The sequence below is a fragment of the Nocardiopsis sp. NPDC007018 genome, from assembly GCF_040635075.1.
Lineage (GTDB): Bacteria > Actinomycetota > Actinomycetes > Streptosporangiales > Streptosporangiaceae > Nocardiopsis.
On record NZ_JBEYHA010000038.1, the window covers coordinates 1 to 54,017 of the forward strand.

The following is a 54,017-nucleotide window of genomic DNA, read 5'->3' on the forward strand; positions in this document are numbered from 1 at the left end:
GGTATCGAGTCGCGCTCGGTGGCGCGGCGCGGGTTCCCGCCCACCGACGGGCCGGACACCTACACGGCGGGAACGCTGTTCCCGAGGTCGTCCAAACGGTTCGCGGCCCCACGGCCGTTCCGGGACGGCGGCCGGCGGGGCACCGGGGCGGCAGCGGTCCGGGACGGCGCGTGGACGCGGGTGCGCGCCGGGGGCCGGGGAGCGCGGGTCACGCCAGGGCGTGCCGTCAACCGCATCGGTCTGTCCGTACTCCGTTCGACCCGCTCAGGCACGACCGGAAGAGGACACACACCTGGGAGCTCCGTCGCCAAGCGGTTACATTGGCGTAGTACCACAACCCCCTGGACCCGCCGGTACCCAGGCTTCACGTTCCGCGACCGCACGCGGTGAGGACCCGGCCGCTGTGCGACCCCTCGGAGCTGTCGACACGTCATCGGCCCGCGCGGGCACCTCGCCCGTCTCGGCGACGCTGGAACGGGCAGGGTGTACCCGGCTTCGAAGACGGCTCCTGGGAGGTGGCGACCGTAGAGGAGGTGACCTCTGGAGACACACTGCTCGTCGACCATGTCTCCCGCGTCCCGAGGGCTCCGTCACCTTCGGGAGGGACACGCTGCCGCCCCCAGACCTTCGACGTGATCATCGAGATCAGCTGAGGCGACCTTGCATCCACTCACCGCGGACGACCCCCGCCGCATCGGCCCCTACCGGACCCTGGCCCTGTTGGGCTCCGGAGGCATGGGCCACGTCTACCTGGGCACGGACGGAGCCGGTCGGCACGCCGCCGTCAAGGTCGTCCGAGCCGAGTACGCCTACGACCCCGACTTCCGTGAGCGCTTCGTCCGAGAACTGGCACTGGCCACCCGCGTCCACGGCGAGCAGATCCCCCGCGTGTACTCGGCGGGCCCCTACGACGAGGTTCCGTGGCTGGCCACCGAGTACGTTCCGGGCCCCTCCCTCCAGGAGCTGGTGGAGAGGGCTGGTCCGCTGCCGGAACCCGCCGCCGTCGCCGTGGCGCGCGGTATCGCCCAGGTTCTGGTCGGGGTGCACGACGCGGGCTTCGCCCACCGGGACCTCAAACCCGGCAACGTGATGGTGGCGCCGAGCGGTCCCCGGGTGATCGACTTCGGCATCGCCCGCGCCGTGGAGGAGTCACGGCCGGTCCAGGACGACGAGGAGACCAAGATCCTCGGCACCCCGGGATACATGGCTCCGGAGGTGTCGAACGGTGGTGAGGGCGGTGCGCCCGCCGACGTGTTCGCCCTGGGCGGACTGCTCGTGTTCGCGCTCACCGGGATCGGCGCCTTCGGCGACGGCCACCCCTCGGCGGTGCTCTACCGCACCAACCATCTGAAGCCCCGCTTGGACGGCGTACCGCCGGCCCTGCACGACCTGATCGCCGCCTGCCTGGACAAGGACCCCGCGCTGCGCCCCACCGCCTCCAGGGTCCTCCGGGACCTCGGCGGCCCCCTGCCGTCCGCACCGAACGCCCGGGGATGGCTGCCCTCGAACGCCGCCGCGGTCGTCGACGGGGTGGGATCGGAGTACCGGGCGCTCCTGCGGACCACCTCCCCCGGCCGGGACCTCCCCGGGTACCGGGCGCGCAACCTGCTGACCGTCGGCGCAGCGGCCACAGCCGTCGTCCTCATGGTCGGGTTGGGGGTCTGGACACAGGCCCGCCCGCTGGCCTCGGCGATCAGCGCATCGGTCACGGCGGAGGAACCCGACGATGCCGTGGCTCCTGAACCGTGCGACCCCCGAGACGTCGCCGACACCTTCGCCGAGGCCTCCGCCCCGGTGCCGACCATCCCCGGTGACGGCCACTGGGCCAGACTGGCCTTCTCCCACGGGGGCTCGGTCCTCGCCGTGGGCGGAACCGACGGGATTGCTCTGTGGGACTGGGAAGACGGCACCGAGGTCGCCCTTCTCGACCTGTTCGTCCTCCAATACACGAGCGTCACACCGGTGTTCAGTCCCGACGACTGCCGGATCGCCTACGCGGACCGCGACGGAGTCCACCTGTACACACTCGCGACCGGGGACTACGAAGTGGTTCTGGAGGGGCACACGGTGAACTTCGCCGCCTTCTCCCCGGACGGGCGGTCCCTCGTCACCGACCCGGGGGTCGGTCTCCAGGCCGTCGAGCTCGACAGCGGTAACCGAACCGGATACCGGGGTGACGACCTCACCACCTTCAAACAGGCCGCCTTCTCCCCGGACGGTACCCACATCGCCGGGCTCAGCCGGGACGACGGACTGTGGTTGTGGGATACCGAGACCGGCGAGACGGTCGTGCACCTCCCGAACGCCGTGTTGGGGGACGGCCACAACAGTTTCGCCCTCCTCGACGACGGCGGGGTCCTGTACATGACCGAGGACCACCCCGTGGTGTGGCATCCCGGGTCCGGTGGAGACGGCGAGGCGCTCGAGGTGAGCGAGGAGTACCGGGAGGAACTCGCGGGCCTGATGTACGAGATCGCGTACAACCCCACCCACGACCTGGTCTACGCCCTCTACGTCTCCGACCTCCTCCCGGACCTGACCAACGAGGTCCATCTCCTCCTCTGGCACGCGTCCACGGGTGAGCCCTACGAGAACGAGGGCCTGGAGCAGCCCCCCGGGCCCCCCGCGGGCATCGTCGCGCACCCGGACGGGGAGACCGTCGCCGCCGCGGCCACGGGCGCGGAGGGCGTCATGCTGCTGGACGCACTCACACTCCAAGAGGACAGCCGACTCGGCTGACCCCACGACCACCGGCGAGGGTTCCCCTGTATCCCCTGCACCCCCACGATCCGCCACGGGTCGGCCCCTACCGGCTGCACGCCCGCCTCGGCGAGGACACGTGCGCCCGCGTCTACCTGGCCTCGGCCCCAGGACAACCCGCGGCCGCTCTCAAGATCGTGCGCTCCGAACACACCTCCGACCCGGTATTCAGGGAGACGTTCACCCTCCTGGTGGAGACCGCGCGGGACCAGCACAGCACCTACGTCGCCCCCGTTCTGGACGCCGGCCTCCAGCGGGCCACCCTGTGGGTCGCGGTGGCCCGACCGGCCGGTCCGACCCTGGCCGAGCTGGTGAACGGCCTCGGGCCCCTGCCCGTCGAGGCCCTGCGTCCCCTCGCCCTGGCGCTCGCCCAGGGGCTCGCCGACCTGCACGCGACGGGCCGCGCCCACGGTTCTCTCCGGCCGGACGGGGTGCTGGTCTCCCCGCACTGCGCGCTGATCGCCGATCCGGGCTTCGAGCGGGCGGTCACCGAGCCCGAGTACAGCGCACCCCCGGTGTTCGCCCCGCCGGAGGGCGGCCCGTCCCCCGCCGCCGACGTCTTCGCCTGGGCGGCCACACTGTGTTTCGCGGCCAGTGGAGTCGAAGGACCCCGGGGTCTCGACCGGGTCCCCTTCCAGTTCCGCGGTCTGGTGGACGCCTGCCTGAAGATCGACCCGAACCTTCGCCCCGCCGCCACGGACCTGGTGCACATGCTCGGCGGCCCGTACGCGCCCGACCCCTGGCCGCCCGCCGTCCGGGAGGTCGCCACGCGCTCCGAGGAAACCATGCGGCGGTTGCTGTACGTCGCCCCTCCCGCGGCTGCTTCGCCCGCTCCCCGCCGACGTCGGACCGTCGCCCTGGTCGCGGGTGGGGCAGCGCTGACGCTGGTCGCCGCGGGTGCGGTCTGGGCCCTCGGTCCGCGAGCCGCTCCAGGGACGGCCGACCCGGACGCCGATCGCGCGGCGACGGGCCTCATCACCGAGGCGGGCTGCCTGGAAGGCACCGGTTTCCCCGACCCTCCTGGGGAGATCGACGACCTGGACGCCATGGACGTCGCCTTCTCCCCCGACGGTGATCTCCTCGCGGTGACCAGCAACACCCACGGGCTCACCCTGTGGGACTGGCGGGAAGGAGTGGAGATCGCCCGCCCGACCGAGCACGTGTACAAGACGGGCGACCCGGTGTTCGCGCCCGTCGGCTGCATGGTCGCGGTGGTGCTGCCCAAAGAGGTCGAGAGCAGGGCCTCGGACATCGGTTCGGTGTCCACCTACGACATCCCCTCCGGAGAGACCGTGGAGCGCCCCGAGCCGCCCACCCCCGCCGGTGAGTCCGAGTACTCCGGCAGGACTGCCCGTTTCTCCCCGGACGGCACCCGTCTGGCGATCGCGAGAGGCGGCAACATAAGCCTCATCGGGGACGAGGCGACGGTCGGGTTGGTCGACCTCAGCACCAACGAGATCACCGGAGCCTGGGGGACGGAGCCGGTCACGGACGCCGGGTTCACCGACGACGGCCGCTTCCTCACCCTCGGCCCCGCGGGCGTCACCGTGTGGGACTCCGGCACCGGCGAGGCCCTGCACACGGAGCGCCGTTCGAGCTCCACCTTCCTGGCCGCGGTCCCCGGACACGACCAGTACGTCCACGTGGACCGGGGCGTCGTCACCTGGTGGGACTTCGGCCGACGCGCCGTGGTCGGTTCGTTCGAGCTGACCAGTTACATCGGGACCGCCAACACCTACCTCACCCACGTCACCCTCGACCCGGAACGCGAACGCGTCCACGTCGGCTGGGCGATCCGCCACCCGGACGAGGACGTGTGGAACGACCCCGAGATCAGCGACAGGAAGTCCACCAACCACGGGCACCTCTGGGACCTGGAGACCGGGGAGGACCTCATGGCCGACGAGGGCGAGCACCACCTCGCCCGCCCCCTGGCCCTCCACCCCGACGGCGGGGTCATCGCCGCGATCGACCAGGACGGGAGCGTCAACCTCGTAGATGCCGACACCCTGGAGATCCTCCACCCGCTCCTGTGATCCCCGCGACCCGGAACCCCCATCCCACGGCACCAGGTGAGACCACATGAAACCCCTGACCCTCTCAGACCCGGACCACATCGGACCGCACCGGCTCCTCGCCCGCATCGGCGCGGGCGGCATGGGACACGTGTACCTGGCACGCTCCCCGGGCGGGCGGCTGGCCGCCGTCAAGGTGGTCCATAAGGAACTGGCCAGGAACGCCGACTTCCGAGCGAGGTTCGACCGCGAGATCCGGGTCGCCCAACGGGTGCGCGGCCCCTTCACCCCCGCCGTCACGGACGCCGGGCCCGAGGACGCCGCCCCCTGGATGGCGACCGAGTACGTCCCCGGCCCCACCCTCAAGGAGGCCGTCCTCGACGGCGGTCCGCTCCCTGAGGAGTCCCTCTCCGTGCTCGCCCTGGGCCTGGCCCGCGCTCTCCAGGCGATTCACGGCGCCGGTCTGATGCACCGCGACCTCAAACCGGGCAACGTGCTGCTGTCGCCGCGCGGCCCCCAGGTGATCGACTTCGGCATCGCCCGCGCCGTCGAGGGCACCGTCCTCACCCGCACAGGGCAGTCCTTCGGCACCCCCGCCTACGCCGCGCCCGAGGCGGTCCTGGGCGAGGAGCAGACGGCCGCCAGCGACGTCTTCGCCCTCGCCGGTGTGGTCGTCTACGCTGCGGTAGGTCGGCCCCCTTTCGGCAAGGGCACCGCCGTCCAGGTGCTGCGGCGCGTGGTGGGTGAGGAACCCGACCTCGGCGGGTTCCCGAACGGCGACCTGCGCGACCTGGTCGCGCGCTGCATGGCCAAGGAGCCCGGCGACCGGCCCGGCTCCGAAGAGATCGTGCACGCCCTGTCCGCCGGTCCCCTCCCCGCAGCCGAGCACGGATGGCTCCCCGAACAGGTGAGCAAGGAGATCAGCGACCGCGAGCGGGAACTCCAGGGTGTGATGCGCACGGTCCCCGTCGCCCCGCCCGCCGCGCCCCCCGTGCCAAAGCCGAACCGGACCCCACTGGTCGTCTGCGCGGCCGCGGCCGCGGCCGTACTGGTCGCCGGGACCGGGCTCGCCCTCGTCCGCACCTGGGAGGGCGAAGGCGCGGTCGACGGGGCGACCGGGGGACCAGACGGGAGTTCGGCAGCGGGGGATTCGTCGCAGGAGACCGACAGCGAGATCTCGGGCCGCCCCGGCTACCCGGACCTGCCCGGTGTGGTGCGCGACATCCGCTTCTCCCCGGACGGCGACACGATGCACGTCGTCACCAGCCAGAACCACACTGAGTGGGACTGGCGTGAGGGCGAGCTCCTCGACTCCACCGACGAACCGCCCACCTCCCTCGACATCAACGCTCGCGGCATGTGGGCGGTGGGCGCCATCGTGAACGTCGGCATCTGGCGTGACGGCGAGGGCGACGAGCTGACCCTCACCTACGACCCCGAGGACCTCGACGACGTCCGGTCGCACGAGTCGGTCTCACTCGCCGACAGTGTGACCCGTCTGGCCTTCCTGCAAAGGGGTTTCGAGACCAACACCGTGATGGTGTGGGACTGGTCGAGGAGCCTGGACGGCGACGAGATCATCATGGAGGTGGAGTCCGCCGTCTTCGCCGGCGGGTCCACCAGGGTCGAGATCAGCCCCGACGGCGCGCACGTCGCGGTGACCAACATTTTCGAGGACGTCGGGACCGTGGTGCTGGAGGTGGACAGCGGGGAGACCGTCGCCGAGTTCCCTCAGGGCGGGCTCCAGGGCGAGGTGCAGTTCACCGACACCTTCGTCTCGGCCTTCGCCCCTGACCGGCCGGTCATCGCCGTCCACCAACCCGACCAGGGCACCCTCGTCCTGTACGACCTGGACGAGGGTGAGACCGTGCTCGAACTCGACGCGCCCGGAGAAGTGAACAGCCTCACCTTCACCCCCGACGGCTCGGAGCTGCTGTCCGGCGGCGGCCCCAACGGCGTCGGCGAGGACTACGGCGGCCGGAGGTGGGATGTGGTCGCGGGCGAGGAACTGACCTCGGGCGACACCCTCCTCCTCGATGAGGTCACCGTGCACCCCGACGGGGAGACCGTCGTCGTCGTGGAGCGGGGCGATCGCGGTTCCAGCCTGCTGTTCCTCGACCCGCAGACCCTCCTGGACACGCACACCATCGGATGAGGTCCCGGACCGGACCGGCCCCTTCCTCGCGCTCCTGGGCTCCGGTGGCACGGGCAACGTCCGCCTCGGGCCCGGACCCCGCCGAGCCCGTGGCGGTCAAGGCGGTGCGGCCCGAGTTCCGTGAGTGCTATCGAACCGGCGTTCACCGTGAGCGGGGTGGCGACCGCATCAGCGGTTCGCGACCCCCGCCCCCGGAGCCCGTCCGGGAGCGGGGCGCGTGTCAGGCGGCGAACTCCCGGACGATCCGCGCGCAGAACGCGGGCAGGTCGTCCGGGTTCCGGCTGGTGGTCACGCCGTGGTCGGTGACCACCTCCTCCTCCACCACGGTGCCGCCCGCGTTGCGGACGTCGGTACGGATGCTCGGGTAGGAGGTGACGGTGCGCCCGCGCACCACGTCGGCCTCCACCAGCACCCAGGGACCGTGGCAGATGGCGGCGACCGGTTTGCCCCGTGCCACGAAGTCACGCACCAACCGCACCGCGTCGGCGTCCGACCTCAGGTTGTCGGGATTGATCGTGCCGCCCGGGATCACGAGCGCGTCGTAGTCGTCGACACCGACCCCCGACACCTCCCGGTCCACGTCGAACCGGTCGGCTGGTTCGATGTCCCCGTTCATGGCCTGGATCTGCCCGCTGTGCGGCGAGACCAGGTCCACCCGGGCCCCGGCCCCGACCAGCGCGCGCCGTGGTTCGACCAGTTCCACCTGTTCGACGCCGTCCGCGGCCAGGATCGCGACCTGTCGTCCGGCGAGTGGGTCAGCCATCGTGTCCCCCGTGTACTTCTCGGATACGCGGCCCCGTGCGGGTCCGCCGACATGTGCGGCCCTACCCGCTCGGGCCGCTCCCCTCACCCGCGCGCCGCACCCGAAACACGCACGGGCGAACCACGCGCCCGCGAACCGAGTCACAGGAGGGAACGCTCTCAGCGACCCAACGGAAGGGGGCCGCCCGTGCCCGCCACCCGTCATCTCTACCTGGCCCGTCACGCCCAGGCCGATCCGGAGTCAGGGGAACTCACGGACGTCGGACGCCTTCAAGCAGACCTACTCGGAGCACGCCTGGCCGGGTTCGCCCCCCACACGCTCCGGCACGGCGGCCTGCCCCGTGCCGCGCTGACCGCCGGTCTGGTGGCCGCGCACCTGGAGGACGTGGTTCCCGTGGAGCTCCCGGAGGCCGGTGACTACGCCCCCTACCTGCCCCGGCGCGAGGAACTCCCCGACACCCACGCCGACGGGGTGCTGGACTTCCTGGGCCGGGTACCGGCCGCCGAACGCTCGCCCGAACTCGGACGGCGGGCCCTGGAACTCCTCACCGGCCCCGCCGAGGGGGAGTCCGAACGCCGTGAGGTGGTCATCACCCACGCCTACCTCGTGGGGTGGCTGGTGACGTCGGCCCTGGACGCCCCGCCCTGGCGGTGGGTGAGCGTGGGCGCGGCCAACGCCGGACTCACCGTCATCCGCTACACGCCGGGCTCACCGGCCTCCGTCATCACCCTCAACGATCTCACCCACCTGCCGGAGGAACTGCGCTGGACGGGTTTCCCGCCCGGTATGCGCCCCTGACCTCAGCCCCGGGTCCCCTCCCAGACCTGGGCGGGGACCCGCTCGACCAGGTCGATGAGGGTGTCGGCCCCGGCCACCACGGTGTCCGGATCGATCCTGCCCGAGCTCCAGCCGAGGAGGTGGTCGCCCGAGAAGCGAAACGGAACCCGCCCCTCGGGGTCCTCCAGCAGCCACGCCCGCACTCCCGGCTCCAGCACCGCCAGGGCGAACGCGTCCTCCTGTGCGGTGATCCGGAAGGCCTGGTCGAAGACCCGCTCCCCCACCTGGAGGTCGTGCACGCCCACGAGGCCCAGCAGGGCGTGCCCGAGGTGTTCCAGCCGCACCTCCAGTACCGGGGTGGCGGGGGTGGACACCGTCACCACGGTGAAGCAGTGGGTGGTCGTGGTCGTGTTCTGACCGTTGTGGCTGGTCGTGGTGTAGCTGTACTCGAACGCCAGGACCCGCTGCCCTCGGTGGTCGGCGGTCAGGACGTGCCGGGCCTTGGCGTTGGAACGACCCGACCGGAAGGGCGTGCCGCTGAACCGGTCGACCAGCTCGGGGCGTTCCCGGTCGTAGTTCCAGCCCCGTTCCCGGGCCCAGGACTCCAGCGCCTCCGCGCGCTGCCGTTCGGCGGCGGAGGCCATCACCGCGATGGCGATGATGATGACGACGGCGATCGCCAGGATCGCCAGGGTGCCACCAGACATGGGGGATCTTCCTCTCAGTGGTGCTCTCCACCCCTGAGACGCCGCTCACTCCCCGCCCGGTTCCGCGCTCTTTTCCGTGTCCTGCCGGGGGCGCACCCGCACGTGGGCCCGCTCCCCCTGGGGACCGAACAGGCCGAGGTACTCCACGGGTCCCGGCCCGGGATTGACCAGGGCGTGCGGGATACGGGTGTCGAACTCGGCGACCTCGCCGGGCTCCAGCACCATGTCGTGCTCTCCCAGAACCAGCCGTAGCCGCCCCTCCAGGACGTAGAGCCAGTCGTGGCCCTCATGGGTGCGCTGCTCGATCTGGTCGGCCGGGACGCTGAGCGGCGCGTTGGGCGTCGGGTTGGTGATGCGGTAGGCCTGGAGCCCGCCCGGTCTGCGGTTGAGCGGCACGTAGGTGACTCCGTGGCGCACGAACGCACCGCGTCTGACCCGTGGGTCGTGGACCGGCGGCTGCCCCACGAGCCGGTCCAGGGGCACCTCGTACACCCGGGACAGGGGCAACAGGAGCTCCAGGGTGGGGCGCCTTCGCCCCGACTCCAACCGGGACAGGGTGCTCACCGAGATCCCGGTCTGCTCCGACAGCCCCGCCAGTGTGGTGCCCCGGTCCCGGCGCAGGGCCCGCAGCCGGGGCCCCACCGCCTCCAGTACCGGGGTGAGTTCGTCGTCCATACCCCCGAATCTGCCACAGCGTCCGCCGTCCGGCACACACCGTCCGCCCGGACCCCCGGAACCGGGGTCGGGCGGTCCGTCCCGCGGTGGTGTTCAGGCACGTTCCAGGTACTCGGCGAAGGTGGTGCGGCCCACGGCGTGCTCCGGGGTCAGGTGCGCCCCGGATCGGTAGGCGGCGAAGACCGCGCCGGGCAGGCGCAGCGGCAGGAGGCGGCGCCGGGCCCCGGTGGCGTCCAGGTAGGCGCGGGCCAGGTCGTGGAAGGACTCGACCCGGAGGCCGCCCAGGTCGGGAACGCGTCCGGCGGGTTCCTCCTGGGCCAGGCGGGCCAGGCGCAGGGCGACATCGGCGGGGTCGACGGGCTGCACGTCGACGTCGGGGTAGGGCATCACCGGCAGACGGGCGGCCCGGGCGCAGACCGCCGCGACCAGCTGGTGGAACTGGGTGGCGCGCAGCACGGTCACGCCCAGGCCGGAGGCGAGCAGGGCCTCCTCGACGGTGTGCTTGGTCCGGTAGTAGCCGAGGGGGACCCGGTCGCAGCCGACGATGGAGACGTAGACCAGATGGGCGACGCCGTGGGCCCGGGCGGCGCGCAGCAGGTGGGTGGCGGCGGGGATGTCGCCGCCGGTGGGGGTGCTGGCGCAGTGGACGACGGTGTCGACGCCCTCCAGCGCGGTGTCGAGCCCTTCCCCGGTGCGTAGGTCGACGGCATGGGAGAGCGGGTCGCGGGGGTCGGGGTGGCGGCTGAGGGTGTGGACCCGGTGGTCGGTGCGGCGTAGTCGTTCGACGACGTGGGTCCCGAGGGTGCCGGTGGCGCCGGTGACCAGGATCGTGCTCATGTGCCCACCTCCGCGGCCGTGGGTGGTGTCCGGGCGTTGGTCGACCAAGCTAACACCGAGCTGGTCCGGTTTTGGTGATGTCTGGCCGGTTTTCGTCGTGCTTTGCCCAGCTGTGGCGTGATGGTTCGTGGGTGTTTGTCCTGATACTCGGGTGACGGGTGCGAGGTCGGGGCCGGTTAGAGTGCTGGGCAGCGTCGGCGCAGTGAGCGCCGCCACACAGGGTGAAGGAGGGGTCCCATGCCGGGGGTCGTCGAGGAGCTGGTGGCCGCGGTCGGTACCGGACAGGTGGTCACCGATCCCGCCGTGATGGAGGGCTACTCGCATGACGAGGCCGAGTGGGCGCCCTACGGAGCCCCCGCGGCCGTGGTACGGCCCCGGGACACCGCCGACGTCGCCGAGGTGGTTCGCGTGTGTGCCCGGAACGGGGTCGCGGTCGTGGGACGCGGCGCCGGGACCGGGCTCTCCGGCGCGGCCAACGCCGGTCGGGGCTGGGTGGTGGTCTCCTTCGAACGGATGGATCGCGTGCTGGAGGTCGACACCGTGCAGCAGACCGCCACGGTGCAACCGGGGGTGGTCAACGAGGAGCTGCGCGCGTTGGTGGCCCGCGACGGCCTGTGGTACCCGCCGGACCCGGCGTCCGCTCCGTGGTCGACCATCGGCGGGAACGTGGCCACCAACGCCGGCGGGCTGTGCTGCGTGAAGTACGGGGTCACCCGGGACTACGTGCTCGGCATGGAGGCTGTGGTGGGCTCGGGCGAGGTCGTGCGGCTGGGCAGGACCACCGCCAAGGGCGTGACCGGGTACGACCTGGCCGGGCTCATGGTGGGCTCGGAGGGCACGTTGGGTCTGGTGACCGAGGTGACGCTCCGTCTGGTGCCGTTGCGCCGGGGCGTGGAGCACACGGTGGTGGGCTACTTCGACTCCCTGACCGACGCGGGCCGCGCGGTGGCGGCCGTCGCCGCGGCGGGCATCGTGCCCTCGGCACTGGAGCTGATCGACCGGTTCTGCCTCCAGGCGGTGGACGAGTGGAAGAACATGGGGCTGTCCGCCGAGGGCGAGGTACTGCTGTTGGCCCGCAGCGACCTGCCCGGGACCTCAGGCCAGGAGGAGGCCGACCGCATCCTGGAGTGCTTCGAGCGGGAGAAGGCGGTGTACGCGGTCCGCTCCACCGACGAGGAGGAGGCCGAGGCGCTGTTCCAGGCCCGGCGGCTGGCCTACCCCGCGTTGGAGCGGTTGGGGCCGCTGTTGACCGAGGACGTGTGCGTGCCCAAGTCCCGGGTCCCGCACATGTTGGAGGCGATCGAGGCGGCGGGGCGGCGATTCGACACCCGTATCGGGAACATCGCTCACGCGGGTGACGGAAACCTGCACCCCCTGTTCATCGTCCCGGCCGGTGACGAGGACGCCAAGAGCCGGGCCAAGCAGGCCTTCGAGGTGATCGTGGACGAGGCCCTGGCGGTCGGCGGTACGGTCACCGGTGAGCACGGGGTGGGGCTGTTGAAGATGCGCGGCGCGGCCGACGAGCTGGGGCCGCAGGTGCTGGACATGCACCGGGCGGTCAAGGCCGCGCTGGACCCGAGGGGGATCTTCAACCCGGGCAAGGTGTTCGCCCTGGAGCCGGGCGCCGACCCCTTCGGTGAGTGAGCGGGCGGCCCGGCGCGGGCCCGGGTCACGTGGTGCGCGCGTAGTCGTCCAGGAGGGCGGCGGCGGTGAGCATGGCCCGGGAACGCCGGACGAGCTCGTCCGCCCGCTGGGCCAGGGCGGTGCGCAGGGCCCGGCTGTCGCCGCCCCGGCGCAGCTCGCCGAGCACCGGAGGTATGTCCGGGAGCGGGTAACGGACCTGGCGCAGCAGGTGGACCATGCGGGCCTCGCGGACGTCGGCGGGAGAGTAGAGGCGGTACCCGGTGGGGTGCTCGCGGCGGGGGGCGAGGAGTCCGGCGTCCTCCCAGACCCGCAGCGTCGAGGTGCGTACCCCCAGGTGGGCGGCGAGTTCACCGATACGCAGGTCGCCCCCGGGCGCGGTCGGGGCCTCGGGGGCGTGCTCGGCGACCGCCTCCAGGGCACGTCCGGCGGCGCGCAGGGCGGTGCGTTGCTCGTGCAGCGCGTGGTGGGCGGCGTCGATCGTCTCCAGGGCCCGGGGGAGGTCGCCCTCGTGCACGGCGGCCATGACCGTGCGGGCGGCGGTACCGCCGAACCCGGTGTACAGGGCGCGGAAGGCGAGCAGGGCCCTGCGGTGCCGGTCGGTGAAGACGCGGTACCCGCTGGGGGTGCGGTCGGTCGGCGGTAGGACCCCCTCGTCGGCGTGGTTGCGTACCTGCTGGGTGGAGATACCGGCGGCACGGGCCAGGTCGATCGGGCGGAGCCGTTCGGTGGGAGCGTCCAACGTGTCTTCCTCCCGGGTGTGTGGGGACAGGATAGGGCGGGAACCCGGTAGGGGCGGCTGAGGCGGCGCCGTTCGGCGTCGGTCACCGGTGTCGCGGGGGCGCGGCCCCACGACCGGCCCCGCTCGTCCGTCGCGGAGGAGGACGTGGGCATCGGGGGTGCCGCTCTCCCCCAACCGTGAGGTGATCCTCGAAGCCGTCTCCACTCCCGGGGCTCGTCGGTCCGCGAGGCGAGGGCGCGGACCCCAGTGATCCGGGGGCGCCGCCAGCCCACCCACGCGTCGGCGGTGACCCCCGACCCGCCCGGCCGCCACCAGGAGGTGCCCCTACCCCTTGGTGGTCCCGCCGCCGTCCGCCGCCCCGGAGGGGGCGGCCTCCCGTACGAACACCAGCCCGTCGGCGTCCGCCAGGTGCGCCGGGTCCAGCGGGGCGTACCCGAACCACGCCGACTCCCGCTGTTCGACCTCCTTCCCGCCCAGTGCCCGCGCCAGCCCACGGGCGTCCACCACGCACCGCTCCTCGCCCAGCGCGTACAACTCCCCCTCGACACTCCCCGGAACCGGCTCTGCGACCCCGTGGTGCCGCATCGTGCCCAGGGCCATGGGCACGAACCCGTACCCCCGGCCCCACCGCGACGCCAGCAGGGACCCCGCGCTCCACCACTCCGTCAACCCCTGCCACATCCGCATCGAACTGCGTTCCCGTTGCAAGTGGGAGTTGTGCGCGTGCACCAGGACGGGGCCGCGTTCGGCCAGGGCCGTCAGATGGTGGGCCATCATCTGGTCCCGCACCCCCAACAGCCGGGTGATCCGCGCGGGCGAGGTGTCGGCCAACCAGTGGTGGTACCGCAGCAGCCCCACCGCCGTGCGCCCGTACACCTCGGCCCGCTCCACCTCGGCGGGGGAGGTCGCCTCCAACAGGTACGGTCGCTGGGCGTCCAGCAGCGCCACCAGGTCGTCGGCGATCCACCGCAGGTCGCGGGCCTGGGGCGTGCGCCCCACCGACCGGGACGGGTCCGCCATCGCCTGCTGGTCGGCCCAGGGCCCGTCCGAGCCCAACAGGTCGTCCAGCCGCTCGGCGGTACACGGCAACAGGTCCTCCCCGAGCCGCTCGGCGAGGTGGTCGTACAGGGCGCACAGGGCCTGGCGGGGGCTCTCGGCGCCCGAGATCTCCAGCGGCCCGTCGAATCCGGCAAAGCGCACCCGCCGCTCCTCGGGGAGCCCCATGTTGCGGTCCCGCATCCACCTCACGAGCTCGCGGTTGCCTTCGTAGGAGCCGAAACCGTGGCTGAACCCGCGCTCCATGACGTCGTCGAACCGTCCGTGCCCCCAGGTGACGTACTCGTCGACGACCATCCCCCGCAGACAGTCGCTCTCCAGGGCGATGGTGCGGTAGCCCTCCTCCACAAGGCCCCGCAGCAGGTCGTCGCGGGCCCGGAGCAGCGTGCCGTCGTCGTGGGTGGGCTCGCCCAGGGCGAGCACGTGCGGCCGCTCGGGGAACAGCCCCATCACCGAGGCCGCACCGAACGTTCTGATGGTGTCCTTCGTCCGCAAAGCCATGTCTTCGACGGTATCTCTGAACCCTCGGTTGAGGCTTTGCGGAGATATCCTCGATGACATGGCGACAAACCCTCAAAGCGCGGTGCGCCTGCGGCCCATCGACCTCGCCCGTCGGCACGGCCTGTCCACCCAGGCGGTCAGGAACTACGAGGCGGACGGCATCCTCCCGGCCGCCGAACGCACCCCCTCCGGCCACCGCGCCTACACCCCGGCGCACGCCTGCGCGCTGCGCGCCTTCCTGGCCCTGGTGCCCGGCCACGGCCACCAGCGGGCCGCCGCGATCATGCGGGCGGTCAACCACGGCCAAGTCGAGGCGGCCCTGAACGAGGTCGACCTCAGCCACGCCCAGCTGCTCGACGACCGCCGCACCCTCGCCTCCGTGCGTGAAGCCCTGCGCGACCTGGAGGCCGCCGCACCCGCGCCCGAACACGCCCCGGCCCCCGTACTCTCCGGTCTCACCCGCGAGGTCCCCGAGCCGGGCCCCGTCCTCATCGGTCCGCTGGCCGACCGACTCGGCCTGCGCCCCGCCACGCTCCGCAAGTGGGAACGGGCCGGGCTCGTGCACCCCGACCGCGACCCCCGGACCGGCTACCGCGTCTACGACGCTTCAGCCGTGCGCGACGCCCGCCTGGTCCACCAGCTGCGACGCGGGGGCCACTCGCTCGAAGGGATCGCCCCGCTCATCACCCAGGTCCGGGCGGCCGGCGGGCTCGGGCCGATGGAGGCCACCCTGGACGCGTGGGACCGACGGCTCGGCATCCGGGGACGGGCGCTCCTGCGCGGGGCGGCCGAGCTGGAGCACCACCTGTCGACCTACCGGGACAGCCCCGGGCACCGTTGACCGACCCCGGGGCGGCCGTTTCGAACCACGGCCCAGGGGGTTACGGTCCGACCCGGCGCGGGCCGGGCGCGACCTCGCGCACGACCTCGTAGGTGGGCACCCCGCTCATACGCGGCTCGGCGGTACCGGACAACCCGTCCAGGGCGGCGATGATGGCGGCCATGCGCCCCTCGGTGTCGGACTCCTCCACGAACGCGCGGTAGGCGGCCTCATCCTCCCACCGCACGACGTTGTACACGCGTGTGCCGTCGGTGCTCGCGTGGAACCGGGCCGAGTGGAACCCGGGGTAGAAGCGCACCCACCGTTCCTGGATCTCGGCGAACGCCGACACCAGCTCCCTCTGGGTGGTGTGCCCGTCGGTGGTGTAGTCGATGATCGATACGAACCCGGCGTCCGTGTCCACGTGCGCTCCTCATGGTCGTAGGCGGGAAGCCGTTTCCCGCTCCTGCCCGATCCTGCTACCTCAAGTCCGGTTGAGGTCAATCCCGCGGGCCCCACGCGCCCGCCTGCCCGCGAAGTGCGTGCGCGCCCGGGTCGCACCCGCCCGGGGCCCGTCCCCGCGAACGCGCGGAGGGGGAGTGCGCGCCCCGCACACACCCCCGCGTGTCAGCGCCCCAGCCTCCGGTAGCGCCGCAACGCCAGCGGAACGAACACCGCCACCAACACCAGCGGCCACACCACCGCCATCACCACGGCGTTCTGCGCCACCCACGACTCACCCGCGACCGTCGTGTTCCCGAACAGCTCACGACAGGCCAGGACCGTGGCCGACAACGGGTTCCACTCCGCCACCGGCGCCAACCACGGCGGGATCACCTCCGTCGGGACGAAGGTCTCGGCCACCATCGCCAACGGGAACACCAGCGAGAAGAACTTCATCGCCGACTCGGGCCCACGCACCAACAACCCCAGATAGATCCCGATCCACGTGAACGCCACCCGCAGCAGCAATAGCAACCCCAGCGCCGCCAGCGCACGCCACGGCCCCAGGTGCCACTGCCATCCCACCAGCAACCCCATGCCCACCAGAACCGCAAGGTCCACCACCGCCGAGACCGCGTCGGCCATACTCCGCCCCACCAACAGCGCCGAGGGCGCCATCGGCATCGTCCGGAACCGGTCCACCACCCCCCGGCCCACGTCCGTGACCACGGCGATCGTCGTGTTCCCGATCCCGAACGCCATCGTCAACGCGAACAGGCCCGGCATGAGGAAGTCACGGTAGTCCTCTCCCCCCACCCCCAGGGCCGCACCCATCGCCTCCCCGAAGACGAAACCGAACAGCAGGACCGCCAGCACCGGAATGAGCAGCGTCCCGACCACCTCGTCGGGCTTGTACACCAGGTGGGCCAGGTAGCGCCGCGCCACCACGGCGGAGTCGGCCACCGCCCACCCCGCCCGCCCCGCCCACGCGCGCGGCCCCCGCAGACCGCCGCCGTCGCCCACCGGCCCGGGCACATCCGCGCCCGCGCTCTCGACCGGTTCCGTCCGCACCAGGGTCACGACCCCTCCTCCGTCTCTGCGCGGCCCTCACTCGACCCCGCGCCGGGCCGACCGGTCAGCCCCAGGAACACGTCGTCCAACGTCGGCCGCCGCAACGCGATGTCCTCCACGTCCAACCCCGCCTCGTCCAGGGCCCGCACCACCTTGGTCAGGGCGGCACCGCGACCACGCACCGGCGCGCTCACCCGCAGCGAGTCCCGGTCCACCTCCAGAGGCGCCCCGGACATCCGTCCCAGCACCCGCGCCGCCACCGGCAACTCACCCGCACCGGCCACCACGACCTCCACCCGGCCGCCGCCCACCCTCGACTTGAGCTCCTCCGGACTGCCCTCGGCGATCACCCGGCCCCGGTCCAGCACCGACACCCGGTCCGCCAACCGGTCGGCCTCCTCCAGGTACTGGGTGGTCAGCAACACCGTCGTACCGCCCTCGACCAGCTCGCGCACCGCCCGCCACACCCGCGCCCGGCTACGCGGGTCCAACCCGGTGGTGGGCTCGTCCAGGAACAGCACCCGGGGGTCGAGCACCAGACCCGCGGCCAGGTCCAACCGGCGGCGCATCCCACCCGAGTACGTGCGCACCGAACGGTCCGCCGCCCCGGTCAGGTCGAACCGCTCCAGCAGCTCCCGGGCCCGCTCCCGCGACCGTCTCCTCCCCAGGTGGTAGAGGCGGCCGAACATCTCCAGGTTGCGGCGACCGCTGAGGACCTCGTCCACCGCCGCGTACTGGCCCACGAAACCGATCCGCGAACGCACCAGCCGCGCCTGCGAGGCCACGTCCGCACCGGCCACCCGAGCCCGCCCTCCGTCGAACCCCAACAGGGTGGCCAACACCCGCACCGACGTCGTCTTGCCCGCGCCGTTGGGCCCCAACAGCCCGTGCACCGTCCCCGGAGCCACGGCCAGGTCCATCCCGTCCAGGGCCGCCCCGCCACCCGGGTAGAGCTTGCGCACCCCCTCGGCCAGGATCACCGGTTCCGCGCTCACGAGGCCACCGCCTCCACCACGGGCTCCGGGTACGGTCGGCGCGCACGCGGCACCGCCACCGGCGTCACCTCCGTGTAGCGGCCCACCGCGATCCGCGCGACGTTGCGCACCGACTCACTGCCCGCTCGGTAGTACGAGCAGTGCCCCGGGATGTCACCGGTCTCGAAGATCCGGGCCCCGTACCCGTCGCGCATCGGCGAGGGCCCGTGCCCCACCTCTCCCACTCGGCCCCGGGGAAAGAACCGAATCCAGTCCCCGGGCCCCTGGGCCGCCCACAGGTTCCCCGAGAAACCCAACTCCTCCCGCGAACGCGTTCCCATGCCCGGGCTGCCCAGCGCCACACAGTCACTGACCCGGCCCCGCCCCAGCGCCAGACCGCACACCACCGTGCCGTAGCTGTGGCCCACGAGCGTCACCCGCGCCGACCTCGGCAGGAAATGGGTCAACCGCACCAGGTCGGCGGCCCCCGCCATCGCCGGGCGGCGCGAGACCGCCTCACCGAACCCGCGCGGCGTGCGGTACCCCACCCACACCACCACCGCCACCCGCTCACGCGGAGCCACCTCACGCATCGTGCGCAACAGCGTCTCGCCATTGGCGCGCGGCCGGGTGGCCCGCCGCTGGTTGAAGTAGTTGCCGAGGTAGTTGTCGTTGCCCGGAACCAGCACCGCCACGTGGTCCGCGGTGGCCGCGTCCCCCAACTCCTCCACGATCCGCCCGTCCTCGGTTCCGTCACACGCCAACAGGCGGACGCCGTACCCGTGAGCGCGCTCGTAGCGCAACGGCTCCGGGTCCGTGAGGGTGGATGGGCCCGCCGCGATCATGACTCTCCCGAGGTTCCTCGTACGCCAGGCTCTCTGACACCACCAACGCTAGAACCGCGGGTACGGCGGGCACGATGACGCGAGCACCCTCTTACGGCTCCACCCCCACCCACCCGTGGCGGTGGTGCCAGCACCACCCCGATCCGCTGACCGGCCGGAATCCGCTTGCCCCCGTCTACGGGGCCCTGCCACGATGCACCCATGCCGATCGTCACGCTGGCCCAGCGCCCCGACCTCGCCAAGGTCCTGGAACGCCCCGAGCTCAACCCCGGCCCCGAGCTGATGTTCCACGACACGGTCGCGGGCCGGTACTGGGGCCGCCTCGCCGAGGAGTTCGGCGACCACCAGCTCGCCCTCGTGCGGGGAGAGGAGGTCATCGCCCGCGCCAACAGCGTCCCCCTGGCCTGGCGCGGCTCCCCCGACGAACTCCCCGACGCCGGTTTCGCCTGGGCCCTGGAACAGGCCTTTGCGGACAGGGACGCCGGGCGCGAACCCACCATCGCCTGCGCCCTCTACATCGCCGTGTCCACCCGTCACCAGGGCGCCGGGGTCAGCGCCGTCATGGCCCAGGCCCTGCGCGACACCGCCACCCGCCACGGCCTGACGGCGCTGGCCGCACCCCTGCGACCCACGCTCAAGCACCGCTACCCGCTGATCCCCATGGCCGAATACGCCACCTGGACCCGCGAGACGGACGGCCTGGCCCTGGACCCCTGGCTGCGCACCCACCAACGTCTGGGCGCGCGCCTGCTCCACCCCTGTGAGAGGTCCATGCGTGTGGAGGGCACCGTGGCCGAGTGGCGGCGGTGGGCCGCGATGGACTTTCCCGGAAGCGGACGCCACGTCGTCGACGGCGCCCTGGCCCCCGTGACCATCGACCTGGCCGCCGACCACGGCGTCTACGACGAACCCAACCTGTGGGCCTGGCACCCCCTCACCTGACCCCCGCGCCCAAGGAGAACCCCCCGTGACACCGCTTCCCCCCGTACGGGGACTGCGCCCCGACGGCACCATCGACCGGGAGGGATCACCCGACCGCGTCACCGCCGACTTCGCCCCGGTGGTGCGGGCCCTGCGCACCCGGCTCGGCGAGGTCTACGGCGCACGCATGCACAGCGCCTACCTGTACGGCAGCATCCCCCGTGGCACCGCCGTCCCCGGAGTCTCCGACCTGGACGCCTTGGTGGCCCTGCACACCGAGCCCGACAGCACCGAACGCGCCGACGCGGCCCGCCTCCTGGAGGAGCTCGACGACCGCTTTCCCCAGATCGACGGCGGCGGCATCCTGGTGGACGACGTGCCCCGCCTCACCGGCGCGCTCGAACGCCACGACGGCGGATTCTTCGTGGCCTGTCTGTGCACCCCGCTCACCGGCCCCGACCTGGCCGACCGCCTCCCCAGGTACCGGCCCACGAGCCTCCTGGCCCGCGAGACCAACGGCGACCTGCCCCTGGTGCTGCCACGCTGGCGCACCCGTCTGGCCCGGGCCGCGACCGACGACGAGCTGCGGGCGCTGAGCCGGGGCGCGGCCCGCCGACTCACCCGCACCGGACTCACCCTGGTCATGCCCTCCTGGGGAGGATGGACCAGTGACCTGGACCTGGCCGCCGACGTGTTCGGCCACTACCACCCCGACCGCCGCGAGCAGATGCGCACGGCCGCCCGCACGGCCCGCCGCCCCGGCGCCGATCGCGCGCTCCTCACCGACCTGGTCGAGGACCTGGCACCGTGGCTGGCCGAGGAGTACGCCGCCACCCACGGCACCAAGGCGCCCCGGCCCTGACACGGCGAGCGCCGCCGGTGTCCGGCCCCGGCCGGACACCCACCACACCCTTCACCCGCGCACCAACCCCACCAGAACCTCACCCCTCGCCTCCCGAACCCGCCCCGGTGCCGCCCACCACACGCAGAGGCACACGGTCGAGCCGCTCCAACGCCGCGGCGGTCACCTCGTCGGCGGGCAGGTACACCACCAGGTACTGGCCCTCACCGTCCCACCGCTCGTACGACAACCGCACTTCCCCCACCACCGGGTGCGCCCATCGCTCCACTCCCGAGTTCGACGGTGCCCCAGCGGGGGCCGCCATCCGATCGGTGAACGGCGCGCCGCCCACGATCTCCAGCTCCTCCACCAGATGCGCCAGGTGCGGATCATCGGGCGCGGCCTCCGCACGCAACTCCGCCAGCCGGGCGTCGGCCACCGCGTCCCAGTCCGGGTAGGCACGCCGGGCACGGTCGTCGGCGAAGACGAACCACACCCGGTTCGACGGCTGGTCGCCCGCCGTGTCCAGAACACCCAGGGGGCCCGCCAGGCGTTCGTACCCCGCCGTGTACGCGAGCGCCTCCCCCAGCCGGTTGAACACCACCGCCGGAGCGGGCTCCAACCGTTCCAGCACCGCCCGTGTACCCGCCCGCACCTCACGTTCGGGAGGCATCCCGCCCGGACACAGCGCCCCCGCCCCCGAAGCCACCTTCGACAGGTTGCGCAACCGCACGCGCGCACCCACCGTCAACCCCATCGCGTCGGCCAACGCCACCAGCACCTGCGGGGAGGGGTTGCGGTCACGTCCCTGTTCCAGCCGTGTCAGGTAGTCCACGCTCACCCCCGACAGGGTGGCCAGTTCCGCCCGCCGCAGTCCCGGGGTACGGCGGCGCCGTCCCACCGGCAACCCCACCCGCTCCGGAGGGGTCGCCTCCCGGCACTCCCGCAGGAACGCGCCCATGTCCGAGTGATCCATGCGCCGAGTGTACGAGCGCACGCCGTGGCGATCCTGGCCCCCTCAGGGCCAGGATCGCCACGGTCTCCCTCCGGGACGGCCCACCGCCACAGACTGGGCCCATGAGATTCACACCCAACGAGATCGACTACCTCAAGAGCCAGCCCCTGGGGCGCCTGGCCACAGTGGGCCCGAACGGCAGGCCCCACATCACCGCGGTGGGAGTCTTCGTGGACACCGACAACGACACGATCGTGGTCGCGGGCCACCAGGGAACCCACATGGGGCGGAGTAAGAAGTTCCGCGACGCCGCCCGGCACCCGGAGGTCGCCTTCCTCGTGGACGACCTCGCCTCCCAGGACCCCTGGACCCCGCGTGGCATCGAGATCCGAGGGCGGGCCCGCACCCACACCAGCGGCGGTGAGGAGGTGGAACGGCGGCTCGACGCCACCATGCCCTTCGACTCCGCCTGGATCAGCATCCACCCGACCCGCGTCCTCACCTACGGCATCGACTCCGACGCCTTCGACATCTCCGCCAGGGACGTGCACTGATGCGCTACCAGCTCCTGGGCCCCTCCGGGCTCCGCGTCTCCCAACTCCTCCTCGGCGCCATGACCCTGGCCGACCCCGACCAGGCCCGCCGCGCCGTCGACCTCTACGAAGAGGCGGGCGGCAACCTCATCGACACCGCCTCCGCCTACGGTGACAGCGAGGCCGTCCTCGGCGAACTCCTCCAGGGCCGCCGGGAACGGTTCGTGATCTCCACCAAGTTCACCCTCCCCCGCGACCCGCGCGACGCCAACTCCGGCGGCAGCCACCGCCGTAACCTCACCCGCAGCCTCGACCGGAGTCTGCGCCGTCTGCGCACCGACCACGTCGACCTGCTGTGGGTGCACGCCTGGGACGAGTACACGCCTGTCGTGGAGACCATGCGCGCCCTGGACGACGCCGTACGCGCGGGCAAGGTGCTGTACGCGGGGGCCTCCAACCTGCCCGCATGGGTCGTGGCCGAGGCCAACACCCTGGCCCGGCACCACGGGTGGACCCCCTTCGTCGCGCTCCAGGTCCCCTACAACCCGCTGCACCGCGACATCGAACGCGAACTGCTGCCGATGGCGCGCTCCCACGGGCTCAGCCTGGCCACCTACAACGGCCTCGCCGCCGGTGTGCTCTCCGGCCGCTACACCGACACCGGCGCCACCGCGCACGGCCGGGTCGACCCCGCCACCGTCACCGAGCACCAGCACCGGGCCGCCCGCCTCATCGGGCGCGTGGCCCGGGAGCTGGACGCCACCCCGTCCCAGGTCGCCACCGCGTGGGCCCTGCACCGGTCACCGCGCATCCACCCCATCCTCGGAGCCAGCCGGGCGGAGCAGCTCGCCGACACCCTCGGGTCACTCCACGTGCGCCTGCCGCAGGAGACCATGGCCGAACTCGACGCGCTCGCCGACTTCACCCCCGGCTACCCCCACGACCTGAACGCGGACGCCCAGGAGTGGCTCAACGGCGACCACCGCGTCATGGCGCCGGTGCGGGAGCGCCCGCACGGCCGCTGAAGGCGACCGCGTCCCGCGTGGCCTGATGAGGACACCGCCGCTCACCCGCCGCGCCATGACCGTACGGCGGCGGGGACGGCGGAGGCGGGGAGTGAACCGTGCGCCCGCCTCCGGGACGACGTCCTCCGGCTCCCCGAACCACCGGCCCCGCCGGAGTAGGGCCCCCGACCCCGGGTAGGAGAGCGCCCATGCGCACCTCCTCCCCCCTGGAACTCCACCGGCTGGAGGTCCCCGCCCCGCGGCACCTGCCCTTCGCCATCGGGACCTTCGACACCATCGGCCCCCTGTCCCGGGCCGCCTTCCCGCACCGCCACACCTTCCACGAGATCGTCCACGTCACCTCCGGAACCGGCGACCACGTCATCGACCTGCACCGATGGCCCATCACCCCGCCCAACCTGGGCATCCTGGCCGCCGGTCAGGTCCACCACTGGGACCGCGCCCACAACGTGCAGGGCCGCGTCCTCCTCCTGGAGGACTCCTTCCTCCTCGACCACCCCCAGGACCGCGCGCTCCTCCGACGCCTGGCCACCCGACGCCCCTGGCACACCCCCGCCCCCGACGCCGCGCAACAGATCACCGCCCTCCTCGACGAGATGCACCACGAGTTCCGCGCACGCGGCACCGGCATGGCCTCCATCCTGCGCGCCTACCTGCACGTCCTCCTCACCCGCACCGCCCGCTCCTACGACCGCGACCCCCGTCCTGCACCACCCACCGCCGACGCCCTCGGCGAACGCTTCCTGAGCCTGCTCGACCACCCCGCCACCGCCGCCGGAACCACCGTGGCCCAGGCCGCGGCCCACCTCGGGGTCACCCCCGGCCACCTGGCCGACGCCGTCAAACACGCCACCGGACGCACCCCCGGCGCCCTCCTGCGCGGCACCCGCATCCTGGAGGCCCAACGCCTCCTGGTCGGCACCGACCTGACCGTGGCCGCCATCGCCCGCACCGTCGGCTTCCACGACCCCGCCTACTTCTGCCGGTTCTTCCGCCGCGAGACCGGCACCACCCCCGGCGCCTTCCGCCACGACTCCCCCACGGTCCCCGAGAAACACCACGCCCCCCGAGATCCGTCCATCGCCCACCCCGCCAACGGAACGTAATCTCGTGCTCACCCGCAGGGAGGCGCAGCCACCGCCTCCCCCTCTTCCCGCTACGAGGAGCACCCCCATGGCCGAGCGCGACGACCGCCCCGAGCAGGACCAGCCCGATCAGGGCGGCCCCACCCGTAAGAGCCTGCTCAAGGCCGCCCTGGTCGCGGCCCCCGCCGCCGCACTCCTGTCCACCACCGCAGGAGCCGCCCCCGCACTGGCCCGCGACGCCGCCGAACAGGGCCGCACCCTGGCACCCACCCCCCAGTGCGACGACGGCGACGACCCCACGCCCCCGCAGATGGAGGGCCCCTACTTCAAGCCGAACTCCCCCCAGCGCACCGACCTGGTCGTCCCCGGCCACCCCGGTGTGGCGCTGGCCGTGTCCGGCTACGTGTTCTCCCGCAACTGCCGCCCCGTCCCCAACGCGCTGGTCGACTTCTGGCAGGCCGACAACGCCGGAGGCTACGACAACGTCGGCTACGACTACCGGGGCCACCAGTTCACCGACGCCGAGGGCGCCTTCCACCTCACGACCATCGTCCCGGGCCTCTACCCCGGCCGCGCCCGCCACCTGCACGTCAAACTCCAGGCCCCCAACCAGCCGGTCCTGACCACCCAGCTCTACTTCCCCGGCGAACCGCGCAACGGCACCGACATGCTCTTCGACCCGCGCCTGCTGATGAACGTCACCAACGACGGCTCCGGACAGCTCGCCGAGTTCGACTTCGTCCTCAACTTCACCGCCTGACCCACCGGTGATCCAGGGTCCGGACGCCGTGCTCGGCGGCGCCCGGCCCCTCACCCGGTCCTCGCCCATGATGGGCCGGATCTCAACCGGCTCCCCCAGGACCCGTATGATGCGCGAGGCGATGTCCACCGCGCGCTCACGTCGATCACGGCGAGCTCGCCAGCACCTCCTCGAACTTCTCGTGGCACTCGCCCCGGCGCAGGGCGGCCAGCTCCTGGCGGGCGGTGGAGGTACGGGCGTCACCGATGCGCACCGGTCGCTGTTCGCTGACGGCAGGGACGACGGACAGCTCGGGCCCCGGTTCCGGCTTACCGCCACCGGCCGCTCCGATCCGGATATTCGCGGAGCGACCTCACCCTCCCCGCCCCCTGGGCCAACTGCTGGGAGCGTTCGCGCAGCGTTTCCAGGTGCATGCGCACAGGAGGCTGAGAACCGTCGTGTGACCCCGGCTTGTGCACCACCGCCTGGGCTTCAGCGCCATCACCACCACGATCTCCTACGGTTGGATGCTCCGATCGTCCCTGCCGGATGAGACACTCTGTCCCCATCCCCCGGGCGAGAGGACGGCCCGTGCCCGCCGTTAGCGCACTTATCGAACTGCTGTTCCCCGAAGGTCCTCCGGAACGGGCCGGTCCGCCGCCCGCTCTGCCTATGCCCTCGGACCTGCGCGAGTTCTTCGCACGGATCGGCCACAACGCTGTGGAGGTGGACAACCGGTTCAGCTTCGGCATTAATGAGAGGCTCCTGACGTACTCCGCAGGACGCCGCGAGGATCTCAGGCAGGTGTACAAGGCTGACGTCATCCCGATCCGGGGCGGCCACGAAAAACGCTGGTCCGGTGACCACAAGGCCGAGGGGGACTGGGACGTCGTCATCAATGACCTGCTGATCCTGGGGTCGGACGACAACGGCAACGACCTCTATCTGGAGGCTGTCGGCGACCCCGACGATTGGGCGGTCATCGCCGACGGCTGTCGGAGCTCCGTCTGGGCCCGCCACACCGTGGCCGCCACCGACTACCTGTACGGCCTGCTGTCAGGCTCTCTCCGGTGCCCGGTCTTCACCCTGAACACCTGGCCCCGGTCCCGCTTCGACGTCACCGTCCGCCACCACTGATCCAGCACTTACTCACCCACCTGGACGACGAAACCTAGGGGGATCAAGTCCCGCCACGCCCCGGGATGGCACGTCTTCCAAGGCAAACGCGGCGAGTTGCGCCAGCGCTACATCGAGGGCATAGAGGACCTGCACGGGTCGAGGAGCCGACCGCCGCCACGAGGTACCGGCGAACACCACACACGAAGGAGAAGACTCCGTGAAGGCGCCTACACAGCCCCCCACGCCCCCACCGACGACGTCCGCACCCTCGATCGGCTGACGGGCACCTGGACCGTCAGTGAAGGAGTCGAGGGAACCGAGCGCCACGAGTGGATGCCCGGCGGCCACTTCCGCTCCAGCACGTCGCCCTCCCGGTCGGCCCGCCCGCATCCCGCATCGCCGCACCCACGCTCCACCGAGCCGAAGGACGACCCGTGACCACCCACCTGACGCCGCGACAGCGCGCCGACCGCACCACCGCCGCCGTCCGAGCGGCCGTGACGGCCGGGCGCGCACTCGGCCTGACCGTCACCGACCCCGTCGTACTCCACGACCTCTTCTCCGTCGTCGTCCACCTGGCCCCCGCACCGGTCGTGGCCAGGATTCCCACGGTCCTGCCCCGCCCGCACGACCTGGCGGCCCTCGCGCACCGCCAACAGCACGAACTGGACGTGACCCGGTGGCTGGCCGACCGCGACGTCCCCGTGATCGCGCCCAGCCCCCTCGTCCCCGGGGAGCCGATTCAACGCGACGGGTTCTCCATGACGTTCTGGCCGTTCGTCGAAGAGGACCGCGACAAGGAGCCCGACTACGTCGCCAACGCCGAGAGCGTCGCCGACCTGCACGCGGCACTACGCGACTACCCGGGCGAACTGGAGTTCCTGTCCGCGGCCGACCCCGGCTCCATCACGGAGGAGCTCACCCGACTCGAACAGCACCCCGACCTGATCGGAGCGGCCGAACTCGACCGCGCCCACCGCGAATGGGCCCTCCTCGAACCCCTCGCAGGCTCACGCGCCGCCTTCGAGGCCCGCTTCCCCGGCGCCGACGTCCAGCCCGTCCACGGCGACTCCCCTCCCGCGAACGTCTTCCACGGTGTGAACGGAGACCTCTACGCCGACTTCGAGCTGATCACCCTGGGGCCGGTCGAGTGGGACCTGGCCTCTCTGGGCCCCGAGCACCAGGCCGCCTACGACCGCGGCGCACGACGCAACGGCACGAGGCCGCTCGACGAAGAGGTCCTCGCCTTCGTCAACGCCCTGGGCATGCTGCGGGTCATTGCCACCCTCGCCCTGGTCCCGCAGCTCCCCGAACTGCGGGACTACATCAGGCCCACGGTCGACCGGTGGTGGTCGACGCCCCTCGCCGCCGGTGTGAGCTGATCCCCCCGGGGCACCGGCCTCGACCCGCGTGCCCCCGAACAACCGGGGTGCGCGGTGCCCGGTCACCCGCCGTGTTCGTCGGCCCGGGCCAGTCGCCACAGCGAGGTGGTCTCGGCCGCGCGTGCGGCGTGCAGGGGGTCGTCGGTGTCCCGGGACCGCGCGTGCCGGGGCCGGGTGTCGGCCCTGTCCACGACGCGCAGGCCCGCGTCCGCGACCCTGGCGAGGAGATCCTCGCGACTCCTGAGCCCGAGGTGCTCGGCCAGGTCCGACAGGACCAGCCATCCCTCACCCCCCGGCACCAGGTGATCGGCGAGCCCGTCCAGGAAACCGTGGAGCATGTCGCCGTCGGGGTCGTAGACCCCCTGTTCCACGGTGGAGGTGGGCCGTGCCGGTAGCCAGGGCGGGTTGCAGACGACCAGGTCCGCGCGCCCCTCGGGGAACAGGGTGGGCCCCACGACCTCGACTCGTTCTCCCACGCCCAGCTGGCGGACGTTCTCGCGTGCGCAGGCCAGGGCGCGCGGACTGATGTCGGTGGCCACGACCCGGTCGATCCCCCGGCGTGCCAGGAGGGCGGCGAGTACGCCCGTGCCCGTCCCGAGGTCGAACGCGGTGCGGCGCCCGGCACGGTCGGACGCCGGAGCGGGAAAGGGCGCGTGGGCGACGAGGTCGACGTACTCACCCCTGACCGGGGAGAACACACCGTAGTGCGGGTGGACGCGATCGCCCAGAGCCGGTACGTCCACGCCCTTGGTGCGCCACTGGTGGGCCCCGATGACGCCCAGGAGTTCGGTCAGGGCGACGGCCATCGGCCCGGACGGCGGGCCGTAGGCCTCGGTGCAGGCCCGACGCACGTCGGGGGCCCGGCCCAGGTTCAGGGCGTGGTCGCCGTCCAGCCGGACGAGGAGACGCCCGAGCACACGGGCGCGGTGAGCGCGTGCCCTGCGGTGAAGATGGAAGGTCTGGGCCGGGGTGTCGCCGCGTTGGGGAGGCGTGCGGTCGACGCGGCGCCCCAGCGCGCTCAGGAGCTGACGTGCGTTGTGGAAGTCCCCCTGCCACATCAGGGCGGTTCCCTCGCAGACCAGACGGTAGGCGGCGTCGGCCTTGGTCCGGTCGTCCGCGCCGACGACCCGTCTGTGGGGCGGTGTGGCGCTCTCGGAGTGCCAGCGGAGGGTGTGGCTGGTGTTGTCCTGGGTCCAGTTGAGGGTGGACACCGTGTACTCCTTGCGGTCGAACGTGCGGGGCGCACGGGGCACTTCGACGAGGAGCGGGCGCGGGCCCGTGCTCGCGAGCACGGGTGTGCGCTTCGGGAGGGTGCGGCTGCCCATCTCGTGTCCACGGGCGTGGGCCGGTGTCGCCGGGCACCCTGGCCGATGGTCGCAGCCAACCTTCGAATGGAGGGTACCGGAGTCGGGCACAAGGGCCGGTCGTGTGGTCCCACCGGCGCCCGCGCCAGGGGGTGTGACCCGGGTTCCCCGCCCGCGGACCGGGCGGCGCCGGGGTGGGCGTGCGGTCCGGGGCTGGCTCGGCAGGAGACGGCCCGCGTGCGCGGCGCCCTAGCCGGGGCCGGTGGCGGGGTCGTTCAGGACCCGGTCCAGTGCCGCCCGCCCCGCCGGGCCCCACGCCGGTTTGCCGCCGGGCAGGCCGCGGTCGCCGTTCTGGCCCATCAGCATCAGGAAGAGGCTCTTGAGCGCGGCCAGTCCGCGTGCGCGCCGGACCGTGGCCCGGTCGGCCCGAGCGTAGGCGCGGAAGAAGCGTGCGGCCGCGCCCTGCGGCAGGAGTACCCAGGCGGCCGCCAGGTCCACGGCCGGGTCGCCGGCGAACAGGTCACCGAAGTCGATGACGCCCGTCATGGTGCCGTCCGCGACGACGACGTTGGCCGGGTGCAGGTCGCCGTGCACCCAGGTCGGCGGTTCCTCCCATGCGGGGGCGGCGACGGCGTCGTCCCAGAGAGCTCGCAGGTCGGCGGTGTCGGTGCCGATCGTGTGGGGGTCCAGGCCGGCGAGGAAGCGGTCGAAGGCGGGGGTGGAGTTTTTGGGGTGGGCGCCGCGCCCGGTGTCGGGCGGCGCGTCGGCGGGCGCGGGCGCGTGCAGTGCGCGCAGGAACGCGGCCAGGGTGTGGGCGGCGTGGTCGCCGCGGGTGATCGATCCGCGGTCCAGGGGCAGGCCCGGCACCCATGTCATGACCGTCCACAGCTTGGGGCAGCGCTCGGTGGGGGTGCCCTCGCGCGCGGGAAGGGGGATGGGCAGGGGCAGGCGCGGGGCGAGCAGGGGCAGCCACCGGCGTTCCTTGAGCTGGGGGCGGGGTCGGTGTCCATGCGCTGGATTCGTACGGCCAGTTCATCGCCCAGGCGCCACATCTGGTTGCCCCAGCCGCCCTCGACCTCGCGCAGGGGCAGATCGGCCAGGTCCGGGTGCTGTTCCTGGAGCTGGGTGCGGATGAGGTCCGCGGTGATCTCGATCTCGCTCATGCGCAGACGGTACCGGGTTCGTGTGCGGGCACGTCGTCGGAGTGCGGCCGGGCGCGGGTCCGGGGGTGAGGAGGAGGACCACGGGATTCGGCGGTGGACCTTCGACCGCTCACCGGTCGATGGTGAGCTCCTCCGACGCGCGGGCCTGGTCCGCCTCGCCCGGCAGCGTGTCGCGGTGGGCGGTGTCGAGGTCGGCGTGGCCCATCAGCGGCCAGCGCGCCGGGACTCCGTCGGCGGGGCGTTGCGGGTCGAACACGGCGACCGGGCCGACCTGATCGCGGGCGCGCGGGGTCGCGGTGAGGTTGTCCGGGCGGGTGCTGGTCGCGATCACCGCGCCGCGCGCGTTCAAGATCATGGGGAGCACCACGTGCAGGTCCTTCCCCGAGAGGGCGGCCCGATCAGCAGGACGGAGTCCTCGACCGACGCCCATACCTCGCTGCCGCGGAACGCACCGAGCCGGTAGCCGACACCCGCCGCTGTCGGCCGCGTCACCGTCGTGGAATTACCTCACCCATCATCAATCAACGGTGTACTTGAGTTGCACCATGTCGTTGCCGAAACGGCGCTCCGCGCGAAGACGGAGGTTGAGTCTCACGTCCGGCAGCATTCGTAGACCTCCGCCGAGCACGATGGGGCAGACCAGCATGTGCACTTCGTCAACGAGACCGTGCCGGAATGCTTCAGCGGCAAGCGAGGGGCCGTCCACCGTCAGGTCGTGTCCCGCGGTTTCCTTGACCGCGCGAACCTCCTTCGGGGTGAAGTCACGCTCCAGGCGAGTCAGCTTCGTGTCCACGTCTTCGAGCGTGGTGGAGTAGACGATCTTCTCCTTCGACTGCCAGTGCCGAGCGAACTCCTCCGACTGCGGTGACTGCGACTGTACGGCGGGGTCGGTTTCCCACACGGCCATCATCTCGTACATGCGTCGCCCGTACAGGAACGTGCCGACGTCGGCGGTGTCCTCGTTCACCGCTTCGAGTACTTCCTCGTCGGGGCGTGCCCAATCGGCGAAGCGACCCTCCGAATCCGCGACGTAGCCGTCTGCCGACAAGATCATCGAGTAGAGCAAACGCCCCACAACCCCTACCCCCTACTGCTTGCAACTAACAACCGGTTTGCACGTTATCATATACTGATTGCATGTTGCAATCAGTGCACGACGAAGAGCCCATCGAGCACCTCCCGGTGCCGGGTGGCAGGTCAGGATGCCCCCTCAACATGACCGTCGAACTACTCGGAGACCGGTGGTCCCTGATCGTGCTGCGAGACATCATCTTCGGAGGACACCGTCACTTCCGGGAACTTCTGGGCAACTCTCTGGAGGGGATCGCCTCGAACATCCTTTCCTCCCGGTTGTCGAAGCTGGTCAATGCGGGTCTGCTCAGCCGCCACGATGACCCGAGCCATCGACAGAAGGTTGAGTACCGACTCACGGAGCCCGCGATCGAGCTCATCCCGGTTCTTGCCCAGCTCGGTCAGTGGGGTACTCGCTGGCTGCCCACGGCACCGGAACTCGCGATCCGTGCACAGATCCTCGCTGACGGCGGCCCCCAACTGTGGAACCGCTTCATGGACGAGCTACGCGACGTACACCTCCACGAGATGGCTCCACCGGCCGACAGTGTGTTGACCATGTTGTCTCGGGCCCACCAGCGTGCGGTGGAAGAATCCTCCGGTCGATGACCGATCCGAACGCGTCGCTTCCACCGCTGTGAAGCTCGAAGCACACGAACATGCCGATCTGTGCTCACGACGTTCGTGCGACGTTGGGGCCGCTTCGTCGGTGGTGAACTGCCAGGCGTGTCCGTCTGCGGGGATGAGCGCCAGCATCGTCCGTGTGTCGAGGTGATAACGGAGCGGCTCCGGCAGTCCATCTTCGGAGAGGTACTCATGCGGCATGGCCACGAACGTAGGGGCCGCGAACTGGGCACACCGGCCCCGTCACCGAGCCGTCGCCCAGGTCACGGCACTACCGCCACATGCTGTGGTCATCCTCCACGGGCCCCACGCAGGAGAGGGGAGAGTGACTCAACGCCGCCGGTACACGGCCAACGTCCAGGGCACGAACACCACCACCAGGACCAGCGCGCACACCAGCGTCCACACCACCGAGGACGTCACTCCCGCCCCGGCCATGAGATCACGCACCGCCCGCGCCAGGTGCGCCACCGGGTTGACCTCGACCACCACCCGCAACCACCCGGGCAGGGTCTGGGCCGGAACGAACACGTCGCCCAGGAACGCCAGCGGGAACAGCAGGGTGCTGGCCGCCGTGACCGACGCCGCCGAACGCGCCACCAACCCCACCAGCAACCACACCCAGGTCAGGCACACGGCGAAGAGCACCAGCAGCGCCACCGCCGCCACCGTTCCCCCCACCCCGCCCTGGGGTCGAAACCCCAGGACCAGGCCGGCGCCCAGCACGCTCGACGCCGCCAGCGTGTAGCGTGCCACGTCACCCACCAGCGACCCCACCAGCGGAGCCGGACGCCAGCCCACCAACGTGCGCAGCCGGTCGAACACTCCGCGCTCGATGTCGGTGTTGAGCCGCACACCACCGGCCGCGGTGCACAACACCACGCTCATCACCATCATCCCCGGCAGCAGGAAGGACAGGTAGGCGTCGGTGGAACCGGAGATCGCCCCGCCCAGCAGGTAGGTGAACATCACCATCATCAGCACGGGGAAGATCGTCACGTCGATGAGTTGGACGGGTTCGCGCCGCAGGTGGGACAGGGCCCGGCCGCCCAACAGGGCGACCGAGCGCACCGCCGTGGGACGCGCGGGCGCCGGATACGCCATCAGATTCTCAAGGGTCTCGGTGCGGTCCACGCGTTCCTCCCCGGTGTTCGGTGTGTACTCGGTCGTCTCGGCGCTCACGCGGCCTCCTCGCTCCCGGTCAGGGACAGGAACACCTCGTCCAGCTCGGGCGGCTGCAATCCGAAGGAGCCCACCGACACCCGGGCGCGGGCCAGGGCCTCCAGGGCCCGGGCGCCGGATCGGGCGACCGGGCCCTCCCCGGTCAGGGTGGCGGTGAGGGTGTCCTCGTCCTGGACCACGGCGTGGTCGGTGTGCTCGGCCAGCACCCGGCGGGCTTCCTCGAGGTGGCCGCGTTCTTCCAGACGCAGGCGCAGGCGGGGTCGTCCGTGGTCGGCGCGCAGGCGGGCAGGGGAGCCCTCGGCCAGGACACGGCCCTGGTCGATGACCGCGACCCGGTCGGCCAGCTGGTCGGCCTCGACCAGGTACTGGGTGGTCAGCAGCACCGTGGTGCCCTGCTCGGCCAGGGAACGCACCATGCGCCAGACCTGGTCACGGCTGCGCGGGTCCAGTCCCGTGGTGGGTTCGTCCAGGAACAGCAGCCGGGGTGAGCCCAACAGGCTCGCGGCGATGTCGAGTCGGCGCCGCATACCGCCGGAGTAGGTGCGCACCGCCCGACCCGCCGCCTCCGTCAGGTCGAACACCTCCAACAGGCTCTCGACCCGGTCGCGGGCCACCGCCCGGCGGTGTCCGCTCAGGCGGGCCAACAGCATGAGGCCGGTACGCCCGTCGACTTCCTCGTCCAGCCCGTTCTCCTGGCCGGTGACACCGATCAGGGTGCGCACCCGCCGGGCCTGGGACACCACGTCCAGGCCCAGCACCCGTGCGGTTCCGCCGGTGGGTACCAGGTGGGTGGTGAGCATGCGCACGGTGGTGGTCTTGCCGGCGCCGTTGGGTCCGAGCAGCCCGAAGACGGTACCGGTCCGGACTCGCAGGTCCAGGCCGCGCACGGCCGTGGTGGAGCCGAAGTCGCGGGTCAGCCCCTGGGTCTCGATGGCCCAGGGCGGTGTCTTGCCGTGCATGGTTGCCTCGCTTTCGTGCGGTAAGGGCCGCGCCTGGGCCGTGTGTGGTCCAGGCGGGGTGGGTGGGAGCGGTGTGCGCCTGGCTCAGGTGGGGCGGGCTCCGTTGAGGAAGAGCTCGACCAGCATGCGCGCGCCCGGTTCGGCGCCGCTCAGGTCCACCGCGCGGGCCAGGTGCAGGAAGGCGTTGCACAGCAGGGCCGGGTCGCGGTCGGCCAGTTCGCCGGCGGAGACCGCGTTTCGCAGGTGTTCGGTGAGCGGGTCCAGCAGCGCCGAGACGTAGGCGGTGCGCAACGCGGACCGCACGTCCTCCTCCAGTTGGTCCAGGGAGTCGAACAGGTACTGGTCGAACGAGGTGTCGGCCCCTGTGGGGTCGGCCACCGCCTCGGTGATGACGGCTTCCAACACGGTGGCCAACTCGCCCTCGGTGGCCAGGGCGCGGGTCAGGGCGCGGCCGCGTCGTTCGATGAAGGCCAGTGCCACCTGCTGGTGCAGGGTCTCCTTGCCGCCGGGGAAGTGGTGGTACAGCGTGGGTTTGCGCACCCCCACCTCGCGGGCGACGGCCTCCAGGGAGGTTCCCCGGTAGCCGTGGGCGGCGAAGTGGGCGGCGTAGACGCTCATGGCGCGTTCTCGGGTGTTGGAGTTCATGGGCGGTCTTCCCCCTGGGAATGGTGGGCGGGTGCGGTCTCCACTCTACCTACCGGTAGGTAGAGTGGAAACGGACGCACCCGTGATCCCTTTCACCTCCCGCGCCCCCGGGCCCATCGGCCCCGGCAAGCCGACGGGTGAGGCGCGAAGGCCTCTCCCCCGCTTCGGCGGGCTCCTTGGCTTTTTGCCGAAGGCCCGAGCTTGCGGCATCCGGCGGGGAGATCGCCGAGGGCGGCCTCCCCAGAAGGGGTCCGGCCCTGCCCTCCCCCCACCCACGGGGCGAGGGGAGGGGTGGCGAGGCCCTCCCTTGCAACGTTTCGTTGGTTACGTTTATCTTAAAACGTTAGTAGGATTTCGTGACGAAACAGAACCCGGGAACCCCGCAATCCTGACTTCCGATAACCAAACCTTCTAGGAAGTCAGACCCCTGAGGGCGTCCCCACCCCCTCAGAGCCCCTCACGCCCGCCCCCAACGTTATTAAGGGCGCACCCCCCACCCGCGAAAACGCGGCAGGTACAGCCAACGCTGTACAGTCACCCGGGGCCAAAATCCACTCCACCCCGAAAGGCGCTTGCACCTCAAGCCACTTGAGGCACCACAGTGACCCCATGGACAACGACACCCTGTACTCCATCGGAGACGCCGCACGCCGCAGCGGCCTGAGCGTCAGCGCCGTCCGCTTCTACGCCGACACCGACACCGTCCCGCCCACACACCTGACCGACGCGGGCCACCGCCTCTACGACGTCGACACCATCGCCCGCCTGGAACTCGTACGCACCCTCAGAGAACTCGACACCGACCTCAACGGCATCCGCCGCCTCCTGAAGGGCCACACCACCCTGCACGACCTGCTCACCACCCACCTGGAGATCGTCCTCGACCAGGAACGCGTCCTGCGCGCCCGAACAGCCGTACTGCGAACCCTCATCAAACAGGGCGCCACCCCCACCCGCGCCGACCTCATGCACCAACTCGTCACCATGACCGACGAGGAACGCGAACGGATCATCGAGGACTTCTGGAACGACGTCGCCCACGGCCTCGACGTCCCCGACGGGTTCGTCGACCGCCTGCGCACCATGCGCCCGCACCTGCCCGAGGACCCCACCCCCACCCAGCTCCAGGCATGGATCGAACTGGCCGACCTGGTACGCGACCCGGCCTTCCGCGACGCCGTACGCACCTACCTGCACCAGACCTACTCCACGGGCGTGGGACGCGACATCGCCAGCCCGCCCTTCCAACACTTCATGTACGAAAGCGGAGTCCCCCTCGTCGAGGAGGTCCTGGCCGCCCACCGCGCCGGCGAGCACCCGCGCTCCGCCCGCGCGCAGCGGGCCGTCATCGCTCTGATGGAGGCCGCCATGGAACTGTCCGAAACCCCGTTGACACCCCAGGCCCGCAACCGCCAGGCCGAGGGGTTCCGACTCATCCCCGAACTCGAACGCCAGATCGCCGAAGAGGACGCCCAGGCCACCGACCCGGTCTACGACCACACCCACGGCCGCTACCTGGACCTGGTGGCCCTGATCAACGACACCCCGCCCGACGAGGACACCCTGCCCTACGCCTGGATCGCCGACGCCATGCGCGCCCCCGAACCCGACCAACCCTGACCACCCCCGCTCCGAGCGCGACCACGCCCGACGCCCCTCCGGGGGGGGCGTCCGCCACAGCCGAGGACCAGCACGGCGGACGCCCCCAGGGCCCCGCGACAACTGCGGCCGGGTCGACCGGTCAGCGGGTATGGCGTATGTCGCGGGCGTAGATGACGGCTGGCTTCCCATCGCCGGGGACTCTGCGGTCCAACTCGAACAGAGTGGTGGCGGCGAGCAGATCGCTGAGCTTGGTGTAGCCGTAGGTACGGGAGTCGAAGTCGGGGCGTTGCTTGGTGATGATGTTGCCTACGGCACCGAGGTGGACCCAGCCGTCATCATCGGAGGACGCTTCCACGGCATGACGGAGCAGATGGACCAACGCGGTGTCGCCCTTCAACGCGGTCGCCGAGATGGGCGCCGGTGGTTCCGTCTCGGTTGGGGCCGCCCCGGATCGCAGATTCTCGATGTAGACGAACTTGTCGCAGGCCACGACGAACGGCTTGGGTGTCTTGCGTTCTCCGAACCCGAAGACGATCAGGCCGGACTCGCGGATGCGAGACGCCAGGCGGGTGAAGTCGCTGTCGCTGGAAACGAGGCAGAACCCGTCGAAACGCCCGGTGTACAGCAGGTCCATCGCATCGATGAGCATCGCTGAGTCGGTGGCGTTCTTACCGCTGGTGTAGGAGAACTGCTGGACGGGTTGGATGGACTGGGAGAGCAACTGATCCTTCCACCCCTTCAGGTGCGTGCCGGTCCAGTCGCCGTAGGCCCGCTTGACATGAGCGGTCCCGTACCTGGCGACCTCCGCCAACAGTTCCTCGACTACTCCGGGTTGGGCGTTGTCGGCGTCGATCAGTACCGCCAGTTTCCTGCCGTACCCGAGGGAAGGGGTCGTGGTCATGTGCTGCGCCTCCGTGTGGAAGATAGGGGGTACGTCGGTGCCGACTCGCGCCGGCGGGAGTTCGGAACGGCAGCCGCCGGACAGCTCCGACACGCCCGCAAGGGGAGTTCTTCCGAAGGCCCGAACACCGGAAACCCCGTTGGGGAGTCCCCCTTCCGTGGGAAGCGCGCTACCGCTCCGGTGCACGGATCAGCTGCGTCGCACGTCGCAGGGCCAGACGGGAGGAGGCGACCAGATCCCTCCCCGCGCCGCCGCGGACCCGGAGGGTGAGAGCCAGGGCGAAGGCCCGGGCGGCCCTCGAGTGGTCCCCGGCGACGAAGTGGACCTTGCCCAGGTGCTGCCACAGGACGGCTTCGCGAGCGGTGCCACGGCACAGGTCGATCAGTTCGCCGTACTCGGCGGCGGCCCAGTCGACCCGGCCCAGGTCACGACGAACGTCAGCGAGCAGCGCCCGGTGGCGCACGGTCGGCTCGGCGGTGACCAGAGCCAGCGCGAGGGGCTCCGCCTTCCCCGGGTGGCCGCCCCAGAGCATCTCCAGGACCGGCAGCGCCCGGTCGTGCTCGTGAGCGGCGCGGAACTCACTCAGGTCCTCGATCACCGGAAGCAGGGTGAGGGCGTTCATGTACCAGCCCGGTCCGCCTGGTATCCGTGTTCCGGACGTTCCCGAGCGGGGTTCCAAACCACGGGAGGTCATGTGCGGCAGGCTATCCGGAGTACCGGCGGTCGGGAGCCCGTCGCCGTGTCCACCGGTTCCCCGGCGGCCGCGCGACGCCGGGCTCCTACCCTCACGGCGTCACGACGATCTTGCCCCGCACGCCCCCGCGCTCGAGCCTGCGGTGCGCCTCGGACACCTCCTCCATCGGCAGCACGGCGCTGACCACCGGCGCGACCGCGCCCCCGTCCACCAGGGCCGCCAGCTCCTCCAGCTCACCCTGCGAGGGGTCGTTGCTGAACGCGCCCAGGCGCGTGCGCCGGTCCAGGCCGCCCGCGACCACCCACAGCGCGGACCGGATCGGGCGGGTGGGGTCCAGGGCCAGCGGGAACAGCGTGCCTCCCCGTACCAGCCGGGCCCGCACCCGGGCCATCCGCGTACCGACCAGGTCGACGATCACGTCGTAGCGGCCCAGGTCCTCCAGATCGGTGCGGCGGTGGTCGAAGGCCTCCTCGGCGCCCAACCCCCGCAACCAGTCCAGGTGGGCCGCCCCGGCCAACGCGGTGACACGCGCCCCGAGGTGAACGCCCAGCTGCACGGCGACCACCCCCACCCCTCCGGCCGCCCCGCGCACCAACAACCGCTGCCCCGATCCCAGCGCCACCCGCCGGGTCAGGGCGTGCAGCGCCGTCGTACCCGAGGACGGCAACGCGGCGGCCTCCCACTCCGGAACCGAACGCGGAGCCGCCGCGACCCGCTCCTGCGGGACGACCACCTGCTCGGCCATGGCTCCGAAGGTGCCGTGCGGGACCACGCCCCACACCACGTCACCGACTCCCACGCGGGTGACGGCGGCCCCCACCTGGGCGATACTCCCCACGAAGTCCACCCCCGTCCCGGCGGGCATGCGCTGGCGCAGCACACGGCGCAGCCGCCCCGCTCGGATGGGGACCTCACCTCCGCCCACGGCGGCCGCCGACACCCGCACCCGCACCTGGCCCGCGCCCACCGGGGGCGGAGTGAGCCCGTCGACGACATCCAGGACCTCGGGCCCTCCGTAGCGTTCGTAGCGCACCGCGCGCATGGTTCCTCCTCGTGCGGGGAAGCCCCCGCCGTCTGTGTGGGTTCTCACCGGTGGTGGCCGGTGCCACTGTCGGCAACCGGACCCCGGCTGCCGCCCATCCCGACGACGCCGAAAGTGAGACGACAGATGGTCCAGGACCCGCAGTTGCGGCAGGACGCCCGACGCAACCGGCTCCGTGTGCTCAGGGCCGCCCGGTCGGTCTTCCGTGACCGGGGCCTGGAGGCGACCACACAGGCCGTGGCCCGCAGCGCGGGGGTCTCGAACGCGACCGTCCACCGCCGCTTCCCCACCCGCGACGCACTCGTGGCGGACCTGGCCGAGCAGGCGGAGCGGGAGCTGGTGGAGCGTTTCGAGGAGCTGGCCCGGTCCGCCCCGGCCGATCTGGCGTTGGAACGCGCTCTCCGAGTCGTCGCCGCCGAGACGGTCGCCACGCGCGCGTGCTCCCCGGATCACCGCGCGCGTTTCCCCGAGCGGGCCCGGGCCCTGGACGCGCGCGTGCACGAGGAACTCCATCGCCTCCTGGTCCGCGCCCGGGAGAGCGGGAGCGTCGCGGCCGATGTGGGCGCCGGGGACCTGCGGCTGCTCAGGGTCGCCGTCACGGCGGCCGTGGACGGCGAGCCCGACCGCGACCTGGCCGCCCGCGGCGCCCAGCGTGTGGTGACGCACTTCGTGCGGTCGTTCCGTGTGCGGGACTGAACCGGTCGATCGTGTGCGCCGAGCGAGTCGGCGCGGCCCTGGGACGTCCTGGTGTGCGCCCGAGTTCGCGTGGAGCGGTGCCGACGGGGCGCCCCCGCCTGTCCGGGCGAGGGCGGTCGGGGGCGGGTGCCGGGGGTCAGGGGCCCTGGTCGTCGGTGGTGGTCGACCCCAGCTCGTTCAACCAGGCCAGGTGGCTGGCCAGGGCCGTGCGGCCCTGCGGGGTCAGGCGGAACCAGGTCTTGGGGCGGCGCCCGACGGCCCCCTTGCGGACCTCCAGGTATCCGGCGGCCTCCAGGGTGCGGCTGTGTTTGGAGACCATCGGGTCGCTGATGCCGATGAGGTCGCGCACGGTGGCGAAGTCGATCCACTTGGCGCCCTGGAGGAGCGCGCACATCGCCAGGCGGGGTCCGGTCTCCAGTTCCGGGTGGCGTTGGGCGCTCACGCCCGTACCCGGCCGGACTCGATGTCACGGCGCATGGCCGCGTGTACCCACAGGTAGCCGCACAGTGAGGCCAAAGCCACGGGCCCCAACACGGCCAGTGCCAGCCCCACCTGTCCCTGTCCGACCAGGGTGTGGATGGCGATCAGTCCGAGGACCGTGACGATCAGGACCACCACGCGCGGGCGCCGGGCGCTGGGGTAGGAGCTGGCCCAACGGGGCAGGGTGACGCCGGTACGCCGCCGTCGGACCCAGCTCAGTGCGGCCGCGGCCACGGCCACCGCGACCAGGACCCACTGGAGGTGGCGGCCGTCGAGTGCGAGCAGGGACATCCAGATCGGCAGGCCCGCGACCAGTGTGCAGCCGACCGCTTGGAGGGCCCAGAAGGAGGCGGGCGGCGCGGTGTGGGCGGCGAGCCTGCGGCGGGCCTCGGCGGCCTGGTCGAGCGGGGGTGTGGGGTCGGCGTCCATGATCATCTCCTGTCCGTTCGCCAATAACTTTCTAAAAGGAAAGTAGATTCCATGGGCAGGCGTTGTCAACCCCCGGAGTCGCCAGGCTTCTCTGTTGACGAGCCCGGTTCATGCCCACCGCACTACCCGTGAAGCGGCCCGGGCGCGAGGTCGGGCCAGGGTGCCGGCGGGTTGGCGGACCCGACACCGCGGCGAGCGAACCGTTGGCCACGACTCCGCTCTGAGCGACCTGCCCCCGCCCGTCAGCGAACGACCGTCACAGCGGGGGCCCCGCCGTCACACCACCGCACGAACCCCGCCGCCAGCCTCACAGGGCGTGCCCACCCGCGACCTGCACGACCTGCCCCGTCACCCAACGCGCCTGGTCGGAGGCGAGGAAAACCACCGCGTCGGCGATGTCGTCGGGGGTGCCCACCCGCCCCATCGGCACGACCCGCGCCACACGCTCCACCAGATCCGCGTCCATCCACCCCGTCTGCACCGGCCCGGGCGCCACAGCGTTCACCCGCACACCACCGGGCGCCAGATCCAACGCCATCGACCGGGTCAACGCCTCCAACGCCGCCTTGGACGTCCCGTAACCGGTCTGGCCGGGAAAGGCCCGGGCCGCGTCCGTGCTGACGTTGACCACGCACAGCGGCTCGCCACCGCGACGCCGCGCCACCACCTCACTGGTCAGCACCGCCGGGGTCACGGCGTTCACCCGGTAGTGGCGCTCCAGCGAGGCGTGCGTCAACGTCTCCACGGTGTCGGGGGTCTCGCAGTGCGCGGCGTTGTTCACCAGTACGTGGATCGCCCCGGCCCGCCCCACGACCTCACCCACCAACCACGGGAGCGCCTCGGGATCGGACAGGTCGGCGCCCACCGCGAACGCGCCGTTGCCGAGCTCGTCCGCCCACCGCTGCGCCGCCTCGCGACCGGGTGTCACGTGCGCCCACGCGGTTCCCTCCGGAGCGGGCGGGTCCTGGTCCAGGTAGTGCACCGCCACCCGGGCGCCCTGCGCGGCGAAGGCGCGGCCGATCGCCCCGCCGATGTTTCCCGAACCGCCCGTCACCAGGACGGTCCGTCCCGCCAGACCGGTGTCGATCATCGTCTCTCCTCAACGTCGTCCACTGCGAACCGGATACACGAACGCGCCGACGCGGAGGACCGCGCGGCACGGCGGAACAGGAGAGGAGGAGAAAGAGAGAGCGAAACACGGCGTCCCGACCAGGGTAGGCGTTCACCCCACGGGGCATCACGCCACGCACGCGGGGACCGACCACTCAGGAACGCATGCGGAGCACGATACGCGCTCCACCCCGCGCCCGCCACGCGATTACTCTCCCGAGACCCTCGAACAGGCCCCGCCCGGCAGGCGCCAACAGTGGCTCCGACCGCCCGTGGCGGACTACATTGGGTACGCACACCACGACCGAGGAGGTGGGACCGATCAACGCGACAGCAGGACGGGCACCCCGCACTCCGCACGCCACCGAGGTGTAGCCCCCCGGGGTGTCCAAAGACACCCCGAAAGGCCCCCTTGTCACACCTCCCCTGCCCGCCCTCCAACTCCCTCGTCGCCCAGCTGCGCAAGGCCGGATGCGTGTTCGCCGAAGAGGAGGCGGCATTGATCACCGCCACCGCGCGCACCCCCCGAGAACGCGCTCGCATGGCCGAGCGGCGCAGCTCCGGAACGCCGCTCGAACACGTCCTCGGCTGGGCACGCCTCCACGACCTGCGCCTACGCGTCGAGCCCGGTGTGTTCGTCCCCCGCCCCCGAACCGAGTTCCTCGCGACCGAGGCCCTGGCCCGCACACGCCCCGGGGCCCTGGGCGGACGGGCCCACCACGGTGACCTTTTCTCCCCGCTACCGGCCGCCCTGCGCGGCCGCGTTGACGTGGTGGTCGTCAACGCCCCCTATGTGCCCACGGAGCGGATCGCCCTCCTGCCCACCGAGGTGCGCGACCACGAACCCCGCCGTTCCCTGGACGGCGGCCTCGACGGACTCGACGTGGTGCGCCGCGTCTGTGCCCGCGCCCGCGCCTGGTTGGCGCCTCGTGGGCACCTGCTGATCCAGGCCAACCCGGGTCAGCGGACCGACGCCATTGCCTCTCTGACGGCGGGGGGACTCCTGGCCGCCTCGGTGACCTGCGACGACACCGACACCTGTGTGGTCATCGGCCAACGCCGCTGACCGGTCTGACGGTGCTCGCCCTCACCCCCGGGCGAGGGCGAGCACCCGACCCAGGTGGTGCTCGACGATCCGCTCCATCACCTCGCGTTCGGGGAAGTCCCCGTCCAGCAGCCGCAACGGCCCGGCCACCAACGACAGGTGCTGGGCCCACGCGTAAAGCTCCAGGCGGGCCGGGTCCAGACCGGGCCGCTCCAGGAGCGGGTACCGGTCGCCGAACCGCAGCCGCAGGAACACGTGCTCCCACTCGGCGTCGAAGAACATCAGCCCCTCCACGTCGATCAGCACCGGTTCGCCCCCAGCGTCCACCAGGACGTGGTCGGGCCCCAGTTCACCGTGGACCAGACCGTGTTCGAACCGGGGCCCCACCGCTTCGAACAGCGCGTCCAGCCGCACCTCTACCCGGGAGGCGACCCCCGCCAGCTCCGACCGGCGCCGCGCCCCCTCCGCCAGGTCCTCCTGTGCCCGGTCCAGCACCACCCGCGCGCACGAACGCTCCCGGTCCAGCGGCCGCCCCACCTTGCCCACCCCCGGCTCCCGCCGGGTGCCCATCGCCGTCAACGCCTCACACAACCGGTCCAGTACCCCTTCGACGAGGGCGGAGGAGCCGTGGCGCATGTGCTCCTCCAGGGTGGGGCCGCGCACGTCCTCCACCAGGGCCACGTCCCCCAGGCCGGCCAGACCGTAGCCCGCCCAGTACACGCGCGGGGTGCGCACTCCCACCGATCCCAGTTCCCGGGTGGCCGCCTCGAACAGGTCGGCGCCGTCGGCGTGGTCCAGGGGCCCCTGCTCGGGTCCGGGGCCGGTGGGCCAGTAGTTCTCCGCGGTGCTCCACACGTAGGCGACCAGGGTGGAGGAGTCGGCGGCCACCAGCCGGTACACGCCCTTCTTGGTGCCGCCGCGCAGCCGCTCCACCCCCACCACACGCGAACCCAGGACGCGCCGGGCCAGTCGGGTGAGGGCGTGGGACGGTACACGTGCGCGCGTGGGACCCATGAGAACTCCTTGGCGAGGGGACGGATGGTCGAACGCTATGCCAGACCCGCGCTCCACGGAGGCCACCCCAGGCGAACACCGGACGACACCAGCCGGTGGATCGCTTGGCGCGGACCCACCCCGCTCGTCCCTGCTGTGCTGACGTCGGTTCGCCGGTCCCAGAGGATCGGTGGGGGCTGGTAGGAGCCGTTGCCCCGGTGATCTGGTGCTTTCCGTGGCTTTCACCGACCGACCGGACAGAGCGTCTTACGGGGCACGCTGGAGAAGACGCCCGCGACCATCGGTCACAGGTCACGGGGCCTCGGCTGACAGAGCTCGGCCGCCGCCGATGATCAGCGCCTCGGCCATGGGCGGAGCTGGTGCACGAGCCCGTACCGGTACTGGGCTGGGGCTGCGCCTACTCTCGAAGGGAGCGCTCGATGTCGCTTGGAAGCAGGTACGTCGCCAGGCGCAGGGTCGGGCGGCTCATCCGGTGGCGGTGCTCGGCGAGGAAATCGAGCAGACGTCGCTGGTCGATCTTGCCGACCTCGCGCAGAGCGGTGCCGACTGGTTTCGCGACGAGTGCACTGGGATCTTCGAGGAGCAGCTCGGCCAGGGCGAGCGGGTCATCCAGGTCACCCTGCCGGATGAGCCAGAAGGAGGCGGTGATCGCGGTCCGCCGCTCGATCGCCACATCGGACCGAGCGAGGTCGAACAGCGGTTGACGTGACTTGTCGAGCAGGTACCAGCCGACGACGCGGGGGGCTGAGCGGTCGACAAGATCCCAGACACTGATGTATCCGTGATGGTTCATGTAGGTCTCGTAGAGCTCACGCCGTCCATCCTCGTCAAGACCACGGCGCCGCGCCTTGAAGTCGAGGATCGCGACGCCGACCATACGCACTTCGTACCACGGACTGGTCAACAGGCCGGGGAGCTGGGGAAGGTCGATGTCCGCCCACCGCTTGGCGGTGTCGAACACCTCCTTCATCCGGACACCGATCGCGTCCAGGCCGCTGTCGGGCGGCAGACGTCGCACGATCTTCTCCCGCTCCTCGGAGCTGCACCGGTTACGCAAGGTGTCCTGGATACGCTCAAGGGGCTGTGCCATTTCCCGTGACCTTCCTGTCGTCGTTGGATCGCTGTGTTCCGGAGCGGCGGTCGCCGCGTTCTCGAGTGGGTGCTCGCTCTCGGAGGGCCTCACCGTAACGAGGCGTGTCCAGGCCGCCGCCACACCATCGGTCGTGCGTCAGAGGGAGCGTCAACGTGCCCGGCGATACCTTTCGGTCGCATGGCTGCCCGCTGCGATCCCGGCGAAGAGCACCGCTCCGATGGGCCACACAACCCAGGAGTCGCCCCAGGCCTCGCCGACGAGGCTCCAGGCGAGGTAGATCGCGGCGAGGAGCGGCCAGTAGAACACCGCGATCACGCCGACGGCGCTGCGCTCCGCTCCGCTGCCACGGGTGAGTTGTCCAGCGGCGGTGTGCGCCCAGGTCTGGGGCAGCAGTACCCCGAGTCCGGCCGCGACGATGGCGAGTACGACCACGACACCGACCATGGTCCAGCTGTCACCCTGGGGTGAACTGTCCGTGAAGAGCGCGGCGGCGACGAGTGGCAGGGGCCCCAGAATCCAGAGTGCGATCGCGACTCGAAGGGAGCGGGTCCGCCCGCGGCTGTTCCGTCGGGCCAGCGCCTCGGCCCAGCGGGTGACTTCCGGATTGACGGAGAAGCGATCCTCCGCAATGCGCCTGTGGGGTGCTGTCTCTCGAGAGGCCGTGATCAGCAGGGTCACTCCGATGGCGACCAACACGAGCAGAATCACAATCCCGACGAAGATTCCGACGGAGTTGCCGACGGTGAGCACGCCGGACGCGGTGGCCACCGGAAGCGTGATCAATGCCGCGGGTGAGAGCACGAAGAGCACGACCGCCGCACTGGTATGGAAGCGGGTACGGCGCCGTGCTTCCGCGTAGTCCTGGGCTTCCGCGAGGGTCACGGGCGGGTGCCGAAAGAGAGCGGGGGCCGCACCCGCACCCGCGTCAGCGGCGGCGGACGCAGACGTCGCGGTCGGCGCCGAAGCGAGGTCAGTGGTGATGCCGAGAACCGGTGCGACCTCTTCGAGGCTGCCGAAGTCGCGGATCACGCGCCCGACCGCCTCGTTCTCGGTGTGGCCCTCGGCGATGAGGGTCGCGTAGGCGTCTTCCATCATGCCCTGCAACTCGGCCCTGGCCTCGAGCAGGCGCGAGGTCTGCGGGTAGGCGCTGAACATCGTGTCCAGATAGGAGGTGACGACGTTCACGGAGCGTCTCCTTCGCTGGTTATGTCGATGAACTTGTCGACGACGGACTTCGTGCTGTGCCACTCCTCGATCTTCGCGTCGAGGTGGGCTAGGCCCATGCCCGTGATGCGGTAGTACGTGCGGGCTTTGCCGGACGGCGCGATGTCGGCGAACGAGCTGACGTGACCGCTGGATTCGAGCCGCTTCACCGCTGAGTACAGCGTGGTCTGCTTGATGGCGTAGTTGCCGCCACTGATCGCGGTGATGCGCTGCGCGAGCTTGTAGGCGTAGGACGGACCGTGGCGCAGCAGTGAGAGCACCATGAGGTCGACATAGCCACGGATGGCGTCGGCGCTGATCACGAACGCTCCCCTTCACCCTTGGCCTTTTACTACCTCGAACGTACTACGACTGTCGTAGCATGACAAGCCCTCGATCGAGCTGCCGATGTGATCGACTTCGCCACCCACGGAGGCCACCGCTTCGCGCGGACCCGCGTATCCATCCCCGCTCGGCGGAGTCCCGCGCTCCACGGGTGTCACCCCAGGCGAACACCGGCCGACACCCAGGGTTCACGCTCTATTACACACCGTCGGTTACCGTCGCCACCGTCCCGCCCCCGGCACGAAAGCGAACCCCGCATGAGCGCGACCCCCCGCCCCCGGCCCATCCGGCACGCCCTGGCCCTGCGCACCCTGGCGGCGCTGGGCGCCGGGGCCGTGGCACTGGCCCCCGCCGTGGCGCTACCCACCACCGCCGCCGCCCAGGACTCACCCGAACGGCTCACGCTCTCGCCCACCGCCGACCCCTCCGCCTCCCAGACGGTGACCTGGCGCGCCGCCCACGGCGACACCGCCGTCCTGGAGATCGCCCCCGCCTCCGACCCCGACCAGGTCACCCGGGTGGCGGGCCGGGTCAGCGGCGACGCGGGCGGCACCCACTACGCCGCCACCGCCCACGGCCTGACCCCCGACACCGACTACCGTTACCGGGTGGGCGACGCCGAACGGACCGTCAGCGACTGGCACACCTTCACCACCGCAGCCTCGGGCGCCGAACCCTTCACCTTCCTGTACTTCGGCGACATCCAGAACGACATCCCCTCCGGTGCCGCACCGGTCGTGCGCGCCGCCCTGGCCGCCGAACCCGACGCCGAGCTCGCCGTGCACGCCGGCGACCTCATCGACCACGCCAACAGCGACTCCCAGTGGGGGCAGTGGTACGACGCCTTCGGCTCCCAGACCACCGGCGGCATCAACCACCTGGCCGCCCCCGGCAACCACGAGTACTCCGGCAGCGATCTCAGCGACCACTGGGCGCTACAGTTCCCCGGCGCGGGCAACGGCCCCGCCCAGGGCGCGGACCTCAACAAGACCGTCTACTACACCGACTACCAGGGCGTACGGTTCGTGGTCCTGAACTCCAACTACCGCAACGCCGCCTCCTCACGCCCCGGCCCGTGGCTGGACGCCCAACAGGAGTGGCTGGAGGGGGTCCTGGAGGACAACCCCCAGGAGTGGACGGTGGTCACCTTCCACCACCCGGTCTTCTCCAACAGCCCCGGCCGCGACAACGGCCCCCTGCGCCAGGCCTGGCTCGACACACTGGAAGAGCACGACGTCGACCTGGTCCTCCAGGGACACGACCACTCCTACAGCCGCGGCAACCTCCTGGCCAACCGCACCCAGGACCCCGACACCCACACCGGCCCCGTGTACGCGGTCTCGGTCACCGGCCCCAAGATGTACGACGCCCGCGACCGCAACTGGACCGACCACGGCGCCGAGGCCCGGCTCCAGGTCACCGACACCCAGACCTACCAGGCCGTGGAGGTGGACGGCACCACCCTGGACTACGTGGCCCGTACCGCCGACGGCCGGGTCGTGGACTCCTTCACCATCGTCAAGGACGACCAGGGCAAGCGTGTGACCACCTCGCCCTGACCACCCAAGGCCCTTCCCGAGGGGGCGCCCGGTGCCGCGTGCGGGCGGCCGGGCGCCCCGCCCCTTCCCGCACACCCGTTCGAGGTCACGGGACCGGCGCCCCGCCCGCGCCCCGCCGCCGGAGCCGGTTCCCTTGGGCGCCGCCCCACCGCGGTCGTCGCACGGACCACCCGCACGGCGCCGGGGCGGCCCCACCGCCGCGCCGGTCGCTACAGCGCCCGCTCCAACGCCGCGCCCGCCTCCTCCATGACCAGGTCGGCGTTGATCGCCGCCCCCGCCCGGTTACCCGCCGCGGCCGCGTTGACCACCTGTTCGTGGGGCACCACGACGTTGCCCGCGGCCCACACCCCGGGCACCGGAGTGGCCCCGATGGCGTCGGCCTCCACGTGGGTGCCCATCACCAACTCCCCCATGCGCAGGTCACGCACCGGTACCCCGAGGTCGGCCAGCAGCCCGGACCGCGAGCGGGTGAAGGTCGGCACCACCACCGCGCGCACCGCCCGGACCACGCCGTCCGCGGTGCGCACCCCGCTCACCCCGTCGTCGTCGGCCTCCACCGCCGCCACCGGTTCGGCGACCACGGTGACCCCGCGCGCCGCCAGCTTCTCGCGGCCCTGCTCCCCCAGGCCCCGCCCCGGGTCGGCGAACACCGTCACCCGGTCGGTCCACTGCCGCCACAGCAGACCGGCGTGCACGGCCACCGGCCCGTCGGCCACCACCGCCACCGGCTGGTCGCGCACCTCCCACCCGTGGCAGTACGGGCAGTGCAGCACCCCCGACCCCCAGTGCTCGGCCACCCCCGGGATGTCGGGGAGCTCGTCCACCACACCGGTGGTCACCAGCAGCCGCCGCGCGCCCACCACGGTGCCGTCCGCGCACACCACCGTGAACCCCGAACCACCGCGTTCCACCGACTCCACCCGCCCCCGCAGGACCCGGCCACCGTAGGAGGCCACCTCGGCTCGCCCACGCTCGAGCAGCTCGGCGGGGGAGACACCCTCCGACCCCAGCAGCCCGTGCACCCCCCGGGCCGGGGCGTTGCGGGGCCGACCCTCGTCGACCACCAGCACCGACCGACGCGCCCGGGCCAGGGTCAGCGCCCCCGCCAGCCCGGCGACGCCCCCGCCGACCACCACGACATCGAACTCACGTACGGAAGTGTCCATCACCGTTCTCCTTCGCTCTCGCCCCCATCCTCACCCCCACCCCCCACACCGACAACAATGCTTGCCAGAACAGCAAAACATCAGGTGGAAACCGCCCACACCACGCACAACCACCCACCATCACCTACCCTCCACCCATGAACCGCCTCTGGAACACCGACACCACCTGGCTCAACACCGCCCAATACGGCATCCCACCCACCACCGCCCACCACGCCCTCACCCAAGCCACCCACGACTGGCACACCGCCACCGGCGACCCCCACCACTGGAACCAGGCCACCGAAACCACCCGCACCCACTTCGCCGAACTCCTCCACGCCCCCACCGACGACATCACCCTGGGCGCCAGCACCGCCCAACTCGTCGGCACCATCGCCGCCTCACTCCCCGACGGCGCCCACGTCCTCCTCCCCCAAGGCGAGTTCACCTCCACCACCTTCCCCTTCCACGCCCACGCCGACCGCGGCATCACCGTGCACACCGCACCCCTGCACGCCCTGGCCGACCACATCACCCCCACCACCCACCTCGTCGCCTACAGCCCCGTCCAATCCAACAACGGCACCCTGGCCCCCACCGACGACATCCTCACCGCCGCCCGCACCCACCACACCCTCGTCCTGGCCGACGCCACCCAAGCCGCCGGATGGCTCCCCCTGGACGCCACCCGCTTCGACGCCCTGGTCTGCTCCGCCTACAAATGGCTCATGGCACCCCGCGGCCTCGCCCTCGCCTACCTCTCCCCCCACCTACGCACCCGCCTACGCCCCACCAACGCCGGACCCATGGCCGACGCCCACCCCGCCACCGCCTTCTACCGCGACCACTTCACCCCCTCACCCACCGCCCGCGCCTTCGACCTCTCCCCCAACTGGCTCGCCGCCACCGCCGCCGCACCCGCACTACGCACCCTCCTCGACCACGGCATCGACCACATCCACACCCACAACACCCGCCTGGCCGACCGCTTCCGCGCCCACCTGGGCCAACCACCCGCCCACTCCGCCATCACCACCGTCGACCACCCCGGCGCCCTGGCCACCCTCCACGACGCCGGCATCATCGCCACCGAACGCGACGGCCACACCCGCCTGGCCTTCCACCTCTACAACACCGACGACGACGCCGACCGCGCCGCCAAGGCCCTCACCCGCTGAACCCCCGCACACGACGAAGGGGCTGGCGCGCCCACCCGCACACCAGCCCCCCCCACCCCGAACCCGGGCCCTTCAGGGGACGATCCCCTCCCGCTCCGGCCGCACGTTCCCCATCACCCGCGACACCGCGATCTCGATCACCGCCCGATCCGGATTGACCCGCGGCTCCCGATACCGCACCGTGTACCGGCGCACCGCCTCGGCCACCGCCTCCGGATCACGACGCACCCACGCCCGACCCTCCAACGTCGACCACCGGCGCCCCTCCACCTGACACACCGACACCAACGACCCCGGCCGCGCCTCCAGGTTCACCACCTTGTAACTCGACCCCGACGAGATCACCCGCGCCAGGTGCCGCTCCGGGTCATAGGTCACCCCCACCGGCACCTGGTGCAGACTCCCGTCCGGACGCGGCGACGCCAACGTGCACAGGTGCCGCTCACCCCAGAACACCAAGAACGGGTCACTGTCCACCACACCCACCCCCTCCTCGCCCGTCATGCCCACGCCACCCACCGACTCCACCACGCAACCCCCTCCACACCAGGACAACCACCACCCCCAACCCTCCCAGCAGCCATTCCCCGCCCCACACCAACCCCCACTACACTCACCACCCACCCACCCACGAAACGGAGCCCCGTGTACACCCACACCACCCCCCACACCAGCGGCCACCTCACCCGCCCCGACGGCCACCGCCTCTTCTGGCAGGAGTGCGGCAACCCCCACGGCACCCCCATCCTCGCCGTCCACGGCGGACCCGGCTCCGGCTCCCACACCAGCTGGTCCGCGTTCACCGACCCCGACCGCTACCGCATGATCCTGCTCGACCAACGCGGCACCGGAGCCAGCACACCCGACATCGGCGACCCCACCGCCGACCTGACCACCAACACCACCCCCCACCTCATCGACGACTTCGAGGCCCTGCGCACCCACCTGGGCATCACCCGCTGGCACGTCATAGGCGCCTCATGGGGCTCCTGCCTGGGCCTGGCCTACGCCCAAGCCCACCCCGACCACGTCATCTCCCTCGTCCTGTTCGCCGTCACCGCGGGCACCCGAGCCGAGATCACCTGGATCACCCACGACATGCGCCGCGTCTTCCCCCAAGAATGGGAACGCTTCCGCGCCGCCGCCGGACCCGACGCCGACCCCCGAGCCCTGCCCGCCGCCTACGCCCGCCTCCTGGCCGACCCCGACCCCACCGTCCGCCACGACGCCGCCCAGGCCTGGTGCCAGTGGGAGGACACCCACGTCGCCACCGCACCCGGCTTCACACCCAACCCCCGCTACGCCGACCCCGCCTTCCGCCTCACCTTCGCCCGCGCCGTCACCCACTACTGGGCCAACGACTGCTTCCTCGCCCCCCGCCAACTCCTCGACAACACCGACCGCGTCGCCCACATCCCCGCCACCCTCGTCAACGGCCGCCTCGACATCAGCGGCCCCTCCGACACCGCCCACGACCTCGCCAGGAACTGGCCCGCCGCCGAACTCGTCATCGTCGGCGACGCCGCCCACACCAGCAACACCGGCGGCATCGCCCAGACCGTGGTCGCCGCCACCGACCGCTACGCCGACCTGGACTGACACACCAGAGCGGGGACCGGCCACCCCCACCGGTCCCCGCACAACCCCCGCCCCCCGGGCCCTCCGCCCGGCCACCACACCCCACCACGACAGCCACACCGCCACCACACCCGACCCACCCAGGGCCTACACCAAAGAGCGCACCCACCCCACCGTGCGCTCCAACTCCTCCTCCGAGTTGTAGTAGTGCACCGAAGCCCGCACCACCGCGTGCCCCGGACCAGCCGACCACCGCTGGTCGAAGGGCCGCGTCACACTCGTGCGCACACCCCGCTCCCGCAACGCCCCCACCACCCACTCCGCCTCACGCCCCACCACCGAGAACGTCACGATCCCCGACAACTCCCGCCCCCGGTCATGCACCACCACCCCGGGCACCCCGCCCAACTCCGACCGCAACCACCCCGACAACCCGCCGATCCGCGACCGCGCCCACCCCATCCCCACATCGAGCGCGTAACCAGCCGCCACCCCCAACCCCACCTGCGCCGCCACCGCGTGTTCGAACGCCTCGAACCCCGCCGCCCCCGGCAACACCCGGTACTCCCCCGGCCCACTCCACCGACCACCGATGTGGTTCACCGCCAGCGGCTCCCCCAACGGCGTCCCCTCCCGCACATACAAGAACCCCGTCCCCCGAGGCCCCCGCAGGAACTTGCGGCCCGTCCCCGACAGCAGGTCGCACCCGATCCGCTCCACGTCCACCTCCCACTGGCCCACCGACTGGCAGGCGTCCACCAGGTACACCACACCGAACCGCCGACACAGCGCCCCCACCTCCTCCACCGGATTCACCAACCCGCTGTGCGTGGGCATGTGGTTGACCGCCACCAACCCCACATCCCCACGCCCCAACTCCTCCTCCAACACCCCCACGTCCAACACCCCGTCGGCGTCATCGGGCACCACCTCCACCCGCACCCCCCGCAACGCCGCCAGCCGCAACAACCCCACCCCGTTGCTCGCGTACTCACTGGTCGTGGTCAACACCCGCTGACCCTCCTCCAGCACCACCGCGCCCAACGCCGCCGACCACGCCTGCGACGCCCCCTCGAAGAACACCACCTCACCCCGGTCGGCACCGATCAGCGCCGCCATCCGCCCCGTGGACTCCTCCACCAACCCCGCCGCCCGCTCCTGCGCCTCATAGCCCCCCACCCGGGCCTCCAACTCCAGATGCGCCACCACCGCCTCGTGCACCACCGAGGGCACCAACGACGACCCGGCGTTGTCCAAGAACACCAACCCCGCACACCCCGGGGTGTCCTGCCGCAGCTCCGCGACGTCCACCACGCACCCACTCCTCCACTCTCGGCAACACCCGACAGCGCACCCCTGCCCCCCACACATCCCCCCACACCGGCCGATGTGGCCCACAACGCCCCCCACCACACCCACAACAGACCGACCCACCCCCCGCCATCAGCCACAATGGCCAACACCCCTCACCACACCACCGCAACGAAAGGGCGCCCGGCTGCCATGGCCATCCCCAAAGCCGAACTCCACCTCCACATCGAAGGCACCCTGGAGCCCGAACTCGCCTTCCACCTCGCCCACCGCAACGGCATCACCCTGCCCCACGCCGACGTCCAGGCCCTGCGCGACGCCTACTCCTTCACCGACCTGCAGTCCTTCCTCGACCTCTACTACGAGCTCATGGGAGTCCTGCGCACCGAAGCCGACTTCCACGACCTCGCCGAGGCCTACCTCACCCGCGCCGCCACCCAGGGCGTCCGCCACGCCGAGATCTTCTTCGACCCCCAGGCCCACACCAGCCGCGGCGTCCCCCTGGCCACCGTCATCAACGGCCTCACCTCCGCCCTGGACACCAGCCTCCAACGCCACGACATCTCCACCAGCCTCATCCTGTGCTTCCTACGCGACCGCCCCGCCAGCGAAGCCATGGACACCCTCCACGCCGCCCGCCCCCACCTGCACCAGATCCAGGCCGTCGGCCTGGACTCCGCCGAAGTCGGCAACCCGCCCGAGAAGTTCACCGAGGTCTTCCAGGCCGCCGCCGAACTCGGCCTGCGCCGCGTCGCCCACGCCGGAGAGGAGGGCCCCGCCGACTACATCTGGCAGGCCCTGAACCTCCTGGGCGCCGAACGCATCGACCACGGCATCCGCTGCCTGGACGACCCCGCACTCGTCACCCACCTGGCCACCACCCAGACCCCCCTGACCGTGTGCCCCTTCTCCAACGTCCGCCTGCGCGCCGTCGACACCCTCGCCGACCACCCCCTGACCGCACTCATGGACGCCGGCCTCCTGGTCACCGTCAACTCCGACGACCCCTCCTACTTCGGCGGCTACGTCGACGACAACTACCGCGGCCTCCAGGAACACCTGGGCCTGGACCACGAACAGTTGCGCACCCTGGCCCGCAACTCCTTCACCGCCTCCTTCCTGCCCGAGGAACGCCGCCAGGCCCTGCTCGCCGAGGTCGAGGCCCACACCTTCTGACCCACCCCCACCACAACAGGAAGGGGGCTCTCGCACAAGTGTGCGATAGCCCCCAACCAGTAGACCGCGCACGCCCCCACCA

General features: G+C 71.7%; 52 protein-coding genes and 1 pseudogene. 22 read left to right on the forward strand and 31 right to left on the reverse strand.

Annotation, left to right across the window (positions count from 1 at the left end; translation table 11 throughout):
- The first annotated feature begins 660 nt into the window (after nt 1-660).
- The 3 genes from ABZ635_RS19315 (at nt 661) to ABZ635_RS19325 (ending at nt 6,930) form a co-directional block, all read left to right on the forward strand.
- Entirely contained in the window at nt 661-2,739 is a 2,079-nt protein-coding gene (locus tag ABZ635_RS19315) for a serine/threonine-protein kinase (RefSeq protein WP_357766857.1), read from the forward strand.
- 158 nt (nt 2,740-2,897) lie between these two features.
- Nucleotides 2,898-4,796: a protein kinase family protein gene (locus ABZ635_RS19320; protein ID WP_357766860.1), complete on the forward strand. Its 1,899-nt coding sequence runs from the start codon at nt 2,898-2,900 to the stop codon at nt 4,794-4,796.
- A 46-nt stretch (nt 4,797-4,842) separates the two neighbouring features.
- A complete protein-coding gene (locus tag ABZ635_RS19325) occupies nt 4,843-6,930 on the forward strand; it encodes a WD40 repeat domain-containing serine/threonine protein kinase (RefSeq protein WP_357766863.1) in 2,088 nt (695 codons plus the stop codon).
- A 220-nt stretch (nt 6,931-7,150) separates the two neighbouring features.
- On the opposite strand, the gene ABZ635_RS19330 is transcribed toward ABZ635_RS19325, so the two are convergent.
- Nucleotides 7,151-7,693 (reverse strand): type 1 glutamine amidotransferase domain-containing protein, encoded by a 543-nt coding sequence (locus ABZ635_RS19330; protein ID WP_357766866.1) that lies wholly within the window; start codon nt 7,691-7,693, stop codon nt 7,151-7,153.
- A gap of 186 nt (nt 7,694-7,879) precedes the next feature.
- On the opposite strand from ABZ635_RS19330, the gene ABZ635_RS19335 reads away from it, so the two are divergent.
- Complete coding sequence (locus tag ABZ635_RS19335) at nt 7,880-8,491, forward strand: histidine phosphatase family protein (RefSeq protein WP_357766869.1); 612 nt, start codon at nt 7,880-7,882, stop codon at nt 8,489-8,491.
- Between the two features lie 2 nt (nt 8,492-8,493).
- Here the strand turns inward: ABZ635_RS19335 and ABZ635_RS19340 are convergent, their stop codons facing one another.
- From ABZ635_RS19340 to ABZ635_RS19350, 3 genes are all read right to left on the reverse strand, one after another.
- Nucleotides 8,494-9,177 carry a hypothetical protein gene (locus ABZ635_RS19340; RefSeq protein ID WP_357766871.1) on the reverse strand — a complete coding sequence of 228 codons (684 nt, stop codon included), beginning with the start codon at nt 9,175-9,177 and terminating at the stop codon, nt 8,494-8,496.
- 45 nt (nt 9,178-9,222) lie between these two features.
- Nucleotides 9,223-9,852, reverse strand: coding sequence for an XRE family transcriptional regulator (locus ABZ635_RS19345; protein ID WP_357766873.1), 630 nt, complete (start codon nt 9,850-9,852; stop codon nt 9,223-9,225).
- A 93-nt stretch (nt 9,853-9,945) separates the two neighbouring features.
- Nucleotides 9,946-10,689, reverse strand: coding sequence for an NAD(P)H-binding protein (locus ABZ635_RS19350; RefSeq protein ID WP_357766876.1), 744 nt, complete (start codon nt 10,687-10,689; stop codon nt 9,946-9,948).
- Between the two features lie 237 nt (nt 10,690-10,926).
- Between ABZ635_RS19350 and ABZ635_RS19355 the strand changes: the two genes are divergently transcribed.
- Nucleotides 10,927-12,333 carry an FAD-linked oxidase C-terminal domain-containing protein gene (locus ABZ635_RS19355; protein ID WP_357766878.1) on the forward strand — a complete coding sequence of 469 codons (1,407 nt, stop codon included), beginning with the start codon at nt 10,927-10,929 and terminating at the stop codon, nt 12,331-12,333.
- Nucleotides 12,334-12,358: 25 nt separating this feature from the next.
- Here ABZ635_RS19355 and ABZ635_RS19360 read toward each other — a convergent pair whose 3' ends face one another.
- Nucleotides 12,359-13,072 carry a MerR family transcriptional regulator gene (locus ABZ635_RS19360; protein ID WP_357766881.1) on the reverse strand — a complete coding sequence of 238 codons (714 nt, stop codon included), beginning with the start codon at nt 13,070-13,072 and terminating at the stop codon, nt 12,359-12,361.
- A gap of 324 nt (nt 13,073-13,396) precedes the next feature.
- A complete protein-coding gene (locus ABZ635_RS19365) occupies nt 13,397-14,629 on the reverse strand; it encodes an erythromycin esterase family protein (RefSeq protein ID WP_357766884.1) in 1,233 nt (410 codons plus the stop codon).
- 58 nt (nt 14,630-14,687) lie between these two features.
- On the opposite strand from ABZ635_RS19365, the gene ABZ635_RS19370 reads away from it, so the two are divergent.
- The gene (locus tag ABZ635_RS19370) at nt 14,688-15,470 is read left to right on the forward strand and encodes a TioE family transcriptional regulator (protein ID WP_357766887.1); all 783 of its coding nucleotides are present in this window, start codon (nt 14,688-14,690) and stop codon (nt 15,468-15,470) included.
- 40 nt (nt 15,471-15,510) lie between these two features.
- Here ABZ635_RS19370 and ABZ635_RS19375 read toward each other — a convergent pair whose 3' ends face one another.
- From ABZ635_RS19375 to ABZ635_RS19390, 4 genes are all read right to left on the reverse strand, one after another.
- Nucleotides 15,511-15,873 carry an antibiotic biosynthesis monooxygenase gene (locus ABZ635_RS19375; protein ID WP_357766890.1) on the reverse strand — a complete coding sequence of 121 codons (363 nt, stop codon included), beginning with the start codon at nt 15,871-15,873 and terminating at the stop codon, nt 15,511-15,513.
- 203 nt (nt 15,874-16,076) lie between these two features.
- The gene (locus ABZ635_RS19380; RefSeq protein ID WP_357766991.1) at nt 16,077-16,916 is read right to left on the reverse strand and encodes an ABC transporter permease; all 840 of its coding nucleotides are present in this window, start codon (nt 16,914-16,916) and stop codon (nt 16,077-16,079) included.
- 53 nt (nt 16,917-16,969) lie between these two features.
- Nucleotides 16,970-17,959 (reverse strand): ATP-binding cassette domain-containing protein, encoded by a 990-nt coding sequence (locus ABZ635_RS19385; protein ID WP_357766894.1) that lies wholly within the window; start codon nt 17,957-17,959, stop codon nt 16,970-16,972.
- A complete protein-coding gene (locus ABZ635_RS19390; RefSeq protein ID WP_357766897.1) occupies nt 17,956-18,783 on the reverse strand; it encodes an alpha/beta hydrolase in 828 nt (275 codons plus the stop codon). Before ABZ635_RS19390 ends, ABZ635_RS19385 begins: the two co-directional genes overlap by 4 nt.
- A gap of 201 nt (nt 18,784-18,984) precedes the next feature.
- On the opposite strand from ABZ635_RS19390, the gene ABZ635_RS19395 reads away from it, so the two are divergent.
- The gene (locus ABZ635_RS19395) at nt 18,985-19,725 is read left to right on the forward strand and encodes a hypothetical protein (RefSeq protein WP_357766900.1); all 741 of its coding nucleotides are present in this window, start codon (nt 18,985-18,987) and stop codon (nt 19,723-19,725) included.
- A 25-nt stretch (nt 19,726-19,750) separates the two neighbouring features.
- Complete coding sequence (locus ABZ635_RS19400) at nt 19,751-20,566, forward strand: nucleotidyltransferase domain-containing protein (protein ID WP_357766903.1); 816 nt, start codon at nt 19,751-19,753, stop codon at nt 20,564-20,566.
- A 79-nt stretch (nt 20,567-20,645) separates the two neighbouring features.
- On the opposite strand, the gene ABZ635_RS19405 is transcribed toward ABZ635_RS19400, so the two are convergent.
- Entirely contained in the window at nt 20,646-21,521 is an 876-nt protein-coding gene (locus ABZ635_RS19405; RefSeq protein ID WP_357766906.1) for a helix-turn-helix domain-containing protein, read from the reverse strand.
- Between the two features lie 101 nt (nt 21,522-21,622).
- Here ABZ635_RS19405 and ABZ635_RS19410 point away from each other — a divergent pair, with 101 nt between their 5' ends.
- The 6 genes from ABZ635_RS19410 (at nt 21,623) to ABZ635_RS19435 (ending at nt 27,383) form a co-directional block, all read left to right on the forward strand.
- Nucleotides 21,623-22,054, forward strand: coding sequence for a PPOX class F420-dependent oxidoreductase (locus tag ABZ635_RS19410; protein WP_357766908.1), 432 nt, complete (start codon nt 21,623-21,625; stop codon nt 22,052-22,054).
- Complete coding sequence (locus ABZ635_RS19415; RefSeq protein ID WP_357766911.1) at nt 22,054-23,058, forward strand: aldo/keto reductase; 1,005 nt, start codon at nt 22,054-22,056, stop codon at nt 23,056-23,058. The genes ABZ635_RS19410 and ABZ635_RS19415 overlap by 1 nt, the downstream gene beginning before the upstream one ends.
- A gap of 188 nt (nt 23,059-23,246) precedes the next feature.
- Nucleotides 23,247-24,164, forward strand: coding sequence for an AraC family transcriptional regulator (locus tag ABZ635_RS19420; protein WP_357766914.1), 918 nt, complete (start codon nt 23,247-23,249; stop codon nt 24,162-24,164).
- A gap of 67 nt (nt 24,165-24,231) precedes the next feature.
- Nucleotides 24,232-24,903, forward strand: a complete 672-nt coding sequence (locus ABZ635_RS19425; RefSeq protein ID WP_357766915.1) for a dioxygenase — start codon at nt 24,232-24,234, stop codon at nt 24,901-24,903.
- Nucleotides 24,904-25,554: 651 nt separating this feature from the next.
- Nucleotides 25,555-26,019, forward strand: a complete 465-nt coding sequence (locus ABZ635_RS19430; RefSeq protein WP_357766918.1) for a hypothetical protein — start codon at nt 25,555-25,557, stop codon at nt 26,017-26,019.
- Nucleotides 26,020-26,435: 416 nt separating this feature from the next.
- Nucleotides 26,436-27,383 (forward strand): aminoglycoside phosphotransferase family protein, encoded by a 948-nt coding sequence (locus ABZ635_RS19435; RefSeq protein WP_357766921.1) that lies wholly within the window; start codon nt 26,436-26,438, stop codon nt 27,381-27,383.
- A 62-nt stretch (nt 27,384-27,445) separates the two neighbouring features.
- Here the strand turns inward: ABZ635_RS19435 and ABZ635_RS19440 are convergent, their stop codons facing one another.
- The 4 genes and pseudogenes from ABZ635_RS19440 to ABZ635_RS19455 form a co-directional block, all read right to left on the reverse strand.
- Nucleotides 27,446-28,708: a class I SAM-dependent methyltransferase gene (locus ABZ635_RS19440; RefSeq protein ID WP_357766924.1), complete on the reverse strand. Its 1,263-nt coding sequence runs from the start codon at nt 28,706-28,708 to the stop codon at nt 27,446-27,448.
- Between the two features lie 228 nt (nt 28,709-28,936).
- Nucleotides 28,937-29,850, reverse strand: a pseudogene (locus tag ABZ635_RS19445) (phosphotransferase).
- 109 nt (nt 29,851-29,959) lie between these two features.
- Nucleotides 29,960-30,205, reverse strand: coding sequence for a hypothetical protein (locus ABZ635_RS19450; RefSeq protein WP_357766926.1), 246 nt, complete (start codon nt 30,203-30,205; stop codon nt 29,960-29,962).
- Nucleotides 30,206-30,367: 162 nt separating this feature from the next.
- Complete coding sequence (locus ABZ635_RS19455) at nt 30,368-30,925, reverse strand: dihydrofolate reductase family protein (protein WP_357766929.1); 558 nt, start codon at nt 30,923-30,925, stop codon at nt 30,368-30,370.
- Between the two features lie 62 nt (nt 30,926-30,987).
- Here ABZ635_RS19455 and ABZ635_RS19460 point away from each other — a divergent pair, with 62 nt between their 5' ends.
- Nucleotides 30,988-31,530, forward strand: coding sequence for a helix-turn-helix domain-containing protein (locus tag ABZ635_RS19460; protein WP_357766932.1), 543 nt, complete (start codon nt 30,988-30,990; stop codon nt 31,528-31,530).
- Between the two features lie 345 nt (nt 31,531-31,875).
- Here the strand turns inward: ABZ635_RS19460 and ABZ635_RS19465 are convergent, their stop codons facing one another.
- The 3 genes from ABZ635_RS19465 to ABZ635_RS19475 all read right to left on the reverse strand — a co-directional run bounded on the left by ABZ635_RS19465 (nt 31,876) and on the right by ABZ635_RS19475 (nt 34,331).
- Nucleotides 31,876-32,727 (reverse strand): ABC transporter permease, encoded by an 852-nt coding sequence (locus ABZ635_RS19465; protein WP_357766934.1) that lies wholly within the window; start codon nt 32,725-32,727, stop codon nt 31,876-31,878.
- Nucleotides 32,724-33,686, reverse strand: a complete 963-nt coding sequence (locus tag ABZ635_RS19470) for an ATP-binding cassette domain-containing protein (protein WP_357766937.1) — start codon at nt 33,684-33,686, stop codon at nt 32,724-32,726. Before ABZ635_RS19470 ends, ABZ635_RS19465 begins: the two co-directional genes overlap by 4 nt.
- A gap of 84 nt (nt 33,687-33,770) precedes the next feature.
- On the reverse strand, nt 33,771-34,331 hold the full coding sequence (locus ABZ635_RS19475) for a TetR/AcrR family transcriptional regulator (RefSeq protein WP_357766940.1): 561 nt from the start codon (nt 34,329-34,331) through the stop codon (nt 33,771-33,773).
- A 609-nt stretch (nt 34,332-34,940) separates the two neighbouring features.
- Between ABZ635_RS19475 and ABZ635_RS19480 the strand changes: the two genes are divergently transcribed.
- On the forward strand, nt 34,941-35,951 hold the full coding sequence (locus tag ABZ635_RS19480; protein ID WP_357766942.1) for a MerR family transcriptional regulator: 1,011 nt from the start codon (nt 34,941-34,943) through the stop codon (nt 35,949-35,951).
- Between the two features lie 121 nt (nt 35,952-36,072).
- On the opposite strand, the gene ABZ635_RS19485 is transcribed toward ABZ635_RS19480, so the two are convergent.
- The 3 genes from ABZ635_RS19485 to ABZ635_RS19495 form a co-directional block, all read right to left on the reverse strand.
- Nucleotides 36,073-36,834, reverse strand: a complete 762-nt coding sequence (locus tag ABZ635_RS19485) for an NYN domain-containing protein (protein WP_357766945.1) — start codon at nt 36,832-36,834, stop codon at nt 36,073-36,075.
- 169 nt (nt 36,835-37,003) lie between these two features.
- Nucleotides 37,004-37,456, reverse strand: a complete 453-nt coding sequence (locus tag ABZ635_RS19490; protein WP_357766947.1) for a hypothetical protein — start codon at nt 37,454-37,456, stop codon at nt 37,004-37,006.
- Between the two features lie 163 nt (nt 37,457-37,619).
- The gene (locus ABZ635_RS19495; RefSeq protein WP_357766950.1) at nt 37,620-38,570 is read right to left on the reverse strand and encodes an NADP-dependent oxidoreductase; all 951 of its coding nucleotides are present in this window, start codon (nt 38,568-38,570) and stop codon (nt 37,620-37,622) included.
- Nucleotides 38,571-38,696: 126 nt separating this feature from the next.
- Here ABZ635_RS19495 and ABZ635_RS19500 point away from each other — a divergent pair, with 126 nt between their 5' ends.
- A complete protein-coding gene (locus ABZ635_RS19500) occupies nt 38,697-39,266 on the forward strand; it encodes a helix-turn-helix domain-containing protein (protein WP_357766952.1) in 570 nt (189 codons plus the stop codon).
- A 136-nt stretch (nt 39,267-39,402) separates the two neighbouring features.
- Here the strand turns inward: ABZ635_RS19500 and ABZ635_RS19505 are convergent, their stop codons facing one another.
- From ABZ635_RS19505 to ABZ635_RS19515, 3 genes are all read right to left on the reverse strand, one after another.
- Nucleotides 39,403-39,708: a transcriptional regulator gene (locus tag ABZ635_RS19505; protein ID WP_357766955.1), complete on the reverse strand. Its 306-nt coding sequence runs from the start codon at nt 39,706-39,708 to the stop codon at nt 39,403-39,405.
- Nucleotides 39,705-40,199, reverse strand: coding sequence for a hypothetical protein (locus tag ABZ635_RS19510; RefSeq protein ID WP_357766957.1), 495 nt, complete (start codon nt 40,197-40,199; stop codon nt 39,705-39,707). The genes ABZ635_RS19505 and ABZ635_RS19510 overlap by 4 nt, the downstream gene beginning before the upstream one ends.
- 283 nt (nt 40,200-40,482) lie before the next feature.
- On the reverse strand, nt 40,483-41,265 hold the full coding sequence (locus tag ABZ635_RS19515) for an SDR family oxidoreductase (RefSeq protein ID WP_357766959.1): 783 nt from the start codon (nt 41,263-41,265) through the stop codon (nt 40,483-40,485).
- A 432-nt stretch (nt 41,266-41,697) separates the two neighbouring features.
- Here ABZ635_RS19515 and ABZ635_RS19520 point away from each other — a divergent pair, with 432 nt between their 5' ends.
- Nucleotides 41,698-42,351, forward strand: a complete 654-nt coding sequence (locus ABZ635_RS19520) for a putative protein N(5)-glutamine methyltransferase (protein WP_357766962.1) — start codon at nt 41,698-41,700, stop codon at nt 42,349-42,351.
- Between the two features lie 21 nt (nt 42,352-42,372).
- Here the strand turns inward: ABZ635_RS19520 and ABZ635_RS19525 are convergent, their stop codons facing one another.
- The 4 genes from ABZ635_RS19525 to ABZ635_RS19540 all read right to left on the reverse strand — a co-directional run bounded on the left by ABZ635_RS19525 (nt 42,373) and on the right by ABZ635_RS19540 (nt 45,963).
- Nucleotides 42,373-43,344: a phosphotransferase gene (locus ABZ635_RS19525; protein ID WP_357766965.1), complete on the reverse strand. Its 972-nt coding sequence runs from the start codon at nt 43,342-43,344 to the stop codon at nt 42,373-42,375.
- 397 nt (nt 43,345-43,741) lie between these two features.
- Entirely contained in the window at nt 43,742-44,434 is a 693-nt protein-coding gene (locus ABZ635_RS19530) for a DNA alkylation repair protein (protein ID WP_357766968.1), read from the reverse strand.
- A gap of 150 nt (nt 44,435-44,584) precedes the next feature.
- Nucleotides 44,585-45,622, reverse strand: a complete 1,038-nt coding sequence (locus ABZ635_RS19535) for a permease prefix domain 1-containing protein (protein WP_357766971.1) — start codon at nt 45,620-45,622, stop codon at nt 44,585-44,587.
- The gene (locus ABZ635_RS19540; protein WP_357766974.1) at nt 45,619-45,963 is read right to left on the reverse strand and encodes a PadR family transcriptional regulator; all 345 of its coding nucleotides are present in this window, start codon (nt 45,961-45,963) and stop codon (nt 45,619-45,621) included. The genes ABZ635_RS19535 and ABZ635_RS19540 overlap by 4 nt, the downstream gene beginning before the upstream one ends.
- Nucleotides 45,964-46,242: 279 nt before the next feature.
- Between ABZ635_RS19540 and ABZ635_RS19545 the strand changes: the two genes are divergently transcribed.
- Entirely contained in the window at nt 46,243-47,544 is a 1,302-nt protein-coding gene (locus tag ABZ635_RS19545; RefSeq protein WP_357766977.1) for a metallophosphoesterase family protein, read from the forward strand.
- A gap of 209 nt (nt 47,545-47,753) precedes the next feature.
- On the opposite strand, the gene ABZ635_RS19550 is transcribed toward ABZ635_RS19545, so the two are convergent.
- Nucleotides 47,754-48,710 carry an NAD(P)/FAD-dependent oxidoreductase gene (locus tag ABZ635_RS19550; RefSeq protein WP_357766979.1) on the reverse strand — a complete coding sequence of 319 codons (957 nt, stop codon included), beginning with the start codon at nt 48,708-48,710 and terminating at the stop codon, nt 47,754-47,756.
- A 137-nt stretch (nt 48,711-48,847) separates the two neighbouring features.
- Between ABZ635_RS19550 and ABZ635_RS19555 the strand changes: the two genes are divergently transcribed.
- Complete coding sequence (locus ABZ635_RS19555) at nt 48,848-49,870, forward strand: aminotransferase class V-fold PLP-dependent enzyme (RefSeq protein ID WP_357766982.1); 1,023 nt, start codon at nt 48,848-48,850, stop codon at nt 49,868-49,870.
- A gap of 72 nt (nt 49,871-49,942) precedes the next feature.
- On the opposite strand, the gene ABZ635_RS19560 is transcribed toward ABZ635_RS19555, so the two are convergent.
- The gene (locus ABZ635_RS19560) at nt 49,943-50,374 is read right to left on the reverse strand and encodes a pyridoxamine 5'-phosphate oxidase family protein (protein WP_357766993.1); all 432 of its coding nucleotides are present in this window, start codon (nt 50,372-50,374) and stop codon (nt 49,943-49,945) included.
- A gap of 141 nt (nt 50,375-50,515) precedes the next feature.
- On the opposite strand from ABZ635_RS19560, the gene pip reads away from it, so the two are divergent.
- A complete protein-coding gene (pip, locus tag ABZ635_RS19565) occupies nt 50,516-51,469 on the forward strand; it encodes a prolyl aminopeptidase (RefSeq protein WP_357766985.1) in 954 nt (317 codons plus the stop codon).
- 126 nt (nt 51,470-51,595) lie between these two features.
- Here the strand turns inward: pip and ABZ635_RS19570 are convergent, their stop codons facing one another.
- Nucleotides 51,596-52,759 carry an aminotransferase class V-fold PLP-dependent enzyme gene (locus tag ABZ635_RS19570; protein ID WP_357766996.1) on the reverse strand — a complete coding sequence of 388 codons (1,164 nt, stop codon included), beginning with the start codon at nt 52,757-52,759 and terminating at the stop codon, nt 51,596-51,598.
- Between the two features lie 192 nt (nt 52,760-52,951).
- On the opposite strand from ABZ635_RS19570, the gene ABZ635_RS19575 reads away from it, so the two are divergent.
- Complete coding sequence (locus tag ABZ635_RS19575) at nt 52,952-53,935, forward strand: adenosine deaminase (RefSeq protein ID WP_357766988.1); 984 nt, start codon at nt 52,952-52,954, stop codon at nt 53,933-53,935.
- The last annotated feature ends 82 nt before the right edge of the window (nt 53,936-54,017 follow it).

Coding starts and splice junctions, on each gene's coding strand:
- ABZ635_RS19325 (WP_357766863.1), top strand. CDS start 4,843: ATGAAACCCCTGACCCTCTCAGACCCGGACCACATCGGACCGCACCGG.
- ABZ635_RS19330 (WP_357766866.1), bottom strand. CDS start 7,693: ATGGCTGACCCACTCGCCGGACGACAGGTCGCGATCCTGGCCGCGGAC.
- ABZ635_RS19340 (WP_357766871.1), bottom strand. CDS start 9,177: ATGTCTGGTGGCACCCTGGCGATCCTGGCGATCGCCGTCGTCATCATC.
- ABZ635_RS19345 (WP_357766873.1), bottom strand. CDS start 9,852: ATGGACGACGAACTCACCCCGGTACTGGAGGCGGTGGGGCCCCGGCTG.
- ABZ635_RS19350 (WP_357766876.1), bottom strand. CDS start 10,689: ATGAGCACGATCCTGGTCACCGGCGCCACCGGCACCCTCGGGACCCAC.
- ABZ635_RS19355 (WP_357766878.1), top strand. CDS start 10,927: ATGCCGGGGGTCGTCGAGGAGCTGGTGGCCGCGGTCGGTACCGGACAG.
- ABZ635_RS19365 (WP_357766884.1), bottom strand. CDS start 14,629: ATGGCTTTGCGGACGAAGGACACCATCAGAACGTTCGGTGCGGCCTCG.
- ABZ635_RS19370 (WP_357766887.1), top strand. CDS start 14,688: ATGGCGACAAACCCTCAAAGCGCGGTGCGCCTGCGGCCCATCGACCTC.
- ABZ635_RS19390 (WP_357766897.1), bottom strand. CDS start 18,783: ATGATCGCGGCGGGCCCATCCACCCTCACGGACCCGGAGCCGTTGCGC.
- ABZ635_RS19395 (WP_357766900.1), top strand. CDS start 18,985: ATGCCGATCGTCACGCTGGCCCAGCGCCCCGACCTCGCCAAGGTCCTG.
- ABZ635_RS19405 (WP_357766906.1), bottom strand. CDS start 21,521: ATGGATCACTCGGACATGGGCGCGTTCCTGCGGGAGTGCCGGGAGGCG.
- ABZ635_RS19410 (WP_357766908.1), top strand. CDS start 21,623: ATGAGATTCACACCCAACGAGATCGACTACCTCAAGAGCCAGCCCCTG.
- ABZ635_RS19415 (WP_357766911.1), top strand. CDS start 22,054: ATGCGCTACCAGCTCCTGGGCCCCTCCGGGCTCCGCGTCTCCCAACTC.
- ABZ635_RS19420 (WP_357766914.1), top strand. CDS start 23,247: ATGCGCACCTCCTCCCCCCTGGAACTCCACCGGCTGGAGGTCCCCGCC.
- ABZ635_RS19425 (WP_357766915.1), top strand. CDS start 24,232: ATGGCCGAGCGCGACGACCGCCCCGAGCAGGACCAGCCCGATCAGGGC.
- ABZ635_RS19430 (WP_357766918.1), top strand. CDS start 25,555: ATGCCCTCGGACCTGCGCGAGTTCTTCGCACGGATCGGCCACAACGCT.
- ABZ635_RS19440 (WP_357766924.1), bottom strand. CDS start 28,708: ATGGGCAGCCGCACCCTCCCGAAGCGCACACCCGTGCTCGCGAGCACG.
- ABZ635_RS19450 (WP_357766926.1), bottom strand. CDS start 30,205: ATGATCTTGAACGCGCGCGGCGCGGTGATCGCGACCAGCACCCGCCCG.
- ABZ635_RS19460 (WP_357766932.1), top strand. CDS start 30,988: ATGTTGCAATCAGTGCACGACGAAGAGCCCATCGAGCACCTCCCGGTG.
- ABZ635_RS19470 (WP_357766937.1), bottom strand. CDS start 33,686: ATGCACGGCAAGACACCGCCCTGGGCCATCGAGACCCAGGGGCTGACC.
- ABZ635_RS19475 (WP_357766940.1), bottom strand. CDS start 34,331: ATGAACTCCAACACCCGAGAACGCGCCATGAGCGTCTACGCCGCCCAC.
- ABZ635_RS19480 (WP_357766942.1), top strand. CDS start 34,941: ATGGACAACGACACCCTGTACTCCATCGGAGACGCCGCACGCCGCAGC.
- ABZ635_RS19485 (WP_357766945.1), bottom strand. CDS start 36,834: ATGACCACGACCCCTTCCCTCGGGTACGGCAGGAAACTGGCGGTACTG.
- ABZ635_RS19490 (WP_357766947.1), bottom strand. CDS start 37,456: ATGAACGCCCTCACCCTGCTTCCGGTGATCGAGGACCTGAGTGAGTTC.
- ABZ635_RS19495 (WP_357766950.1), bottom strand. CDS start 38,570: ATGCGCGCGGTGCGCTACGAACGCTACGGAGGGCCCGAGGTCCTGGAT.
- ABZ635_RS19500 (WP_357766952.1), top strand. CDS start 38,697: ATGGTCCAGGACCCGCAGTTGCGGCAGGACGCCCGACGCAACCGGCTC.
- ABZ635_RS19515 (WP_357766959.1), bottom strand. CDS start 41,265: ATGATCGACACCGGTCTGGCGGGACGGACCGTCCTGGTGACGGGCGGT.
- ABZ635_RS19525 (WP_357766965.1), bottom strand. CDS start 43,344: ATGGGTCCCACGCGCGCACGTGTACCGTCCCACGCCCTCACCCGACTG.
- ABZ635_RS19530 (WP_357766968.1), bottom strand. CDS start 44,434: ATGGCACAGCCCCTTGAGCGTATCCAGGACACCTTGCGTAACCGGTGC.
- ABZ635_RS19545 (WP_357766977.1), top strand. CDS start 46,243: ATGAGCGCGACCCCCCGCCCCCGGCCCATCCGGCACGCCCTGGCCCTG.
- ABZ635_RS19550 (WP_357766979.1), bottom strand. CDS start 48,710: ATGGACACTTCCGTACGTGAGTTCGATGTCGTGGTGGTCGGCGGGGGC.
- ABZ635_RS19555 (WP_357766982.1), top strand. CDS start 48,848: ATGAACCGCCTCTGGAACACCGACACCACCTGGCTCAACACCGCCCAA.
- ABZ635_RS19560 (WP_357766993.1), bottom strand. CDS start 50,374: ATGACGGGCGAGGAGGGGGTGGGTGTGGTGGACAGTGACCCGTTCTTG.
- ABZ635_RS19575 (WP_357766988.1), top strand. CDS start 52,952: ATGGCCATCCCCAAAGCCGAACTCCACCTCCACATCGAAGGCACCCTG.